Raw genomic sequence first — 44,815 nt, 5'->3', positions numbered from 1 at the left:
CGCGGGATCCAGTCCAGTCGGCCTGGCCAATCCCCGGTGACGGGGCAGGCCCATGTCCTTACCGCTGTTTTTCACAGGTGTACTCGTCACGGGCCTTACTCGTTGGGTGGGAGTTACTCGTCGCCGTCGAGGTAGCGCCAGTGGATCCGGGTGACGACCGTGTCCGGGGTGCAGCCTTTGTGGCTGCGGCAGAAGAACTCCACGAACGCCTCCGGCGTCATAGCCGGAAACCCTTCGGCCTCGACATCCTCAGGAGAGATGAGCGCCAGGCGCTCGCGGCGCACATCGAGGACTTCGACATCGACGATGCGCACCAGCGGCTCGTCGGGCTTGCGGCCCATGACCTTGCGGCACAGGGTCAGGCGGGTACCCGGGGTGAGGTACTGCCAGCCCATGCGGCGGGTGACGGTCTTGCGGCGGTCGCGCACGGCGTCCTCGGTCAGGGACACCGACATCAGCCTCGGCATGAGCTGCTCCTGTTCTGCGGGAATTCGTTCCAGATCCGGCCGTCGAGTTCCCGGCCGGCCGACTTCGGTGTGCGTCCGCCCCACTGCTTGAAGAAGAACGCCGTGCCCGCGTCGACACATTGGTCACGCAGGTCACGCACCCAGTCCGGATGGATGGGGCGCGCATTCGGTCCGGACTCGCCGCCGACGATCACCCAGTCAATCTCCGGTTCCGGTCGCCACTCGGTGCACTCGCCGCCGCAGGCGCATTCGTTGCGGTCACCGTCGTCGGGATGACGGCACGAGCAGCCGTCGGCGCACCGGCGGGTGAACAGGAACCGGTCCAGGTCGATCGGGCCGAGTAGCGGTTCCAGCGACAGGAACCGCACCGCGACACCGGGTGTCGAGGTCAACTCGGTGATGCGCCCGGTGACCGCACCGTTCTCCACGCTCGTGCCGAGCCACAGGTTCGGTGGGAAGGTGATGCGGCCGCGTTCGGCCATGAGCCGCGCCCGGTCTGGTCGTTTTGTGAGCAGCTGGTAGGTGTGCTGTGGGGTTTGCGCGATCACGTCGAGCACGGCACGGACGAATTCCACGCTGACCCGGGCATGGAACAAATCGCTCATCGAATTCACGAAAACCATGCGCGGAGTGCGCCAGCGGCGCGGGATATCGAGCGCGTCGGGGTGTTCGGTGACCCCGAACCCCGGCCCGGAAGTGCGCGGGTCGCCGTCACGCTGATACTTCGCCGAGCCCATCGCCTTGAGCCGTTTGGCCATGCCCATCGCGTAGCAGTTGTCGCACCCTGCGCTGATGCGGTCGCACCCGGTGACCGGGTTCCAGGTGACGTCGGTCCATTCGATCGCGGTCATTTCAGGTTGTGTCCTGTCTTCTGGTTGTAGATGGTCTGCTGGAAGATCTGGTGCGCGAGGATCACGGCTGGCCCCGGTAGTCGGCGGCGGGACGCTCATGCGATCGCCTCTGCGGTGTGCAGCACCGCACGCAGCCGTTGCCCGATCCAGGCACCGACCGCTGGGGAGACGGCGTTGCCGAATCCGTCGACCTGGTCGCGTGCGGTCCCCCAGACGACGAACTCGCCGGTGTGGCCGGGGAAGTCGGTGTCGAATCCGCAGCCGCGGCCCACTTCGTGGGCGGCCATCATGCGGAAGTAGCAGTCCTCCAGCGCGAGATCGGCCAGCGCTGCTCGCCATCCGGCGGTGAGAAGGCCCGTGGTATCGCGGGAGGTCAAGGTCCCGAACGGGTCGATGATCGGGTGTGGTGCGGTCTCGGTCCCCGAGGGCCCGTTCTGCTTGTACCAGCCGCCGAACAGCAGGGCCTGCGACGCGGACGCGGTGATGGTGCCCAGTGGGTCCGCGACCGGGTGGGCGCGGTACTTCGCTTCGTTGATGGCGCCGTTGTTCTTGATCACCCCGGCGGCGGTGAGCACGCCGGGGATCTGCTCGGAGGTGACAGTCGGCATCGCTTCGGCGTAGGTGGTCGGCAGCGTGTTCTTCCGGAACGGCACCACTCCCGTCGAGAGCAGACTCAGCGTCTGCGAGCCGCCCTGGGTGGGCAGCGGGTCACCGGCACCGCGCGGTGCGCCCTGGAAGTTGTTGACCGCGAGCAGCACCGCCTTCTCGTGGGTGGAGGTCACGGTGTCCATCGGGCGGCTCAAGTGCTGACCGTCGCCGTTGTGGCGGTGCGCGGCGAACACGTGCCCGGTCGACAACAGCGCGGTTTCCTGCTGGCTGGTCTGGGTGGCCAGGGGCTGGCTCAGGGCTCGTTCGGTGCCGTGCACACTCTTGGCGGGCATGAGGATCGCCGGGAACTCGGCGAACTTCGCTCGACAGCGTTCCGCGCGCGCCATCGTCGCAGGCCGCAACGGGCGCTTGCGGTCCCCGATCCGGGTGCCAAGGTTGGTGAGATCCAGCGCGTGCAGTGACGGTGTCATCGTCGGCACGACCTCGCGGTGGCAGCGCGGGCACCGGTAGTTGTACTGGGTGCCGTAGCGGACCGCGCCGGTCGGCGGCACACCGGTCTTCCACGACCACACCGCTTCCACAACCTCGTCGCAGTGTCCGCACCGCGCCAACGGCCGATGATCCAGGTCCGGCGCCGGGAGACGACGATCCCAGAAAACGATGTACAGCCGATCCCTGCTCTGCGGTACCCCGAAGAACATCGAGTTCAGATACAGAATCTTGTGCTCGTAGCCGAGGTTGCCGAACGCGCGCAGCCACCACCGGTACGTCGACCCGTCACCGACCTTGCGGCGACCCGGAATCGCCGGACCCCACGAGGTGAGTTCGGTCGTGCACTCGACCAGGATCATGCGCGGACGATTCCGATCCGCGTAGTGCAGCACGCAATTGGCGGTCGCCCGGTCCCGCTCGGAGCGGGTCACGCGATCCTCGTATTCGGGGTCGTCGAGGTCGAACAGGCTCACGCCCTGCTCGTAGGCCTTCTGCGTGTTCGCCTGCGAATGGTTCACGCACGACACCCCCGCCACCAGCAGATCCGCCGCGGGCAGGTCGCGAACATCGTGGTAGTCGGCGGACTCGGGATCGACCAGGTCCGCGATCCAATGCTGCGCGTCCGGGTGATTCGCCTCGTGGACATCGACTTTGTAGCTGTTGTGGTTGGCCGCCAGGATCGTGGTGAATCCGGCCATCTCGATTCCCCTGGTCAGGCCACCGAACCCCGAGAACAGATCCACCGCGACCAAATCGTCGTGGCGGAACCGACGACGACGAGTCGCGGGCCGATGCGTAGCGGTGCGCGGCCGCGTCCTAGTCGAGTCACGTCGGGACATGAACCCCTCCTTGCAGTTCCAAAACTGTGCAGTAATAAAACTGTACAGCGCGACTCGGTGGGCTGCTACAGTTTTGACACTGCAAAACTGTCCTAGACTCGTCGGCGACGCCGTGAAGCCCTGACAGAAAGCGACTTCCGAATGCCGCCCGACCCCACCCGAACCCGGCCGGTCGAAGACCTCGACCTGGCGGACCGATCCGCGCAGATCCGCCAGGCCCGCGCCGACGGCCAGCAGCCCCCCGCCGGCCGCCTCCTCGGCCTGCCGGAACTGCCGAACGGGGACATGTGGGTCGACATCGCCGGGGTCGAGGCGATCACCGAAATCCCCTCGCGCACCGTCACCGGCTGGTTGGCGCGCGGCGGGCCGAAGAAGGCCCCCTTCCCCGCCCCCCACCGCATCCTGTATCGCCTCTACTGGCCACTGTCGGTCCTCGAGACCTGGCACGAGGACTACGCGCGCGGAGCCTGAAGCGCCCTGGTCAGAGCGTTATCCCGTTGGCTTCTCCCAGATTTCGCGCTGATGGACCTCCATCGAGTTGGCTGCTACAGGAGCACGATCAGCGCGAAGATGACCACCACCGGCGGCACCAGCCAGATCCAGCGCATGTCCAGGGGTTTGACGTACGGCAGAGGCGGCCGCGTGCCGGGGACCGGCTCTGGCAGAGGGAGAGGCTCGGGTCGCCAGTACGGGCACGTCGGGGTCGCGTGGACCGCCGCGTAGCACCGTGGGTTATTGCAGGGATAGCCCAGGTCGTAGCGGAACTGGTCGAAGCGGTCCATACCGCACATCATCACCCGCGGCACCGACGACTGCGGAGAAAGGCTGGGGTTGGAGCCCCATACGTCGCCGTGTGTTGCCCGCCCTGCAGGACGGGCACCGTCCGGTATGGCGTGAGCGTGGACGGTGAGGCTTTGGTTCTGTCGGTAACTCACACCTCCAGTGCCCACACCCAAACTCTCTACCTCCGCGACCCTCATCGCGTTTCCTCCCCCAAACCCCCTCCGACCAGCCCACTTCCACCCGTCTGCGCTATCCTCTACCTACCACCCTTCGAACACATGTTCACACCTTTTGCATTTATGGGCACACCGGCTGTGTGTGGTCTGACCTACAACGTCTGGTTCGTCCGTACCGTCGGTTATGTGATGTCTCCGCACAGGCTCAGCGCGGACGCTGGTGTCGACTACTACACGAGATGCGTTGCGGTGCATGACGGCCATGAGCGGGGCCGTGCGAGCTTGTCGGACTACTACTCCGATCGCGGTGAGGTGCCGGGGATCTGGCTGGGTTCGGGGTTGGTGGCGTTCGACGACATCGCCGCCGGAGATCCGGTCGATGAGAAGCAGATGGCCGCCTTGTACCGGGAGGGCCGTCATCCGAACGCGGAGGCGATCATCGCTGCCCGCCTCGCGGCCAGGGACTCCGCGGCCGCTGCCCGCAAGGCCACGCAGCTAGGGCGGCCGTTCTACCGGTTCAAGGTGCCGGAGGGCAGCTTTCGGCACCGCGTGGCCGAGGCCCTGACCGCGTGGAATGTCGCGGCGGGCCAGGCCGAGGACGCGCCCGTGCCGAAGGATGTGCGGGAGGAGATCCGCACGCGAATCGGGCGAGAGATGTTCACCCAGGAGCACGGTCGTGAACCGCGTGACGGGCCGGAGCTGACCGACTGGATTTCGCGGCATTCTCGTCCGGAGCGCCGGGCCGTCGCCGGGTTCGACCTGACGTTCTCAGCGGCCAAGTCGGTGTCGGCGGTGTGGGCGTTGGCGCCGCGAGAGATCGCAGAGAAGATCGAGGCCGCGCACGCCGCCGCGATCGCCGACGCGTTGGCCTACCTCGAAAAACACGGCTGCTACACCAGGTTGGGTACCGACGGTGTCCGCCAGGTCGATACCGAGGGTATGATCGCGACCGCGTTCCTGCACCGCGATTCCCGCGCCGGTGACCCGAACCTGCACACCCACGTCGTGGTGTCGAACAAGGTCCGCACCCTGGATGGGCGTTGGCGGGCGCTGGATGGCCGGATGGTCTACCAGCACGCGGTCACGGCCAGCGAGATCTATAACGCCCGCCTCGAGCAGCATTTGGGCGACGCGCTCGGCGTTCGGTTCACCGACCGGCCCGCCCGCGACGCCAGCAAGCGCCCGGTCCGCGAGATCGCCGGTGTCGCTGCCGAACTGATCGAGCTGTGGTCGCAGCGCTCGACCAGCATCCGCGCGGAACTCGCGACGTTGACCCGCCAGTTCCAGGCCAAGCACGGGCGCGCGCCGATACCGGCCGAGGTCTGGAAACTCGCCCAAGTCGCCACGCTCTCTACCCGCGCCCGCAAGCACGAACCCCGCGCCTTGGCCGAGCAGCGCGCCACCTGGGAGCAGGAAGCGATCGAGCTGCTGGGCTCTCGTCACGCGGTCGAGGAGCTGCTCACCGACACCCTCGCGCCCGGCAGTCGCCAGCTGCCGGAGGTCGATGAGGCGTGGATCGAGCAGACCGCGCGCCGCGTCGTGGACACCGTCGCCGCACACCGCGCCACCTGGAAGTTGAATCACATTCGCGCTGAGACCGAGCGCCAGCTGCGCGGCCAGGTCAGCACCCGGCAGTGGGCGCAGGTGGCGGAGCGGGTCGTCGCGGTGGCGCTGGCCGAGCCGTGTTCGATCCCGCGTGGTGTTCCGGATCCGGTGCCCGCGGTCGGTGTGCTGCGGCGCCGTGACGGCACCAGCGTCTACACCACCGCCGACTCCACCCTCTACACCGCCCGCGCGATCGTGGACGCCGAACAGCGGCTCATCGCCGCCGCCCACCTCGACGGCGGCCGCACCATCCCGGCCACGGCGGTGCAGCTGGCGCTGGTGGAGTTCGCCGCCAACAACCACGGCCGCACCCTCAACCCCGGACAGCGCGCCCTCGTCGAGGCATTCGCCACCTCCGGGGCGCGGCTGCAGGTCGCGATCGCCCCCGCCGGAACCGGGAAAACCACCGCCATGCAGGTGCTGACCCGCGCGTGGACCAGTGAGGGCGGCATCGTGCTCGGTCTGGCGCCGACCGCCGCGGCCGCGGCGGTGCTGGGTGAGGAGATCCATGCCCCGACCGCGACGATCGACATGCTCACCGCCCTCATCGACGACCCCATCACGATCTTCGACCCCGATAGCCCCGTCTGGCTGCGGCGGATTGATCACCGCACGTTGGTGATCATCGACGAGGCCGCGAAAGCCTCCACCCGCCAACTCGACACCGCGATACGGTTCCTGCTCGCTCGTGGCGCCAGCGTCCGCGCGATCGGCGACGACCAGCAGCTGGCCGCTGTGGCCGCCGGTGGAGTGATCCGCGACATCGCCCACACCACCGGCGCTCTCACCCTGACTCAGGTCATGCGGTTCACCGACGCTGGTGAGCGCGCGGCCAGCCTCGCGCTGCGCGAGGGTGATCCGGCCGCGATCGCGCACTATGTCGACCACGACCGCGTCCACGTCGGCACCATCGGTGCCGTCGTCGAGGACGCCTTCCAGGCGTGGGCCGCCGACACCGCCGCCGGCCGCGACTCGGTGCTGCTGGCACCCACCCGCGACCTGGTCACCGAGCTGAACACCCGGGCCCGCGACGCCCGCCTGGCCCGCGACCCCGCGGCGGCCACCCGGCGGGAGGTCACACTCGGTGACGGACTGGCCGCCAGCGTCGGCGACATCATCACCACCCGCAAAAACGCCTACCGGATGCGGATCTCCGCCACCGACCACGTCCGCAACGGCTACCGCTGGAGGGTGCGAGCCGTCCACGCCGACGGCCGGATCACCGCCGCGCACATCGGATCCGGGCGGCTGATCACCCTGCCCGAGGACTACGTCGCCGACTACACCACCCTCGGCTACGCCACCACCATCGACGCCGCCCAAGGCCTCACCGTCGACACCGCGCACACCGTGCTCATCGGCGGCGAGTCCCGCCAACAGGCATACGTCGCGCTCACCCGCGGCCGCCACGAAAACCACCTGTACGTCGCCACCGCCCACGACGGCGAGGACACCGCACCCGAAACCCTCGACGCGATCCACCCGCCGACCGCCCTCGACGTGCTCACCGGCATCCTCGGCCGCGACGGCGCACAGGTCTCCGCCACCACCGCCCAACGCCACGCCGACGACCCCCGCACCCAGCTCGCCCACGCCGCACGCGCCTACACCGACGCGATCAGTGTGGTCACCCAACAGCGCACCGACCCGACCGTGCTGGAGCGCATCGACGCCGCGGCCGAACAACTCGCACCGGGACTCACCGGCGAGCCCGCCTACCCGACACTGCGCAAGCAGCTCTCTACCCTCGCGGTGGCCGGAAACGACCCCGTCGCGGTCCTCACCGACGCGGTCGCGCGCCACCAACTCGACACCGCCGCCGACCGCGCCGCCGTCCTGAGCTGGCGCATCGACCTGACCAGCAGCCGCGACGGCGCCGCCCCGTTGTCGTGGCTGCCCACCGTGCCCGCCGGCCTGCTGGCCGACCCGGAATACGGCGAGCACCTGCGCGCCAGGGCGCAGCAGATCACCGACCTGGTCGCCGAGATCGACACCGCCGCACGGGCCTGGACCACCGCCACTGCGCCGATGTGGGCCAAACCCCTCGTCGACACCAACCCGGCCCTGCTGTCCTCGCTCGCCATCTGGCGCGCCGTCCACGACATCCCCGACAACGATCGCCGCCTCACCGGACCCGAACAACGACCCGGCACCCTCGCCCATCAATCCCAAGCGGGCTTCCACTACGAGCTCGCCCGCGTCCTGGGCGACCGCGACGCCGACGTGCGGCGCTGGCACGCGACCGCGACCGCGCTGGACGCACGGCTGACCGAAGACCCGTACTGGCCGGTGCTGGCCGCCGAGCTGACCCGCGCCGCCGCAACCGGTCTCGACGTCCCCACCACCCTGCGCGCCGCCCACGAACAACGACCCCTGCCTCTCGAACAACCCGCGGCCGCGCTGCGCTGGCGCATGGCCGAGCACCTCGACGAGGGCCACGACCGCGAATTCGTCGACCTCATCGCCGAACTCCGCAGCCAGGAACTGCGGGCACTGCGTGATGCCGCCCTCGCCCGTGAGGTCACCAGGCGCCATAACCACCTGCGGTACACCAACGTGCGGTTCGGGCCCGACCGGCTCACCCTTGCGCTCCGAGCTCGCGAGCAGCTGATCGAGGCCCACCGCCGCCGCGACGACCAAGCCGCCGACATCCGCACCGCCCAAACCCTCGAACGTCAGAACACCGAACACACTCGCGACGAAGCCGCCGCGCGTGCCGCCTGGCGAACAGCATGCGCCGATGTCGCGGCCCTGCGGTGGTGGCACAGCCGCCAAACCCGTCTTGAGCGCGAACAGGCCGCCGCCGACGCTGAAGAAGCGCTCAACCAGGCCGCCGACCGCCGCGACGCTACCCGCGCGCAACTCAGCGAGCTGCGCGCCCGCATCGGTGCGCACGAATCCCTCTGGCCTCGCCTGCTCACCGAAGCCACCGACACCGCCGCACGCGACCAGGCCCTCGCCGAGGCTGACCGCGAGATCGCCGCAGGACAACACGACCGCGACCGCGCCGACGCATACCGCGCGCAGCAACGCGCCTGGGCTCAAGCCCCCGTCGACGAACAGCAGCGCCGCGCCGAGCTTCCACCCGACCAGCTCGAACGGGAAAACCGCGCCCGCGCCGAAATCCACGCCCAGGACAACCCCCTGCCTTCCCGCGAGGAAATCGCCGCCAAGCAGCGCGCCGAACAACGACGCCAGCAGCGTGAGGCCGAGCAGCAACGCCAGCGCGAGCGATGGGACACCCCGATCTTCGACAACAGCCCTTCCCGCGACACCGGCTACAGCCTGTAAGTCGTCGGTCACCCCCGCCCAGGCTGCCGCGCCCTCCCTCGCGGGAGGGCTTGCCACACAACCCAACCGCGCCGCAGGTCAGAACGGGATGATCCGGGAGCAAGTTATAGAGATCGATTATCTAAGTGGTCATGCCCGTAAGTCTTTTGGGGGTTCACGCGGCTGGTTGTTGTAGGGCAGGCTGGTTATCGCAGCCGGTGGGTTGCTGGGAGTGCTCGTTCTGTTCGTGCCGCTCGATCCGGGCTAGGAGGTCCTCGAGGTCGGTCTGGGTGAACTTCCATTCGAAGGGCCGGGCGGTCTGGTTGTAGCGCTGCTCGAACGCGATGAGTCGGTCTTCGACCTGGTCAAGACTGGTGAAATCGTTGGGAGAAACGACTTTTCGCTGCACGATGGAGAAGAAGATCTCTATCTGGTTCAACCAGGACGCATGGACTGGGGTGTGGACCATGACCGCGTTGGGGAACCGTGCGGTCAGCCGGTCGCACGCGGTTTTGCCGCGGTGACTCGAGCCGTTGTCGACTACCCAGAACACGCGTTCGGCCGAGGTGTAGGGCTCGCTGGTCATGACCTTCTCCACCAGGGCCATGAACGGCGCGATCCCGGTCTTGGCCGCGCAGTGGCCGACAACTTGGGCGTGGTGAACGTCGTAGGCGGCCAGGTAGGACAGCGCCCCGCCCCGGTGGTATTCGTGGTTGATGCGCATCATGCGCGAGACGCCCGGCGTCAGGGTGGGGTGGCAGCGGCAGCGGGCCTGGATCGAGGTCTTCTCGTCCGAGGAGATCACGTATTCGTCGTCGCCGAGTGGCTGCCCGTCCCATATCCGCTGATAGAGGTCGAGCACCCGTGCGGCCTTGGCCGCGAATTCCGGGTCGCGGATGAACACCCACGACTGGTATTGCCAGGGCTTGAGCGCCGCAGCCGACAGGATCCGGCGGATTGTCGCCGCCGAAATCGCTGTGACGATACCGGATTTGACTGCCTCAGCGGCCAGTTCACTGCTGCTCCATCGCGACAGCGGCACCCCGGTCTCGGCCGGCAACCCACACGCCAGGGCTTTGATTTCGGCATGCTGCAGCGGGGTGAAACGCGGCGGCCGGCCCGAGCGGTGCCGGTCTTTCAATCCGTCCAGACCGTGATCGGCGTATCGGTTACGCCATGTTCGGACGGTATCGACGACCACGCCGCGACGTCGGGCGATGGCGTTGTTGGAGTAGCCGCCCGCGGCATCCAGGACGATCCGTACCCGGACGACCAGCTGGTAAGCGGCGGTATGGGAGTAGGCCAGCTTTTTGAGCCGACGGCGATCGGAAGCGGTCAACACGATCTGACGGGCACGGGCAACAGGCACGCGGGAAATACTCTCTCGCAAGATCTTTCGAACAGACCGCGTGAGGATGCCCCCGATCACCACCGTCACCGGTGATCGACACGCCGGAACGGGCAAGATAGCCCTCATGCCCGCCATCCCGGACTCGACCAAAACCTCCCTGGCCCAGCGGCTGCGTCAGCACGCCCGTGACCACTGGCCCCAGCTGAGCGGGCTGCACGTCCGCTACCACAGCCAATTCGCCTACGTCGAAGGCGAACTCGCCGATGGCGACCGGCTACCACTGATCCGGCTCCGCTACGGCGGGTCGGCCTCGTTCTGGGGATTCGGGCTCTACCTCGCCAGCGACGGCAAATACCACAACCAGATCCTGCCCAGCGGACTGCCCAGCGGCACCCCTCAAGAAGCCCTCGACTGCGCCTGCGACCTCTACCTCCAGCACCAACCCCCGAAAGACTTCCGGGCATGACCACTAAGTGGTGACGACGGTGCGATGCCGCCTCCGGTGGCAAGCGAGCGAAGCTCGTGCGGCAGCACCTCCCAAGGCGACCAGCACGCCCAACCGCAGCGTCCGCACCCTCCCAGCGGCCGCCGCCATTCCTCCCCACTCCTCCCTCCGAATCCGAACGCCAATCTTCGGTGTTCCGTCCCGGCCCGAACCGGTTTCTCGACCACCCTTGAACCAGGTACGCAGATCGAGGGTGGTCGAGAAATCGGGAGCCTGCGGACGAAGGTGCGGGGCCGGGACGGAACACCGCAGCTCACCGAGCTGCGAGGGGGTGGATTACCCCGTGGATTACCCCCTGGACTAGGCCCTGGATTACCCCCTGGACCCAAACCCTGCGCTAATCCAGGGGCTGGTCCAGGGGGTAATCCACCCCCCCCCCCTGGACCAGCCCCCCGGTCAGCGTCCTCGGCCTGTGTCGCGGTTCTGGCTGATGTCGGGGGTGGTGTTGGGGCGCGTGGTCTCCGCCGCCGACCCGGTGACGGCTGAACCTGGGTCGGTGTCGAAGGCGCGGGCGGTGGTGCGCCAGGCGCGGATGTATTCCTCATCGACCCCGGCCGCGCGCATCTGCTCTGCCTGCTGGTCGATGCGTTCCTGCCGAGACATCCCCGAAGTCCGGGACTCGTGTTGCGCGTGCTGGTGCTGACGCTCACGCAGAACCTGCAAGGGTTCCAATGCTCGGTCACGCAGTTGCTGGGCGCGAAGGAACTCCTGGCGGGCGGTGTGTGCGTCAGCGATCGCGACGAGCGTGCGCATCAACTGCTCGACCAGCCGAACCGTCTCCGTCGCTGGGTCGTTCCGATCGGCGTACTTGGCGAGCTGGATGAGGATCACCGCTACCGCCCCCAACCCGGGCGGGCGCTGCCCTGCGGCGGGCGGGTGCCACCGCAGATGGGCGGGCACCTGTGCCGAGCGGGTCAGCTCTGTCGCCGCGGCCGCGAACACCCCCGGTTTGGATTCCACGCGCCGCGACCACGCCGCGAACACTCCCGCCGCGCGCCCGGCTGCACGCGCCCATTCGCCGTGATTCTCCGGCGGGATGCTCGCGAGGTAGTCGTTCCAGCGCTGTAGATCCTGGTGCGCCCGTGTCCACAGCTTCGGGTCGTCGAGGGTGTGCGCTTCCCGGCCACGCTGCCCGCCGTTGCGGCGGCCGGCCTTCCACGTCTTCAACGCCTCCGCCCGCGCCTGCGGGGAGTCGTCCCACTGATCCCGCAGCGCAGGCAGCGCCAGATCCTTCGACAGCAGCCCGCCGCTGCACCAGGGCCCGGTGTGCGTTAGCTCGTCCAGCGTCAACGGCTTTCCGCCGCGCGCCAGCCGCGCCGCCTCGGTCTTGCGGTCGGCGACGATGTCGGCCGGGTTACGCCACCGCACCGCGTACCCGGTCACCTCCTCGCCGCCCTTGCTGTAGCGGGGGCGCAGCGAGATCCCGGCGTCCCGGACCCGGCGCACGAATTCCGCCTCGGTCGCGCTCGCCGACGCCAACGCCCGCACCTCCAGCCGCAGCCTCTCCCGCTCGGTCAGATCCCCACCGGAGCGGTCACGACGTTCGGTCTCCGCCCGCGAGTTCCCGCGCAGCGCGCCGCCGTCCTCACGAGACGCCAGCACCTCCAGCCCGTAACGGTGCTCCAGCAGGTTGACCACCTTTTGAGAGCGCGCGTAATCACCCATCGGCCGCCCCGTGACCGGGTCACGCATGAACGTGTCCACCACGCTGCCGTCCTCACGGATGAGGGACGCGGCGATGTGGATGTGGTCGCCGCCGGAGCGGTCGGCGCCCGCACGGCCGTGGCGCACCGCCACCCACCGCGCCCCGGCCTGGGTGGGGTCGACGAACCCCATCTCCTTCATGAAGTCTTCCGCGATCGCTTTCCACGTCTCGTCCGACAGATCGCCCTCTTCGGCGCGCAACGCCAGCGAGCAGTGCCACACCGGGGCATCCCGCAGCACCCCCTTCTCCCCCTTCTCCGGGCGCTCGATCACCTCCACCGCACCGGTGTTCGCGCTCGCGGCGCGGGCCCGCATCCGAGCCCGGGTGCCGTGCAGCTTGCGCGGCAGATCCATCTCCCGCGCGATCTCCAACGCCACATCGCGCGCCGCCCGGTTGGACTCCGGACCGTCGAACCGGCCCAACCACGCCGCGCGCATCACCGACGCCGACCCCGCGACCACATGCCGATCGGTGTGCTCGTTGGCCTTCCCCGGCCCCAGCAGATACACCATCAGCCCGCCGAGCTTGGCGCCACGATTGATGTTCGGATTCATGACCCCGCCCTCACCGTCGCGTCACTTCGCGCGCCAGCTCATCCAGCCGCGCCGCCCGCGCCGCCAAGTCATCAAGCACCGCGCGCAGCTGGACGAGGGTGTCGTCGATGTCCTCGGCCAACGTCCCGGTGATGTTCGCCGCGTGCGCGATCTGATTCAGATTGCCGCCGATCTTCGCCAGGTGCTCCACCCGCACCTCATCCATCGCCCCCGCCGCCGACAACAGCACCCCAGCCAGAGTCTTGCGCTTCGGCCACGGCAGCCACGGCCCCGCCTCATCGGTCTCCCCCGCCGTACGGCCGCCGGTCGGGTTCAACGCCGACTCCGCCAGATACCGCGGCACCGTCATGTTCGCCTCCGCAGCGGCCTCGGCCAGCTTCACCGCATCAGCCGCCGACACCGTCACCCGGAACCGCTTCGCCCCCTCGCCGATGTTCTCCTGACGCTTCCGGTTCCGCGTCCGCGCCACCGACTGCATGCGCCGCGTCGACGGCACACCTGCATGGGCCGTCGACGCCTCGTGCACGGCCGAATCCGGCCGCTCCGGCACCTGGGTGACCACCTCGGAATCCACCTCTCTCTCCTGGCTCAGCGCAGCGACACCCGGCACCCGGGTGGACCTCGCCCCCGCGAGGTGACCACACTTATGGCACATAAGTGTTAGCTTGCTCCGCTGGGGCCGCGATTTTGAGCGTACCGGAGCAAGATCGCTCCGACCAGCACCAAACGCGACTCGACAGGGCGTGGCAACCGCCCGCCACCGAGAGGCTCCGCCGACCTGCGAACGGGGGCCTCACGCCGGCCGCGCGCACCTTTCCTCCCCCCACCTCGAGGCTGCTGGAGGGCTGGACCGGTAGGGTCCAGACACGACGCGACCCCGGCGGCTAAGCCCCGCCGGGGTCGCGTCTCTACTTCGGGAACCTGCGTGGAAAGAGTCTTTCCACTGTGCGATTCAGCTGAAGGTCACTGCCTCACTTCCGGAGTTCGATCACGCGGGCGCCAGTGCCTGCGTTGGAGATCCGTGTGTCGGCTTCCAGCCACTTCTTCACCGAGGCGAATCCCACATGCAGGTCGCGAGCGATGCGGCTCGCTCCGTGCTCAGGGTTCTCCTCCTGGCGGGTCAGCACCTGAGCGATCTGCTCGACCGAGGAGCGCGCTGCGGTTGCCTTCTTCACCTCGTGCGCCCGCGCCCATGCCGACGCCGTGATACCGGCCGGTGGTGCTCCATGCGCCGCGGCGGCGGAGTGCTCCGTAGCGCCGGTCCGAGTGCTACGCGGGGTGCTCCGTTCGGCGCGAGCGTGCTCCGCAGCAACCCTGCGGTGCTCCGTGGGCTGCTCCGCACGGCGCTCCGCCAGAACCGAAGTGCTCCGCAGGGTGCTCCGCACAGCGGGCGTGGTGCTCCGCTGAGTGCTCCGTACGACGGGCGGACTGCTCGGTTCGTGCTCCGCAGCAGTCCCCGAGTGCTCCGTAGCAGGATGCTCCACAACGGTGCTCTGCCGCTCGATCGCTCGCGCCGCAGGGTGCTCCACAACCTGCTCGGCAGGCTCGGTCTCCTCGGTGTCCGGCTGGGCGGCCACCGGTTCTACCAGCGCTTCGATGGGTACGGGCGCGGCTTGCTCGACGTCCGGCTCGACCTCACGAGGAGAAGATTCGGCCTCGGGTGCCGTGGTGCTCCGCTGCTCCGCAAGGTGCTCCGTAGCGTCCGGGGTGCTCCGCAGACTGCTCAGTTCGTGCTCCGCAGAGTGCTCCACAAGGTGCTCCGCAGAGTGCTCCGTAGCAGTGCTCCGCTCGCCCGGCTGCTGCGCAGGGTGCTCCGTAGCGGGCTGCTCCACAACGGTGCTCTGCTCGACGGGCGGGGTGCTCGGTTCGTGCTCCGCAGCAGCAACCATCGGGCGCTGCGTAGCAGGTGCTCCGTTCGGGTGCTCCGTAGCGGTGCTCCGCTCGCCCGGCTGCTCCGCAGGATGCTCGGTGGCCGGCATCTCGATGTCGTCGGCCGTCGCCTCGTGCCGGACGGGTTCGGGCCGCGCGGTGAGGATGTCGGGCAGGATCTGGTTCCCGGCGTCACCGACCTGAGTAAGGGCCACCAGGCGGGCGTGCAGGTCCTCGTGGTCGGGGACTTCGGCGGTGGCTCGTTCGATGGCGTGGCCGTAGCGTTCGGCGACCAGGCGGTGGGTGACCAGGGCGACGCCGATCATGATCGGCGCGACCACGTGCACACCGAAACCGGTCACATCTCCCTCCCGGAGGTAGGGGAAGGTGTTGAGCGCGATGCTCGCGGTCAGCAGGACGCCCTCGACGGTGTAGACCTGCCACAGCTTGTCGATGACACCCCACTCGGCGGTGTCGGCGGTCGACAGCATCAACGCGACCAGCACCACACTGATCAGGGCCTCCAGGCCGTAGGACAGCCAGAACATCGGATTGGTGGCGCCGCCGGTCGGGGCGATGTTCTGCTGCACCGTGACCGCGGAGAACAGCATCGAGAACGCGACCACACCGGCCAGAAGCCCCAGTACCCGCGGTTTGCGCTGATGCAGGCGAGCGACTTTGGCGTGCGGGCTGCTGCTGTGGCGCTGCTCCCCGATCGCTTGCGCGGCCCGCAGCAGGTCCGCGGCTTCCCGCTCGGCCAGCTGCGCGGCGGTGCGCCGCACCCGTTCGGCGGCGTCGGCGGCGGCCTGGATCCGCGCACGCTTCTCGTTGCGTTCGTGGTCGCGCACCAGCTCGGCCAACTCGCGGGCGTCGACGAGCTCACGCTCCGACAATGCTTCCAGCAGCGCCGGGTCGTCCTGGTGGGCCAGACGCTCATGGGCGATCTGCACCCGGTCGGGCAGCGCCCCCTCGATCAGGGCGTCCCCATCGGGAGGGGCGGTTCGGGGTTTCGAACGGGAGGACATCAGGGGGAACCTTTCTCGGCGGTGTCGCGGATCGCGGGGTTGGTCGGTGCTGTGGCCCGTCATTTCTGGCCCGGGCGTTTCTGTGTGAGTTCGGATTCCAGGCGGGAGATGGTGCTCTGGGCGGCGGCCAGGGCGCGCTCGAGCGCGTCGGCGCGGGCGTCAGCTGCGGACTGGATGCGGGTGATCTCGGCGGCGTGGTCGCTGCGCAGCTGTTCCCGGTCGGCGCGAGCTTCCGACCGCACCGTAGCCAGATCGGCTCGCACTTCGCTGACTTCGGCCCGAAGCCGCTGCGCATCGGCGTCGGCGTCGGCGGCCGCGCGCTGGGCGGAGGTCGCATCCGCGCGGGCGGCGGCAAGCTCGCCCCGCAGATCCGTGGCCTCGGTTCGGGCGCCGGCCAGCTGGGTGCGCAGATCGGTGAGCTCACCGCGGAGCCGGTCAGCCTCGGTCCGGGCATCGGCCGCGGCCTGCTCGGCGGCGGCCTGGGCGGATTCAGCGCGGTGCCGCGCCGCGACCGCGGCGTCACGAGCGTCGTGAGCCTCGGTGATCTGGACCGCGGCGTCGTGCTCGACCTGATCGACGCGAGCAGCGGCGGCCTGCTCGGCGGCCGCGATCCGCTCCCGTGATTGTGCCTCAACCGCCGCGATGCGCTCGGCAGCTTGCGCGCGAGCTGAGTCGCGGTCGACGATCGCCGCGTCGCGCTGTGCACCGGCCTGCTCTGCCTCACCGCGGGCACGGGCGGCGTCGGCCTCGGCCGCCGCGACCTGCTCATCGGCTTCCGCACGGGCAGCAGCGACCTGCTCGGCAGCCTCGGTGCGGGCGGCCTCGATCTGCGCTACGGCCTCAGCGCGCACGATCTCGACCTGCTCAGCAGCGGAAGCCTCGGCGGCCGCGATGCGCTCCTCCGCGTCGGCACGTGCCTGGTCCCGGGCGGCGATCGCGTCTTCGGCCGCGCCCTCGGCCAGCGCCTTATCTTCGAGCGCGCGGTCACGCTCGCGGCGGGCGCTGATCGCGTCGGCCTCGGCTTCGTCCGCACGGGTATTCGCCACCGCCAGCTCGGCCTCGTGCTCACGGCGGATCTGCGTGACCTCCGCGACCGCCGCATCCGGATCGATCGCGGTCGCGACGATCTCGTGCACCCGGCCGACCAACTCCCCCAGCTGCTCCCGGTGCGCGGTCGTCACCATCTCCACCTGCGCCAGCAGCTCCGACAGCGACGCCCGCGACGACGTCACCGGCCGGGGCGCGTTCGACCGCTCCCGGCGCGGCGCGACCTGACCGGCCGCCGCCAGTTGCAGTTCCCGCCGCCGCTGAAACGCGGTGGTCCGGTCATGGGTGCGGCGCTGACCATCCGGATCCGTATGGGGCTCACCGCAGTAGCTCGCCTGGCGGCCCGGACGCGCCGCCAGCGACACCGCCCGCCCGCACACCTGGAAATCGCCGGTCTCCGCGTCGAGACCGATCGGGAACTTGCACACGCGCTGCTCACCAGCTGCCGACTCGGCGACTGGGGTCTCTGACTGCTCGCTCATACCTCGATTCTACCGCAATTATGTTACGTATTGTCGTTAAAAACAAATTGTATCGTTTCAATAAAACGTTTTGTCGAAACATATCGAACCTGCTCACGCTGTCAGGACCAGCGGACAGACACTCCGCTCACCGGCCGGGTCGGCGAGCGGTGTGAGCTTGGCGACCAGGGGTTTTCGTCGAGAGCGGGGGTGTGGACGTGGGAGAAGCGGCTCATGCGCCGGTGTGGTCGTTCTCTTCGCCGACTACCGCGCGGTATCGTCTCGGCTGAATCGAGCCAGGTGGCGGCCCCTGTCCCGTAGGGAGGCAGGAGATGCTCGCTTCCTATTCGCCGCACCCGCCCCGTGGAAAGAGTCTTTCCACGGGGCGGGGCTTAGCTAGGAGTCACAGCCCATGACGACGGCAGATACCCGCCGAGTCCTGCGAGTCCTGTTCTCGACGTTGAAGGGCGGCCCCGGCAAGACGACCAGCGCGATCCTCACGGCTGTCGCGTTGGTGCGCCGGGGCCGGAAGGTGGTCGTCATTTGCGCCGACACCCGCACGCGCGGTGCGACCGACTGGGTCCAGGAGGCGGAGCGGGTCGGTGACAAGGTCCCGTTCCAGCTCGCGATCTGGCACGAGAGCGACGGGCCGCTGTCGCAATACGCCCGGACGGTCGAGCGTTCGACCGCCGCAGATGTGGTGATCATCGATACCGGTGGTGAGCAGCCAGAGAACTTCACCCACGGCTGCCTGTACGCGGACTGGCTGATCTGTCCGGTCGGCCCGTTCCGCGCCGAGCTGCGGCGACTGGTGCCGACCTATCAGAGCGCCGTCGCGGTCAACGACTCCGGATCCCCGCTCGAGGTCAGCGTCCTGCTGACCCGCTGCCCCGCCGCGCACAAGGGCAAGGCCAAGGAGGCACGCGAAGCGCTCACCTCGAACCTGGTCAGCGACACCGGCGAGCTGGATCCCGACACCCCGTACGCGCTGGGCTTGGATGTGCTGAACACCGAAATCTCGCGCGGAGTCGCCTACGACGAGTTCTACGGCCTCATCCCCGAAGACGTCGGCGAGTACGACGACCTGGCGGAGGAGATCCTCGCCCGCCAGCGCGCGGACGAGGCGGCCTGATGCCCGCGCCGCAGCGACCGAAGAAGAGCCGCAGCGGATCCAGTGGCCTGCCGTCCACGGCCCACAGCGATACCGCGGCGATCGTCTCGGCGGTGCTGACCACCACGCGAGCCGAGGTTTCCGCCGATGGTGCGTCCGCTGCTCCCCCGCCGGCCTCCCAGATGGACGCGCCGCTGGCGGAGTTCGCGCACCGGCCGGACAACCCGCGGTGGGCGCGTGAGTACGACCCGGAAGCCGATCCGGAGCTGGCGGCCTTCGCCGCGACGGTCGACGAGTTCGGCATCCTGCAGGCGGTGACGGTGTGCTCGCGTGAGGCGTGGCTGGAACACCATCCGCACGACAAGTTCGCCGACGAGGTCCGCTACGTCGTCATCATGGGCAACCGCAGGCTCGCCACTGCCCGGCACAAGAAGGTCGACAGGCTGCCGCTGCACCGCAATGACCGGCTCGCCGATCCGAGGCTGAGCAAGGAAAGCGGGATCATCGAGAACTACCACCGCAAGCCCTACGACCCCATCCGCGAGGGCGGCGAGATGGCCGCGGTGCTCGCGATGACCGGCGAGAGCAAGCGGGCCTTCGCCGAACGGATGGGAATCTCCCACACCCAGGTGAACCAGCGTCTCCAGCTGCTGGACCTGATCCCCGAGTTCCAGGGCATGGTGTCGGACCTGGCGATGCCAGTGCAGAAGGCCCTCAAGATCGCAGTACTTCCCGCCGAAGCTCAACGGGCGCTGCTGGAACTCGGCCAGCCCTACGACCCGGCCCGGCTCATCACCGAGCCGGACTCCGGTTCTGCGAGCGGTGCCGAGGATGGAAAGAGTCTTTCCACGACTTCGGCGGTCAAGATTCCCAAGAGCAGCACACCCGACGACGTCGCGCAGGTGCTGCGCGACAAACTCGAGCCTGCTCTTCTCGATGCAGTCCTGCACATCCTCAACCAAGCTTCGTGACGGCACGTCGCCGCAACTAAGTGCGCGTCATTCTGGGGGTCCAGCGGCTATCTGGGCGGCCCAAATCGCCTCGTCCAGGCCAGAGTCCAGGTCCCACGGCGCGAGCTGCACGGTCGGCTCAGCGCCGCCGTCGTGGTCGGCGGGGATCTGGTGGCGCAGCTCGAGCCAGGCGTGCCACTGGGCACGCTGGCGCTGGATCCGGGCGAGGAATTCGGCGCGCACCTCGCGTAGGCCGTGGGCGGCGGCGATGTCGTCGAGTGAGACGGGACCGGGGGAGACGGTGCCGCGGCCGCGTGTGATGAGCCCGGCCTGGGCGAGCACCGCGAGGGTGTCGTAGCCGGTGCTGCGACCGACGCCCGCGGCTGCGAGCACGTCGGCGACGTTGGTGAGGCCGGTGTCGACGACCAGCTGGTAGACCGCGCGGTGGTGCAGTCCGAGCACCTTCCACGCGTCGTGGACCGGCCGCAGCTGCACGCGGTCGGCTGGTACCGGCGCCACGGCCTGGTCCAGCTCCGAGCCGCTGTAGGCAGTGACCAAGCTGTAGCAGTCAGCCTCCCGGTGCACCGCGCGGCGGATCCGCAGGATCGGGCTGCCCGGCCGCTCCCGCAGGTCCGCCAGCACATCAGCGACCGTCCCGACCGACAGCAACCCCGCGAAACCCGCCAGCGCGCGCACACCGACCGCGACCAATGGTGTGCCGTCCCGCCCGGACTTGCCCGCCACCAGCGCGGCGTAGGCCAGTGCGTCGAGCACCGCGATCACCGTCCACCGATGCTGCTGACCAGGCCAAGTCTGGTGGACCCACGCGTGAGCTGTGGCAAGCCAGCGGGAGTGGGTATCGCTGTGCAGCGGAGCAGATTTCGAGCCGTAGGCACCTTCGGGGGGTGTGAGGTTTCCTGACCTGTGTTCGGGAGACCGGACTAATGAGCTGGCTGTGATCCAACGGGTACAGATGCGCTCCCAGTCAGCGGCTAGCGCCTCGTCGGGGCGGCGGTAATGCGCGTACGCGCCCGCCAGCCCACGCCAGGTGTCATCGCGACGAGCGCGTACGTCATCGAGACTCCAGCCACGTTTTGCGCATGCGGCCAGGACACTGGCACGCGCCTCCGACCGGGAAGGCCAACGGCCATCGGTGGGCATGGCGCCGGTGACCGCGAACGCCTCCACGGCGCCCGGAAGAGGGCTTCTCCAGCACCAGGTGGCGCGCAGCCGCGCCGAGCTGCCCGCGCCCTCCCACAGGTCCGCAGACAGCTCCACAGGGACCGTGGAAGGCTGCTCGGGGGTGGTGTGGTCGGGGCCGACACCCAGGTACTCCCGCAGACGCGCGAGCAGGCCGGGCTCCGCACCCTGGCGCAGCGCAACCGCCGCCTCGTCGACGGCGCCGTCGAGCTCGCGGACCGCGCCGTCGCGGGTCGCCGACCCGGGCGGGGTGATCGCGCCCGTGCGCGGGTTGAGCATCAGGCCGATATCCAGCGTCGGCAATCGTGAGCCCAGCAACCGCATCACGGGCTCGATCTCGTCGCGACTGTGGGTCTCACCGGCAGCGAAGGCCGCGATGACGTGGCGGCCGCGGTTGGCCGGGTTGAGATCGGACACCGGCAGCGCGCCGCATGCGCGCAGCCACGCTTTCGCGTAGGCGACGTCCTGGGCCACCTGCACCGGCCCGCCACGCTTGGAGTCGAAATCCAGCGCCAGCAACCGCGTGCGGCGGGCGGCGTCGTAGACCGGCACCGCGGCCGGGTCAGCCGGCGGGCGCCGAGTCAGCCGCCGAGTCGACGACGTGGTGTTCGTGTCGGGATCGATCAGCCGCATCGACGGCCGCGCCGCGATGAGCGGGGCAAGAGTCGCCCAAGCCAGCTCACGAGCCGCATCGGCAGGAGCTGGAACATCGTCGTCAGGTAGCGGGAAGAGTGCAGGTCGCAAATTGTGATCTGCGGCCTCGGCCGTATCACTTGGTTGCGAATTCGCACTCTTGCTACCCTTGTGCACGCTTAGCACAAGCAGCGGATTCCTAGTGGGTATCGGGGTCCAACCGAAGGCCTTCCAGCGCCAACTGGGGGCCTTCACCCGTTTCTGGGGTGGGTGTCACGCCCGCACTAGGGCGAGCGGGTTCTCCGGGCGGGTCAGGCCGGGAGTTTCAAGGCCTCCTGGTGGCTCGGTGGTAGTCCGGGATAGTCGGGGAGTCCGAGCAGTCGCCGTAGCGCTAGCTCGTACACGGCACGCTGGGTCAGGCCGTGCGCTTTCGCCGCTTCCTGGACCGCGTCGACTACATCGCGAGACAGTTGCAGGCCGACGCCTTTGGTCGGCGGTAGCGTGACTGGTCTGGCCATAGCGACCTTTCTAGATGTAATCCGGTCCGGGGCGAAGCCGACACGCCGCAACGTTGTCCACACAAACTGTGTGGACAACGGTCTAAGGCATGCGTGCTCGTAAGGAGAAGTAGAGCGGCAGCTCAATGCCATGGGGGGGAATGAACTCTCGCTGCCCGCGTTGGGTCAAGCTGGGCAGTTGTCTATCCAGCCAAGGGAACTCGTGAAAGAACTCCAACCGGAGGCCAGCATCCGCGATCGCTGTCAACAGATCGCCTGTGCTGTGCGTCCATAAATACTTCTCACTGGACTCGACGAGTGCCGACGGATCGGCGTAGGACCCCTGCACCGCATGTCGAAAAGGCTCGGATCGGTGCCAATACGGTTGGCTGACACGTACTTCCGGCGTGGACGGATCGAGAGTCTTGGCGACGGGATGCACGTCCGTGAGGTATAGGAACCCGCCTGGAGCGACGAAGCGGCTCACGATCTGCGCCCAGATGGTGAGGTCGGGCAGCCAGCCAAGAATGCCGCGAGAGGCATACACGATGTCCCATTGGCCGGTCAGAACTTCGTCGAGGCGCATCACGTCCGAGACGACGAATTGAGCGTCGACGCCCACGTCACGCGCGAGATCTGTGGCGATCTGGATCGCGACAGGAGAGATATCAACGCCGGTGACACGTGCGCCGCGGCGGGCCCAGGACACCGAATCTGTGCCGATCTGGCATTGCAGGTGTAGCAGGGAGAGGCCGGCGACTTCTCCGATTTCGGCCACCTCGTAGGGCCGTAGCTTGTCAGCTCCGGCCCGGACCGCGTCGAGGTTGTACCAGCTGCCCTGCGCGTGGATGGCGGCCCATTCGTCCCAGAGCGCCTTGTTTGAAGCGATCGCCGCATCTACCGGCGGCTGCCCGGAGTCTGGCACCTGGTGCGTCATTTCGTGACAGTGACCCAGTGACCCGCAGGAATTACGTACTCACCGAATTCCAGTACGGCACCGGACTTCTCAGGCCAGCGGTTTTCACCCAGCAGCACAGGATCGCCCTCGGCGATGCCGAGGTGCTCGGCGATTTCGGCTGTGGCCCGTGCCGCGCATTGGCGGTAGCTGTCGGCGTTGGTGTCCGGAAAGCGTCCGGTCCTCTCCTTGAGCAGGCCAACGGTTCCCTGTCCGCCGGGGATCGGTTGCAAATCCAGCAGCTCTGGGACCGCTTCTGCCAGTTCACCCGGCATCCATGTCACTGACCACGTGACTGGCACGTCGCCGTGCTTAGTCACGCGTTCGCGGCGGACAACTGAATCGCCAGGCTCGATGCCCATCGCGTCAGCGACGTGTTGCGGAGCAGTGGTCAACTCAGCGGAGATGATTTTCGAAGCGCCGTGCGGGTAGATCACCCGGCCCCGTTGTACCGAGCGCAGCCGATCAGCTGGGCTGAAGGTGCCGTTCTCAAGAAACGCCACAATCGTGCCTTGCTTGCTGGTTGAGACCAGCCCATCGGCGGCCAGCTGGCGCATCGCCTTCGCGGCGGTGGTGTAAGCAACCTGCCATTGCTCGGCGATCTCGCGCACGCTCGGCATGCGCTCACCCTCGCGTAGATCACCGCTGGTGATCGCATCGCGGTAGTGAGCCACGAGCTGCATGTAGACCGGCTCGGGCCTCTGCAGATGCGGAGTCACAACGACCTCCTTGTCTAGGTATCGATCCAGCCCAGGCTAACACTCGTGTGCGCGTGTGCGCGCTATGGATCACAGCGTCGCACAACTCGTCTTTTTCCCTTCGTGTGCGCCCTTGTGCGTGATAGCGATCACGGTCATACTCAATCGTGTGCGCGACGCGCACACAGCGCGCACACGAATGAGTAGGAGGCCTGATGGTTGTTCGGCGAGAGGGGCAGTGGTTGACCGCGACGCGGTCGGACCACGTCGCCTACGAGATGTCGGAGGGGGTGTTCCGGCTTTCGTTCGCGCCGGATCGCCTGGTCAACGGAGTGCAGGCGGTGGCCGGTCTCACGCTGGCCGAAATCGTGGCCGAGTGGGACCAGTTGCTGTGGGTCGATAGCCCGAACACCGCGATGGTGTGGAAGCTGCTGGCCGGTCAGGCGCGGCCGCTGGGGCTGGATGTGTTGGACGCGGTGATCCGCTGCATGCAATCGGAGTGGCCGACCACGGCGGCCGAGTGGGCGGTGTGGTCGCGATGAACGCTACGCAGCTGCTCGCGCGGGCGGTGTCGGCTCCTGCGGTGGCGACGGTGCATGTGGGTCGGCACGTGATGTCCAGCGAGCAGACCGGCCACATGGCCCGCTATGCCGGTAACGGTCGATGGACCGTGGACTACCTGCCGGGTCGTCAGCTGACCAAGGATCAGGCGCTCGCGGCGATGAAGGTCGCGGCCGTGAACTCCGCGACAGGCCAGGAGCGTGAGATCGGCCGGTGGGCCGCCGCGCTGGGACTGACCACAGCGGAAGCGGTCGGCTTGGCGGCGATGCGGGCTGGTGCTGCGGCGGAGCGGGCGATGGGGCTGGACCGGTGATGCGTTCCGGGATCGGCCACATGGTCGGCGCTTTCGCGACGGTGCTGACGGTCGCGGTGCTGACGCTGCTGCTGGTCGTGGCCGCGTTCCCCGGCCATGACGGTTCGGCACCGGCGACGCCGCGCCCGCTGGGCCCGTGTGAGCCGTTCTGCAGTCTGCGCACCACCACCTCGGCGGTTCCGGACGGGGGTGCGCAGTGACGAACACCGAAACGGCCACGAGTGTGCGGGTTTTCCAGCTGCACCGCGACGTCGACGTGACCGGGTTCTCCGGCACGGGTGTGGTCGCTGACGGCGTGATCTGGCCCGACGGCGCGGTGTCGATGCGCTGGCGCGGCGCGGTCCGCACGACCGTCGAGGCGGCCTGCCTTGAGGACATCCAAACCATTCACGGCCACGACGGCGCGACTCGCGTCGTCGTCGGCCGCTTTTTCGACGTGGAAAGGCAGGGCTGATCAGTGGATCGCCGCATCAAGGACCCGGCGCAAGGCGCGGGCGCCGCAGGGGAGTGGAAGGAACTCATCGCGGTCTCCGCGATCGGCACCACGTCGTTGGGGGCGTCGCTGTCGCTGCGGATGGCGCCGTTCTTCGGTGGCCCCGAACAGGACGTTCCGTGGAATCCGCTGTCGCTGGCCGCGCACATGACGGTGATGGGCGATGTGGTGTGGTCGGGTGCGGCGACGGCGTCGGCGTGCTGCCTGGTCGGCGGATCGTTTGCGGCGCTGGGCTTCACGGCGGTGTGCACCCGATTGGTGCGCACGAAGAGCTGGCAGCGCATCGGCAGCGGCAGTGGCCGGCGGCCGAAGCTTGAGCGGCTGCCGATCGATGACCGCGCCCGCTTCATGGGCCGCGGTGCCGCGTTGGCCCCGTTGATGGCTCGCGCTGCCTCGGATGCCGCCAAGCGGCTGAAGGTGGCCTTCCCCAACGCGGAAGCTGCTGCCAAGCAGCGGATCCCGTCCCGGCCTGGGGTGGCGATCGGTGTGTCGATCGAGGGTCGGCAGTGGCTGTTCGGGTCGTTCGAAGACCTCCACGTCGACATCTGGGGACCCCGTCAGGGCAAGTCGACCAGCCGCGTAATTCCGGCGGTGCTGGAGGCAGCGGGCACGGTGATCACGACCAGCAACAAGAACGACGTGGTCACCGCGACGCGCAAGATGCGCGAGGAGATCGGCGACTGTTTCGTGTTCGACCCCCAGCGCATCAACGGTGCGACGGAGCCGTTCAGCTGGGACCCGCTGTCGTATGTGATCCCGCCCGAGCAGCGCCCGGACCTGCCGAAACCGTCTGCCGGACTGCATGTCGTCGAGGACGGCCCGGTGTTCGTCGATGAGCCCCAGGGCATCGGTGACCGCGACGCGGAGCCGCAGCTGGTGTGGGGTGCCGAGGAGCGCGCCGCGCGGCTGGCGGGTCATTTCGCCGACGGCGACGACGGCCAGGACGCCAAGCGCGATGCGTTCTTCGACCCGGCTGGTGAGGATCTGCTGGCGCAGCTGCTGCTGGCGGCGGCGCTGTCGGATCGCCCGATCTCGCAGGTGTGGGAGTGGCTGACCGCCGAGACCAACACCGAACCCGCCCGGATCCTCGACCTCGCGGGCCACCACATGGCCGCCAAGGGTCTGTTCGCGATGTACAACGAGGACCCCAAGCAGCGCTCGGGTGTGTTCGGCACCGCCCGGAAGATGGCGCGGATCATCAAGTCCCCGGATCTGCGGCCGTGGATCGAGCACGGCGAGGGTCGGCGGCGCTTCGATCACCGCTCGTTCGCGTGGTCGGACTCCAACACGCTCTATCTGCTGAGTATGGAGGGCGCCGGGTCGGCGGGGCCGATTCTCAACGCCTTGACCGCCGCGGTGCTGGAGGCGTCCGTGCAGCGCGGTGTCGCCCACGGTGGCCGGTTGCCGACGCCGGTGACCGCGGTGCTGGACGAGGCCGCCAACGTGGTGCGCTGGCGGGATCTGCCGAAGCTCTACAGCCACTACGGATCACGCGGAATCGTCGTGCTGACGGTGTTGCAGTCCTGGGCTCAGGGCGAGCGCTGCTGGGGCCCCGGCGGCATGAAGGCGCTGTGGGGCGCGGCGAACGTGCGCGTGCTCGGCTCCGGCCTGGACGACGTGCCGTTCCTGCGGGAGCGCGCCGAAGCGGTCGGTTCCCACCACGAGCTGACCGGCTCGGTGTCGACCTCCAGCTCCGGTCGCAGTGTGTCGCGCAGCCTCACCGAGCGCCAGACCCTCACCGTCTCCGACATTCAGGCGCTGCCGCGCGGCCGGATGGTCGTGTTCGGCAGCGGTTTCCCCGCCACCTTGTGCGCGACGGTCCCGTTCTGGGATCGCCCCTACGGCGCTCGGGTGAAGGCCGACATCAAGGCCGCTGCCGCTGAGACCGCAAAGGCTGCGGCAGCGCTGTTTCCCGTCCAGCTGCCGCCGGTGCTCGGCGGCGACGAGCAGCGAGAGGAGGGAGCGGCGTGAGCCAGTTCCCCGACGACGGCGAGGACCTGTTCAAGCGGCAGGTCCTGGCGAAGGTCGACGAGATGGAAGCCGCCGACCCCGCCCCGACCGGGCAGGGCGGTCAAGGCGGGGAGGAGCCGCCGCAGCCGTGCTTCCCCAACTACATCGAGTGGGTCACTCATTGGCTGGCCCCGACGTACGCGCGGCACGTGGATGACGACGTCACCTCCAACGCGTGGTGCCCCTGGTACCTCAAGCACCCGGAGGCGACCTCGACGTTCGAGGCCATGTGGCGGGCGTGGGAGCACTACCGCCTCGACGGCAAGACCGGCATCTCGGTGTGGTGGCGCGATCACTGCCACCCGCACATGACCCGGCTCATGGACCCCGCCGGGCCTTTCAAGTTCTGCTCCGTCAAAGGCCACTTCATCAACGGCCAACTCAAGCCGCTGCCGCTGGCCTCGCCCGGCGCGGTCCTGTCGTCCCCGGCCTTCACCGAGGCCGGGGCTGTCTCCACCACAACAACCGGGAGGACAACCCATGTCGGACGCCTTTTCGCCCGCCTCACAGGCCGCTGACGCCATGTCGTCGCTGCGGAGTCGGGCTGAGCTGATCGACGCCATCCACGACCTGTCGCGCCGAACCCGCCACGCGATCGACGACGCTGCGCTCGGGTTGGGCGAGCAGATCCTCGCCGCGGTGCGGGCCGGTCAGATGCTGCACGCCGATGAGGCCGCTCGCGCCGAGGTCGTGGTCACCGAGCTGCTCGACGGCGCGGACTCGGCCTACGCCTGGGAGCGGGTCGCCGATGCCGAGCTGTACGAGGCGTGGATGAGCGCGCAAACCGAGAACCCCGCCGCCGACCCCGGCGCGTGGGTCGAGGCCTTCGCGCCCACCACGGATTTCCCCGACGCGATCTGGCTGCGGCCGGTTCAGGCCAGCGGCCACGACTTCTCGCTGACCCGAGAGGCGTTGCGCGCCACGGTCGCTGAGCTGGTCGAGCACGTCGGCACCGACCCCGACCAGGCCGACGGTGGTGCGGCGCGGTGGGAAAGCCAGCTGCGGGAGATGGCCGACGCGGTCGTGTCCACGATCCGCACCAGTGACGTCGTCACCGCCGGTGAGGCGGCGCGGCTGGATCGGCTGGTCGCGGCGGCGGTGAACTTCGAGGACGTGCGGGGTCTGGCGGGGGAGGACACCTGGCAGCTGGCCACCGACCCGGACGCCTACCAGACGTGGCTGACCTCGCGGGCGACGCGGATCGTGGGGCATTTGACCAGCGACCGCAGCGGCTGGACCAACGAGCGAGGTGAGTTCGTCGACGCCGCCGGGCTGCGCCCGTTCCGTCCCGACAGCCTGCACCCGGGCGACTACGAGCTGCTGGACCGCACCGGGGTGGAGCAGGCCTTCGCCCAACTGTGCAGTGCGGCTGACCCGTTCATGGAGCAGACGCTGCTCACCCGGCCGCGTGATCTGCTCGACCGCGGGGAGCTGCGGTTCGTGGAAGCGGCGGAGGCGATCCTGGTCACCGCCCGCGCCACCGACGTACTGACCGTCTCGGAGGCCGGCCGCGCCGAGCGGGTGGTCGCCAGCCTGGCCTCGGGCGAGTACGACGCCGCTCTCGTGCGCGACAACCGCGCCTGGCAGGTGGTCACCGACCCGAACGCCTACCGAGAGTGGGTGAGCACCCGCAACCGCACCGTCGAGGCCGCGGCAGCCCGGGAGGGCGACGTCGAGGCGGTCGAGCGGGACGTGATGGCCGAGCAGATCACCGCGCTGCGCGGCGAAGCGATCACCCACACCGGATCGGCGGCCGACCGGCCCGCTGCGGAGCGGGACTCGCGGCAGCAGGCGGAGGTGGCGATCACGGCCGGGTGGATCATCGAGAACCCCGCTCTGGCGCCGCAGTTGCTGGCGGGTGAGGACCGCGACGAGTTGGTCACCGCGATCGTCGAAACCGCGCACATGCAGCTGCGGGAGTGGCAGAGCCTGCGCCAGGACTACACCGACCTCCGTCAGGAACTCGCGCAGTTGCGCGCCACGGTCGGCCGGGCCGCTTTCCAGCCGCCCAGCCACGGTGTAGCGCTGGAGTTCCCGGTGCCGGTGAACACCCAGGCCGTGGAGCCCTCGCAGCCGTGGTGGCGCCCGTTGACGCAGGCGCTCGGCGGCGGGCGAAGCGATCGCGGGGCGTCCCGGTGAGCAAGCCGGACCCGAAGACGACGGCCGCGGCTGCGCGGCCGTCGTTCGATCGCATCACCGCAGCCCTGGACGCTCACGCCGTCGCGAACGGCCGCAAGCCTGGTCCCGCATCGTCGTACGGGGAGTGGACCAAGTACCGGTGCCCGTCGCATGACGACCACAACCCCAGCCTTGGGCTGATCTACGACCCGGACAAGCGCAAGACCGTCGTGCGGTGCTTCACCGGCGAGTGCACCGACGAGGAAGTCCTGCACGCCGTCGGCCTGGGTGTGCGGGACTTGTTCGACGCTCCGCGCCGCGGCTTCAGCCACCGCGCCCCCAAGCCGGGGCAGGCTCGCCAGGCCGGTGAGTCCCGCCAGGCCGGGCAGCGGGAGAACCGGCAGCAGGGTCAGGGCCGCGAGGGCGGCAATGTCATCCCGTTCCAGTCGCGTCGTGACCGGCTGGGGAAGGTGACCGGCCCGCGCCGCCAAGCCGCGATCTACAGCTACACCGATGAGCGAGGCAACCCGCTGGGTGAGGTTGTGCGGATCCATATCCCGCACGAGAACGGCATCGAAAAGCAGTTCCGGCAGCGCAAATGCGACGCCGGGGGCCGCTGGTCCGGCGGTGGGTTCGCGCCGGTGCTCTACCAGCTGCCCGAGGTGCGCCAGGGCGTCGCCGACGGCGAAACGATCTGGCTGGTCGAGGGCGAGAAAGACGCCGACCGCGCCCGCGCCGCGGGCCTGGTCGCGACCTGCAACGCGATGGGAGCCGGGAGCTTCCGCCGCGAGCACGCCCACCAGCTGCGCGGCGCCGCGCGGGTGGTGATCGTGGCCGACAAGGACACCGCCGGGTACCGGCACGCCGCCCAGGTCGCGCAGATGCTGACCGGCCGCGTGCAGGAGCTGCTCGTCGTGGAGGCCGCGACCGGCAAGGACCTCTCCGAGCACATCGACGCCGGGCACGGGGTGGAGCTGGACGAGTTCGTCCGTGTCGATGCCTCGGTCCTGGCGGGCGCGCTCAACGCACCGCCCGCCGGCCACCTCCACCACGCCCAACCACAGCGGGCAGAGCCGCAACGCCAGCACGCCACCGCACCCGACCCGAGCCCCGCACCGCAACCCCTGGAGCCGGGCCCCGACTACGAGCACGAGCCGCCGCCGGATCCGGCCGACGACGACATCACCCCTGAGGAGGAAACCCCTGTGAGCGAACACCACGCCGCAGACATCGACCACGCCGCCCGCGAGATGGCCTCATTCACGCGGATGTTGCTGAGCATGATGACCCAGTGGGCGCAGGCCTCCGCTGCCCGCCGGATGCGCGAGATGGAGGTGGCGGCGCGTCAGGCCGCCGCCGACGCGGAGCTGGCCGCGCAGCGGTTCGAAGCCGAACGCAAGGCGATGCACGCCTCCCTCGATGGCGCGGGATCGGACAACTGGTGGAAGACCGCCAGCGCCGACGACGTCGTCGAAGCCTGGTATGAGGCCGTTTCCTGGAGCGTGGACGACGCGAAAGCCGAACAGGTCCGCCAGAGCCTGGCGGCCGGGCTGCGCGACCGCTGGAACGTCGACGTCGACGAACTGTCGCGTGGCGGCGACGAGGACGCGGTCGAGCGGATGGTGCACAACGCCTACTCCGACCGTGCGTCGATGAATCGGGCCAGGCTGGCGCAGAAGTACGCGATCAACGCTACCGCCGAGATCCCCACGCTCAACCCCGATCAGCGCCAGGGCGTGTACGCCGCGATCGAGGAGTACACGCAGGCGGCGGCGAAATCGCTGGGTATGCGCCGCAGCTCGACCCCACCCGCGCCGGGTGTGGAGTCCACGCAGGAGGCCGCTCGAGCGCGGGTGCGGTTCCTGCTCGCCGAGGCCGACCAGGCCGCCCAGGACAAGGTGCTGTTCGCGCTGGACTACCTGACCGCCGACCCGCGCGCGGGGATCGGGCAGGCCAACTGGGGTGCCGACGCCGACACCCGCGCGAAGATGGACGCCGCGCTGATGGAGTACCAGGCCCGTCTGGCGCGCGGCGCCGACACCAGCCAGGTCGTCTCAGAGCTGACCCGTCTGGTCGCTGATCTGCCCGAAGCCGACCGCGACACCGCCCGCGCCCGCGGCAAGGCGATCAAAGCCGCACCAGGGCACGAGTTCCCGCCGTTGTGGCCGGACGCAGTCGACAAGGACCAGCTGGGGCAGAAGATCACCGACTACGTGCGGGTGGCTCGTTCCCAGATCGAGGCCGACCAGAAGAAGGCCGCCAAGCTGCGTGCGGAGATCGAGTCCGCCGCCAAGGCCAAGGGCTCCGGGTTGGCCCCGATCGAACGCGACGCGATCAAGCTCGCGTTGGCCGACGCTGACGCGCCCGGCACCGGCCCGGATCCGAAAACCGTGTGGGCGGACAAGGAATCCGAATACCGGATCCGCCGCAACGAGGCCCGCGAACAAGCGCAGCGCCGCGCCGAGGAGACCCGCGCGGCGGTCGTGGCGGCGCTCGCCGCGGCCGGGCATCAGGTCGAGGACGGTCAGGCCAAGGCCTACGAGCCGGTATGGAGCGCGGTCAACCGGTTGACGCGTGACACCACCGACGCGTTCGTCAACGGCGACGCTCAACCCGACGCGCTGGCCGCCCACCGGCGTGCGCTGTCGGATGCACTCGACCAGGCCGGGGTCACCGACCGCGATGCGCGTCAGCAGATCACCGCGGTCACCCGCCGGTTGGAGACCGAGGCGATCACCGCGGCCGCGACCGTGCGGCGGCAGAAGACCGATCAGGCCAAGACGCGGGCGACTGTCCCGGGGTGGGACAGCCAGTCGCGCCGCGAGCAGCTGGTGGATGAGCTGACCGCGCTCGGTGTCGACCGCGAATCGGCCACCGCGCTGCTGCTGGCCGACCTCGCCCAAGCCCGCCCCGGCGGCGCGGCCACCGCCCCCGGTGAGGCGCCCAAAGCGCGGCGCACCAGCCAGGGCTCGGGTGTGGACCTCGGGCGCAAACGCGGCCAAGGACGGTCGTGAAGCCGCAGGGCTCGCGTCGTTGAACGAGGTGGGTTGTGACCAAGGGGGACATCACCACCAGCAGTAACGCTGATGACGCGGGCGTGCCGACCTATCCGTGGTTGGCCGCGCCCGCTCATCTGAAGACCCGCCGTCAGCTTCGGGCGGCGGGTCTTCGCCCCAACGGGCAAGACATCGCAGCATTCATGGTCCGCAAGCGCCGACGCGGCCGCAAACCGCTGGTAGCGCACCTGTTCGACCTGGCCAAGGCGGCGCCCAAGCGCACCGCCAGCTCCGCGCAACTGGACGCGATCCGCAAAGCCACCGCCGAACACCAAGCCCGAGCCGCAGAACGGCACGGCATCAGCCGCGGCGAGCTGCACCGAGAAGTAGATCCCGGCCCGTCCTGGGCCAACCCAACCCGTATCAAGGGAGGAAAAATCATGTCCGACAACACTGCTCGGCAGCAGTCCGTACCGGTGGGCGCCGATGAGCCACCGCGGTTGGGTGTGCCCGCCGGCCACAGCCAGACGATGGCGTATCTGCTGGCGTCGGTGGCGCTGCGCCGAGCCGAGGAGCAGGCTTACGAGCTCGACCAGGCCGCAGCCGACGCCGCGATGGGGCACACCGACGCCCAGACCGACATCGACAGTGCGCGGGTGATGGCCGAAGCCCAGCTCACCCGGTTCAGCTGGGACTCCGGCCGCGAATCGACCATGGAGGTTCTGGCCGCCGCTATCGTGTGGCGCTACGACCCGCAGCTGGCGGAGGTGGCCACGCGCCGCATGGACGAGCTGATCAGCCACTACGCAGGCACTTACGGCGTGGTCATCGACGTCGACGGGAACGACGTCAGCATCGACCCGGACTTCGATGCGCAGTGGTGGCAGCGGTTCACCGAGGCCAGCGTCGTCTACGACCGCCAAGCCGCCGCTGTGGACGTCCTGTCGGCGCGGGCACTGGACGGGCGGGTGATGGAGGCGGTGATGGCCTGGCACGGCCAGCCACCCACCCCGGCCAGCGCCGAGATGTATTTGGCCACGGAGAAGTCCCGCCGCGCGCAGCTTTCGACCGCTCTCGCCGACGCCGGAGCCTCGAACACGGTGCGGTCCGGGGTGGAATTCGTCGTCGACTACCTGCGTGGTGATGTCAGCGGCACCGATCTGACGGACACGCCGGTCCTGGTCAACCCCGCGCATGAGGTTCGTGGCCGGGTCGGTGAGCTGCTGGAGCGGTTCGCCGAGCGCGGCGACAACTTCAGCGCGGCCATGGCTCGTGAGCTCGACGTGATGACCACCGATGACCAGCTGCGGGTGCGGGAAATCGGCATCGCGATCCGCGACGGCCGCGACGACGCGGAGATGGAGCCGTGGCCGGACTGGATCGACCGCGACGATTTGGCCGACCGCATCCGCGATTTCGCCCGCGACGCCCGCGATGTCACCGCCTACGCCAACGACGCCACCACCGACGGCGGGCTGCGGCTGGATGACGACGTTGCGGAGATGATCGCCGGCATGGGCCGCGACCGCGCCGTCATCGGCGCACTGCTCACCAAGGCGGGATTGCACCCGGCGGAGAAAGCCGCGCTCACCGCGCTGGTCGCCGACATCGACCTCGGCCGCGTCGACGACCGCAACCTGCCCGAACTGCTGCTGGTCGACGAACGCACCAAACGCCGCGTCGACCTGCGCCGCCACGGCCACACCGCCCACCAGATCGCCGCCCGCACCGGCGATACGATCAAGCAGCTCATCGGAGCGGGCGTGGACATGTCCCCGCGCACCGAACCCGGATGGGCGCTGGAGACGGTCCGCAACGACATCGACGCTCTGGCCTGCGGCGGGCTCACCCCGGCCCAGCTCACCGAGCAGCGTCAGAGCTTCGACACGAACATGGACGGCTTCGGCCGGGCCTTGCGCGGCGCCGGAGTCGATACGCCGACCCGGATGAAGATCCGCGCCGCCGTCGACCAAGGCGTGCACGCGGCCGGGAAGCACGGCAAAACCCGTGCTGGGCGTGAACAGCACTGGCGCGACCGGCTGTACTCGGCCACCGACGCTGCCCAGCGTCACCACGGCCCTGATACCCAGCCACTGCCGTCGACCTCACGACCGCGAATCGACCGCGAGCAAGCCACCGCGATGCGGCTGGCCGCCCTCGCCCAAGCCCACCCGTGCGGAACATCCACCGAACCGGACCAGGCAACAAACACTCGCCGCACCGCCCACGGCGCGGGCATGGAGCTTGCCCGCAAGCGCGAGCGGGAAGGACGAGCGTGATGCGCCGCCAGCTTCTCCCGTTGAGTCTCGTCACCGCCGCAACCGCGCTGGTCCTCACCGGCGCCCCCGCTGCGGGAGCCCCACCCAGCTCCGACTTCAACCGGTGGCCGGTCGGCACACCCTGCGCGATCGGCCCCGGCCCGCTGGGGCAGATCGTCGACGCCGGGCGCGGGCACCACATCTGCGAGCAACGCATTCCCGGCACCAACTCCTACTACGAGTAACCCACCACACCCATAGGACAATCTGATGACCACAACCACCGCCACCGTGCTCCCGGACTGGGAGCAGATGCTGGATCTCGGCATCCGTGCCGCCGAGATCCTCGGACCTGCCCCCGAACCGCTGGAGGCGACGATCACCATGCTGCACAGCGGGTTTCGCCGCCCGCAGGTGTTCGACGTCGCGTTCATGCGGCAATGGCTCGACATCGACGCCCGCACCGCCTGCACCACGCTGCGGATCGGGCTGCGGTTCGCCCGCATCCCGGACACCCGGGACGAGGCCCTGCGGCTGCTCGGGCCGGGATGCCGCGACCGCGGCGAGGACCATTTCGTGAAGATCGCCAACGCCACCCGCGAGGTCGGCCGCACCGCGCTGTGGGAGGCCGCGACCTGCTGCGACTGCGGGCACCCGCTGCTGCGCTACGTCAGCCTGCCCTCGGGTCAGGACGTGCGCTGGTCGTTCTTCCCCGACCTGCTGTAGCCGCCAGACCAAGTACGCCAAGAGGCCCCGCCGTGCGGGGCCTCTTGTTGTTTTCAGCAAGACGTTGGCTGCATCAGCGCAGGTAGATGGGTGTGCGGACGCGGCCGACGCGCCGGGCAGTACTACCGGTTGCCCGGGAACCAGCACCGGTCGGCCGGGCTCGTGTGCAGGGCGTCATGACCCGAGTATCGACCTGTCCGCCGACAAGCACCAGGCCTCTCCCTTTTTTGTTCGAAACCGGACATTGCCCAGTTCAGGGCCGGTTTCATCCTTGACAAGGATGGCCGGAGTGGCAGGGTGTGGGGTGAGGTCGGGGTCTGAAGCGTTGGAGTTCGGGCACTGGCCGGGGCATCGCAGGTTCGGCCGGGACGCCAGGGCCGGGCCTGCGGTGTCGTGTGCGCGGGTTCTCGTGACACGCGTGAATCGTGGTAGCGGATATCCGGGCGGGTGCGGCCGTAGTGTCGGCGGCTGTCACGGAGGCAATCCATTCCCTGCGGTCATCGTGACAGCGCTCGGAGGGGCGTAGACACCCCAGGGTCCCGTTCACTCACTCCTTTGCGGGGTGGGTCCCCGGGTGTCTCCCTCCGGGCGTCTCCCCGGCGTGATCCATGTTCTGCACGCGGCGATGGGCAGGCCCGCCCCGACACCTCACCCACCGAGGGCGGGCCGTCACGGATGGGTCCCTGAACAGAAAGGAACCCCGGTGATGTGCCTGACCACCGAGGTGGCCGGTAGGGATCGTTCCGGGGTTTTGCGTCTCCCAGTATAACCTCGGCGACCGTGACGACGACTCCCGCCCGATGGTCGGCCGCGGATCTGCGGCGATTCTTGTCTGCTGGCCGGTTCGACCGCTACGTGCAGGTCGCTGGATCCGACGCGGCGGGAGAGCGGCTGTATGAGTGGAATCAGCTGGTCGCCGGGGCCTGGCACGAGACGCTGGGATCGTTCGAGATCGTGCTGCGCAACGCCCTCGACGCCCAGCTGGTCACCTACCACCAGCGTGTTCACAACGGCAGCGGTGACTGGTACGCCGATCCCGGGATGCCGTGGGGGACCAACACTCGCCTGGCACAGTCGATCCGCAAAGCACGCGGCCGGGCCACCCTGAACAGCACCATCCCCGAGGTACACGGGAAGGTCGTTGCCGAGCTGACCTTCGGATTCTGGCGCTACACGCTGGCCAACACCTACCAGAGCACGCTGTGGGCCCAGGCGTACCGCCGCGCCTTCCCGCGTCTGCGGCCGCAGCGCCGGACCTCGGTCTACGACCCGATCACCAGGCTGCACGAACTGCGCAACAGGGTCGCTCACCACGAACCCATCCACACCCTCGACCACGACGCCCTCCTCGCCGAACTGACCGAAGTCCTCACCTGGAACGACCCCGCCGCCGCGGCCTGGGTCGGCACCACATCACGCATACCCGCCGTGCTCAAAACCCGTCCCTGACATCCCAGTCGTCGAGTTCCCGGTCCCTCCGACTACTTTCACCTCGCCGTTTCGGCCTGGACAGCGAAACGCCCCCTCGCCATCCGCCAGCGGCGGTTCGGCGAGGAGGCGTTTTCGCTGTTGCGGGTACTACTTCTGCGTGTAGACCTGCACTGCCTGCGGGCCTTCCGGAAAGACCGGGATGTCGACCCGCGGCATGAACAGCGCGACGATGACGAACCCGAGAATCGTCATCGGCCACTTCAGCTTCTTCACCAGCCGACGAGCGCTGAGCGTGAACTTGCCGCGGTAGCTGATGTTCACCGCGACGTCGACGTTGTTAACGTCCCGCTTGCGGCGATTGATATCTGAACGAGACTTCCTGGGCGTAGTCTTGCCCACGTGGCACACCTTCCTGGTTGCTAGCTAGCTTGTGTGTTGCCGTAGTGGCGTTCTCCCGGTCCAGGGGAGGCGCCACTTTTTTTGGCCGACGGATTTCGGCCTGTACGTGAACATTACGCACAAAAGGGACCTCGTACAGCTACGCTTGCAGGCTCGGAACTGTTGGTTGAACGAACGCCACGGTGGGGTTGTCAAGTAGTGCATTGGCACAGTGAATTGGCTTCACTTTGGCCGCTGGACCGCGATGAGGGGGGCGCCGATCTGATGGCCGATTCCGGTGTCCGTGCCTCGGACAAGGTGCGCGTGCACAACACCCGCAGCCGGGTCCTGGATGCGGCTCAGGGCCTCGTCGACGAAGCGGCCGACAACGGCAAGTTCCTCGAAGCCCCCACCCGAACGGTTCTCGCCGAACGTGCCGGTCTGCACCCCCAAACCGTGCGCAAGCACTTCGAAGACTGGAGTGCGGTCTGCGCCGCCCTGTGTGAGCGATACCGGCGCCGAGGGCTGAATCCACCGGAGAACGTGCGTGCGTGGGCTCAGCCCTATTTCGACAAGGAGGCTACCGGCCAAGCGGTGCCCGTGGCCTCCGGACTCGACGAGCTCCGTGACCGGTACGCCGCCGCCAGCACCGGCAACGACGACACCGCGTTGGCACAAGCAGCGAAAGCACTGGTAGACAAGCTGTCCGGCAAACCGACGGGCGTCGCCGCCCACGCCGGTGAAATCATCGAGTGCGCCAGAACGGTCCGCAGCCGCGTCAGCGCGGCCAGCGCGAAGCCAGCCCTGGAAGCGGCCCTCGCTCTCAGCGACGCCGCGGTGGAAGCGCATCGTCACCTTGCCTGGGGCCCCGGCGGCAGCGGCAACTCCGCCTCCGACCAGACCCGCCTGTTGCTGAAGGCCGGCGACCACGGCCGTGCCGGTGATGCCGCTGCCCGCGCCCGCCAGATGGTCGACCAAGCACTGAATGAGCCCCAGCAGCTGCAGGCGATCGTCCAGATCAAACGCTGGGACAAGGAGATCAGCAACAGGCTCGGGCTGCGCGTACGAGCCGTTCTCGCACAATTCCACATCGACCGAGCCGAAGCCCTGATACTGCGGCGGCCCGAGGACGAAATCGCGTCTCTCGCCCGGGCGGTCACCGACCTGCGGGCAATTCACCGCGGGGAACGACCCGAGCAGCCCGAACCCGCCGACGTGGCCATGCTTGTCGCGCGATTCGCTGGTGTCTGTCTTGCCTACCCCGAGCTGCTTCAGAACGGCGAGCTGGACTTGGCCCGCGTGGAGCTGCTGCGGCTGTTCAAGCGGAACACCCACGAATCGCGACAACTGCACCGTGACGCCCAGTCGCTGTTCAACCTCATCGATGAGAAACCCGTCGATGCCATCGAACTGCTGCGCGCCCTCCGGTTCCGGGGGCCGGGCGATTTCCTGATCGCCCGTCACCTCGCCGCCCAAGCCGAAATGAGCAACGAACACATCGAATACCGCTTCGGTCGAAAGCTCGGAGCACCCGACGGCGTGCGAATCATGCTGCTGACACGTGCGGAGTCCTGCTACCGGCGGGTGGTAGCGACATCCCGAATCAGCGGCTGCGCCGGTGCCCTCGCCGGTATCGCGGAAGCCGAGATGGAAATCGCCGCCCGCAAGATCGACCAGCTACGCCACGCCGGCGCGCACATTCCACCGACACCCACCAACGACCAGACAATCGAGCACCTACTGCGCAGCATCGACGACCTCGTCCACCGCGCAGTCATGGGAGACGCGCTCGACCCGCGCCAAGTCGCCCGACTCGTCAACGCCCTCGACCCCATCCGCACCTTCCTGATGGGCAGCGAAGTCCATAGACTCTCGGTGTCGTAAAACGATCGGTTCTCGAACACCCCACCGCCATCGGTCAGTGTGGTCCGGAAGCCCAGGTCGGCCCAGCCGGGCATGTGTCGATAAAACGTGTTGAGAACGGTTGGTGTCCAACAATTCTTGTCGGCCCTTTCTCCTACAGTCCGGGGTATGGCCACGCCGACACGCGATCTCGATATCCCCGCACCGCTCACCCTCGAGGGCGACGCCCTCGATCCGATCGGCGGCGGGGGCGCACTCATCGGCTACGGCCGCGTCTCCACCAAGGACCAGAACCTGGATCGCCAGATCCACGCGCTCACCGCGGCCGGGTGCCAGCGGATCTACACCGACAAGAAGTCCGGCAAGGATGCCGAGCGCGCGGAACTGTGGAAGTGCCTGGAGTACATGCGCCCCGGGGACACCCTCGTGGTGCCGTCGCTGGACCGGCTCGGCCGCTCGCTGCAAGACCTGATCTCGATCGTCGCCGGACTGCGTCAGCGCGGGATCGGGTTCCGGTCGCTGCACGAAGCCCTGGACACCACCACCCCCGGCGGTCGCCTGGTGTTCCACGTGTTCGCCGCGCTGGCGGAATTCATCCGCGAGCTGATCGTCCAAGGCACCCATGAAGGCCTGGACGCCGCACGCGCCCGCGGGCAGCGCCTCGGCCGGCCACCGGCCATGACCGCCGAGCAGATCCGCCAGGCCCGCGCCATCCTCACCCGGCCAGAGGAGTCCGTCTCGTCGGTTGCTCGGCTGCTCGGCGTCTCGCGTTCGACCGTCTACAAGTACTTGCCCGAGTTGAGCGCTACGGCGTCGCGCGAAGTGATCGAGTCGCCGAACGGGCAGCAAGTCGAGGCCTCAACAAAATGAGACCTAGATCACTCGATTGGAGTGCTGTTTTTTGCCGCTGCCGTGCCTGAAGAGATATGGCACATCAACATTCAGCCGAGGAGGTAGTGGTGAGCGGTGCGGGAGAAGGCACCAGCGTGATGGACGACGACCCGGAGCAAGGCGTCCCGGAGGCGGCGAAGACATCGGAGACGGAACCTCTCCAGATCCTGCGAGCCGTGCTCGCGCTCGACGAGGTGCCCGGAGTGCCAGCCGACGAGTCCACCGTCCAGCACACGAACGCGATCGTACGGAATCTCCAGAACCGCGTACTCGGGTCACAGCTCGCCAGCAACAACCTCCTGCGGCTACAGAACAACCTGGCTACCAGCCCGGCCTTCCGACTCGGCGAGCAGCTACAGCGTTCGATCACCACCAGCGTCGCTTCGACGATGTCCTTCAAGGACCTGATCGAAGGCAGCGCGGCGAATACCGCGGCGGCGGCACTGAGCCGACAGGCCGCTGGTCTCAGCGTCGCCGCCACCATCCCCACCTTCAAGAATCTGGCCGAAGGCAGTGTGGTGAGCACCGCGGCGGCGGCGGTGAGCCGACAGGCCGCGGGCCTCGGTGTCGCCGCCACCGCCCCGACCCTCAAGAATCTGGCCGAAGGCAGTGTGGTGAGCACCGCGGCGGCGGCAGTGGGCCAGCACGCCGCTGGTCTCGGCGTCGCCGCGACCGTCCCCACCTTCAAGGACCTGTACCTGGCAGACGGCACGATTACACGCGGTCTCGGCGTCGGTGCCGCTATTCCTCCCATGGACAGCCTGATCGGCAGGCACGGCCTCAGCATCGCCGACACCATCGGCGCGCAGCTGCTTCGGTCTTCGGGCCTCAGAATCCGTGCCCACGCCGTATATCAACACGTGTTCAGCGAACTGCCGGTGTTCGACTCGATACGCGATATCGCCGGACGGCTGCTCCGCCACGTACCCGACCTGCCGAACCGCGCGCTGGCCGGCGCCCGATGGGCACGCGCCGCGATCCTGCGCGGTGACCGCGACTTCGAGGAGATCGTCGATGAGTTCATCTGGTCCTGGCTCGAGATCCGACGGATCACCCAAGCTGTACACGACGGCGCCATCGAGGCGTTGCTCGAACCTTGGGACCACATCACTCCTGGCAAACTGCTGAAGTTCCTCAGGGGCAGGACACTTCAGCTGGCGAAGCTCCAACAGGGCCTCCTCGGCTCACGCCATCAACACCAACGCCAGCGGTACTACGTCGGCTCGCTGGACATCCCGCTACTCGAATCGGGCACCACCGTGGGGATGCGGTTGGCAGCGCTGAATCCGACACCGGAAGACCTTCTCGTGGAAACACAGCTGTCCGACCCACGGCTGAAGGCGCTGTTCAGCGATCTCGACCCGATCGAGCAGAGAGTCGCCTTCTTGCGACACTCCGCGGGCTGGACATGGCCGGAAGCTGCCGCAAGGTACGGGCAGACGCCCGCCTACGGCGAGTCGGTACGCCGGAAGATCAAGCGCCGCATCAATTGCACCCCCGCCACCTACGGTGCGCGGCCATGAGTAGTGAAGTGCCCGACCAGAACAAGCCCGAACCCTCACAGGAAACAAGTTCCGCCCCGTGGTGGAGACGCGGTAAGACTCTCGCGATCACCGTGGTGATGGCCGCAGTGCTCGGCGCGGCCGGCGAGGTCGGCGCCAAACTCGTCGACCTGTTGTTCAGCTGAACAGGAATGCGCCCGCCGGAGGCAGCAACGAGCTACGCCTCCGGCGCGGGTTGCGCGGGGACAAGCGAGTCGGCCCCGCACTTCGAACGGGTAGCGGCCAGGGGCCTCGAGGTGCCCGAACGCGGCAGCGGCCGGGAACTCCCGGCCGGTAAATTTGGGTGTCGGTCGGCGAAGTCGGGAGGACGTCGGCATCGGTGAAATCTGACGTCATCTGGACTGTCGGTGCCCCTTGATACGGTGGCGAAAACGGGCCGCGCACAGGCCTCTCTCCGAGCCGATCCGGCCCCCACGCGGCCGACATGGCGACCGAGGACAAGACGGCTCCGCCTCAGTGCGACAAGGCATCCGACGTTGATCAACCTGCTGTCCAGGCTGACCTCGCGGGGTGCGTGGGACCTCGCTGGAGGACTACCTGATGACACGCAACAACCACTCCCGCCGCAAGGACGTCCGCGCCTACATGGCCCGCCACGACGGCACGAGCTACACCGAGGCGCTGCGGGCACTCGAAGACCAGTCGAGCTCTGTGCCCGCCGACAACGGCCCGCTCGTCGACATCGACCCGACGTACGCTCACGACGTCAATCCTGTTTGCGGCCATCGCCTGAGCAGCCGGTGCGGTGGATGCGGGGTGTGCCGTACCTGCGACGGCTGCTACTGCGCAGACCTGAGACTCGAAGCGGAGCTCGCTGCGCAGGATGCGCGGATCGAGCGTGAGCACGCCGAGCATCTGGACGAACCCGACCCCCACTGCCCGAGCTGCGAATACGACCGGTCCCGGTCGAAGGACTTCACCGAGTGCCCGACCTGCGGCCGAGTGCTGCAGGGTTTCTGGCACTTCCGCGAGCACACCCCGCCGTACTGCTTCAAGGACGACCCGCACCCGCCCGGCCTGGACTGGTCGCACCTGATCGGCAAGCGCATCACGATCGACACCCACTGGTGCTACCAGGGCAAAATGGCCGACTACGCGGCGGAGTGGACCGGCACCGTGACGGGCCGTCTACGGTCACCGAACACCGGCGCCCTCACCGACTTCTACGAAATGCGTCTCGACGACACCGTCCCCCAGCCAAACGACCGCCGCGGGACGATCCCGTTCAATCCGCGTGAGTTCACCATCACCGAGCACTGAGCACGTCCTCGGTTGGTGTCCAGCACGACCAGTGGTGTCGAAATACGCCGATGCGGACATCGATCTGAGCGGCGTCGAGATCCACCGGTCAGTGACGTCACAGCTCGCCGATAGAACCACGGCCGGTCACGACGCGTCGCTTCCCAGATGCCGATGAGCGCGACGAACCGTCAGTCTCGTTTGCGTCGCGATAGCTTTCGATGTGGTCGAGGGCAGACTCGGTTGGTGCTCCATCCAGGTCGCCACCTCGGCTATATGGATCGGGGTTCCTACTGCATCACGCCTGCGCGTGCAGATGCACGATCGCTCTGCGACTGATCGAGTCCCGTTGTCGGCGGGTCCAGGCACCATGAACCTGGTGCACCGAAACCCGGTGCACGACAGGGGAACTGGTACAGGGAGGGTCTTGTCATGGGTGACCGCACCGTGCATCGCCGCGCCTACGAGCTGTGGACCGACGAACGCAACATCGAGCTGGTCGAGCTGCTACGTTCCGGGTTGCCGGTCGAGCAGATCGCCGAACAGGCCGGGCGCAGCGTCTCCGCGATCCGGGGACAGTGCCGCAAGCTCCTTCCGCCGCACTACCGCATCAGCGACTCCACCGCTGTGCCGACGTTGCGGACGCTGCTGGCGTCACCGGATTTCGACTGGCGGGAGTCGCTGCGCGAGCGGCATCGCCGCGCGCGCAGCGTCTACTGGGACTCCGAGATGACCACCGGTCTGCGGCAGGCCTGGACCGACGCCCGGCCGTTGCCGGAGATCTGCGAGGAATTCGACGCCTCCGAGATCGAGGTAGCCCGGCAGCTGATGCGCCTGGACCTGGCCGAGAACATGCGTGAGGTCGCCGACCACCTCGGCTGCGACCCGGCCGGGACGCTGGCCGGGCGCCTGCGTGTGGCCGCCGACCGCACCTCCGCCGCGGTCTGGGTCCTGATCATCGACGGCCCCGCCACCGGCTCACGCACCCGTTTCGGTGACGCGGGCCCGGCGCTGCGGCATGTGTCGGTCCACCACGACTACGACACCGCCGACCTGACATTGACTGATGTCATGTTCGACCACCTCACCCAAGGCGGGAACGTCGACGAGATCACCGCCACCATCGCCGAACGCACGGTGGGCGATCTGAACATCGGATCCGACGCCCACCTCACCGGACCGGACGCTCTACCGGTCTCCCTCGCACCCGCCGGCGACCTTCCGGCACCGGACAACGGACCGATGCTCGCCGTGACAGCGGCAGCGCCGGTCGACCTCGACGACGACTTCGCCATGACCACCACACCGGAGGACTCGGCCCCGTCGCGGTGGTCATGGCGCCGCTGGCGCAAGTAGGCCCGCGCGGCGGCAGGCGGGCGATCTTGCCAGTGCGCAAAAGGATTGCCCGCCAACGCATTCCGGGAGCGTGTCCGGTGTGTGGGCCGTACTCTGTGAATGCAGTGTCGGCATACCAATTCGACCTCGTAGGAGCAGCCGGATGGACCGCTACCCCCGCCCCGTCCTGTTCACCATGCCGTGGACGCTCAACAGTTTGGCGGCGGTGCTCGTCGTCGCCGCCAGCATCGCGTCTTTCTCCTTCACCGCCACCATGGCGCGAGTGGCGGGAGTCCCTGAGGCCCTGACCTGGTTGTGGCCCGTGGTGTCCGGTCTGGCCGTCGCCCAGATCGCCTACACCTACGTCATGCTGGCGCGGATGCCCCACGACCGCATCAAACCGCTGAGCTACCTCTACCTTGCGCTGCTGGCGGCCGCCGCCTGGGTCAGCGTCGCCGAGAACGTCCTCGTCATCACCCGCAACCCCACCGAGTTGGACACCCTCGAGATCGCGACTGTCGTCGCCGTCCCACCGGTGTGCCTGGTGTGTTGTGTGAGCAGTTACGCCCTGCTCTCGATGATCATCCCGTCGCGGATCGAGGCCTCTATCCGCGACGTCGGCATCCGCGAAAGAGCCCGGCTGGTGTCCGGGATTGATCCCACCCGCGCTGGAGACATAGAACCCACCCGCAGCACCATCCCCCGCGAACCGACCCCATGGTGGCAGCAGTACAAAGACGGCACGCCCGCGGAAACTTCGAAGAGCGACGATCACGACGCGACCGAGACCAGTCAACTCCGATCGCAGTCGACCTCGGAGAACTGACGCGGTAGCCCACCCAACGAGTAAGCCGCGCTGCCTCGTCTTCCTGGCCGAGGTAGCGCGGCTTACTGGGCCGTGACGAGCATGCCTGTGAATTACAGCGGTAAGGGGGATCGTTGACGGATTGGCTGTGGTGACCGCCGGGTGCTGCGTAGGTTGATCGGT

The 44,815-nt window shown here is 68.5% G+C and carries 38 protein-coding genes; 24 read left to right on the top strand and 14 right to left on the bottom strand.

From position 1 onward, the window contains the following. Window positions 1–113: 113 nt before the first annotated feature. The 3 genes from ACIHAX_RS36255 to ACIHAX_RS36245 all read right to left on the bottom strand — a co-directional run bounded on the left by ACIHAX_RS36255 (window position 114) and on the right by ACIHAX_RS36245 (window position 3,258). Window positions 114–467, bottom strand: coding sequence for a hypothetical protein (locus ACIHAX_RS36255; protein ID WP_397282165.1), 354 nt, complete (start codon window positions 465–467; stop codon window positions 114–116). After that, entirely contained in the window at window positions 455–1,318 is an 864-nt protein-coding gene (locus ACIHAX_RS36250) for a phage Gp37/Gp68 family protein (protein WP_365335813.1), read from the bottom strand. The genes ACIHAX_RS36255 and ACIHAX_RS36250 overlap by 13 nt, the downstream gene beginning before the upstream one ends. A 95-nt stretch (window positions 1,319–1,413) precedes the next feature. Continuing rightward, window positions 1,414–3,258 (bottom strand): DNA cytosine methyltransferase, encoded by a 1,845-nt coding sequence (locus ACIHAX_RS36245; RefSeq protein ID WP_397282163.1) that lies wholly within the window; start codon window positions 3,256–3,258, stop codon window positions 1,414–1,416. Between the two features lie 141 nt (window positions 3,259–3,399). Between ACIHAX_RS36245 and ACIHAX_RS36240 the strand changes: the two genes are divergently transcribed. Continuing rightward, on the top strand, window positions 3,400–3,729 hold the full coding sequence (locus ACIHAX_RS36240) for a hypothetical protein (protein ID WP_397282161.1): 330 nt from the start codon (window positions 3,400–3,402) through the stop codon (window positions 3,727–3,729). A gap of 74 nt (window positions 3,730–3,803) precedes the next feature. On the opposite strand, the gene ACIHAX_RS36235 is transcribed toward ACIHAX_RS36240, so the two are convergent. Beyond that, window positions 3,804–4,040 (bottom strand): hypothetical protein, encoded by a 237-nt coding sequence (locus ACIHAX_RS36235; RefSeq protein ID WP_397080188.1) that lies wholly within the window; start codon window positions 4,038–4,040, stop codon window positions 3,804–3,806. A 279-nt stretch (window positions 4,041–4,319) separates the two neighbouring features. Between ACIHAX_RS36235 and mobF the strand changes: the two genes are divergently transcribed. Then, the gene (mobF, locus tag ACIHAX_RS36230; protein ID WP_397282159.1) at window positions 4,320–9,113 is read left to right on the top strand and encodes a MobF family relaxase; all 4,794 of its coding nucleotides are present in this window, start codon (window positions 4,320–4,322) and stop codon (window positions 9,111–9,113) included. 154 nt (window positions 9,114–9,267) lie between these two features. Here the strand turns inward: mobF and ACIHAX_RS36225 are convergent, their stop codons facing one another. Then, entirely contained in the window at window positions 9,268–10,530 is a 1,263-nt protein-coding gene (locus tag ACIHAX_RS36225; RefSeq protein ID WP_397282156.1) for an IS630 family transposase, read from the bottom strand. 37 nt (window positions 10,531–10,567) lie between these two features. On the opposite strand from ACIHAX_RS36225, the gene ACIHAX_RS36220 reads away from it, so the two are divergent. Continuing rightward, on the top strand, window positions 10,568–10,909 hold the full coding sequence (locus tag ACIHAX_RS36220) for a hypothetical protein (RefSeq protein WP_397282154.1): 342 nt from the start codon (window positions 10,568–10,570) through the stop codon (window positions 10,907–10,909). Between the two features lie 435 nt (window positions 10,910–11,344). On the opposite strand, the gene ACIHAX_RS36215 is transcribed toward ACIHAX_RS36220, so the two are convergent. The 4 genes from ACIHAX_RS36215 to ACIHAX_RS36200 all read right to left on the bottom strand — a co-directional run bounded on the left by ACIHAX_RS36215 (window position 11,345) and on the right by ACIHAX_RS36200 (window position 17,630). Then, window positions 11,345–13,207, bottom strand: coding sequence for a relaxase/mobilization nuclease domain-containing protein (locus ACIHAX_RS36215; RefSeq protein ID WP_397282152.1), 1,863 nt, complete (start codon window positions 13,205–13,207; stop codon window positions 11,345–11,347). Between the two features lie 10 nt (window positions 13,208–13,217). Then, on the bottom strand, window positions 13,218–13,781 hold the full coding sequence (locus ACIHAX_RS36210) for a MobC family plasmid mobilization relaxosome protein (protein ID WP_397282150.1): 564 nt from the start codon (window positions 13,779–13,781) through the stop codon (window positions 13,218–13,220). A 397-nt stretch (window positions 13,782–14,178) separates the two neighbouring features. After that, on the bottom strand, window positions 14,179–16,101 hold the full coding sequence (locus ACIHAX_RS36205) for a hypothetical protein (RefSeq protein WP_397282148.1): 1,923 nt from the start codon (window positions 16,099–16,101) through the stop codon (window positions 14,179–14,181). A 59-nt stretch (window positions 16,102–16,160) separates the two neighbouring features. Further along, entirely contained in the window at window positions 16,161–17,630 is a 1,470-nt protein-coding gene (locus ACIHAX_RS36200; protein WP_397282146.1) for a hypothetical protein, read from the bottom strand. Window positions 17,631–18,021: 391 nt separating this feature from the next. Between ACIHAX_RS36200 and ACIHAX_RS36195 the strand changes: the two genes are divergently transcribed. Together ACIHAX_RS36195 and ACIHAX_RS36190 are read left to right on the top strand one after the other, a co-directional pair. Next, window positions 18,022–18,741, top strand: a complete 720-nt coding sequence (locus ACIHAX_RS36195; protein ID WP_397282144.1) for a ParA family protein — start codon at window positions 18,022–18,024, stop codon at window positions 18,739–18,741. Continuing rightward, a complete protein-coding gene (locus ACIHAX_RS36190) occupies window positions 18,741–19,691 on the top strand; it encodes a ParB/RepB/Spo0J family partition protein (RefSeq protein WP_397282141.1) in 951 nt (316 codons plus the stop codon). Before ACIHAX_RS36195 ends, ACIHAX_RS36190 begins: the two co-directional genes overlap by 1 nt. 27 nt (window positions 19,692–19,718) lie before the next feature. Here the strand turns inward: ACIHAX_RS36190 and ACIHAX_RS36185 are convergent, their stop codons facing one another. The 4 genes from ACIHAX_RS36185 to ACIHAX_RS36170 all read right to left on the bottom strand — a co-directional run bounded on the left by ACIHAX_RS36185 (window position 19,719) and on the right by ACIHAX_RS36170 (window position 23,674). After that, window positions 19,719–21,422: a hypothetical protein gene (locus ACIHAX_RS36185; RefSeq protein WP_397282140.1), complete on the bottom strand. Its 1,704-nt coding sequence runs from the start codon at window positions 21,420–21,422 to the stop codon at window positions 19,719–19,721. A 392-nt stretch (window positions 21,423–21,814) separates the two neighbouring features. Next, window positions 21,815–22,021, bottom strand: a complete 207-nt coding sequence (locus tag ACIHAX_RS36180) for a hypothetical protein (RefSeq protein ID WP_397282138.1) — start codon at window positions 22,019–22,021, stop codon at window positions 21,815–21,817. A gap of 82 nt (window positions 22,022–22,103) precedes the next feature. Then, window positions 22,104–22,937, bottom strand: a complete 834-nt coding sequence (locus tag ACIHAX_RS36175; protein WP_365335751.1) for a methyltransferase domain-containing protein — start codon at window positions 22,935–22,937, stop codon at window positions 22,104–22,106. Further along, window positions 22,934–23,674 (bottom strand): GntR family transcriptional regulator, encoded by a 741-nt coding sequence (locus tag ACIHAX_RS36170; protein WP_365335749.1) that lies wholly within the window; start codon window positions 23,672–23,674, stop codon window positions 22,934–22,936. Before ACIHAX_RS36170 ends, ACIHAX_RS36175 begins: the two co-directional genes overlap by 4 nt. A gap of 194 nt (window positions 23,675–23,868) precedes the next feature. On the opposite strand from ACIHAX_RS36170, the gene ACIHAX_RS36165 reads away from it, so the two are divergent. The 12 genes from ACIHAX_RS36165 (at window position 23,869) to ACIHAX_RS36110 (ending at window position 36,577) form a co-directional block, all read left to right on the top strand. After that, window positions 23,869–24,195, top strand: a complete 327-nt coding sequence (locus ACIHAX_RS36165; protein ID WP_397282135.1) for a hypothetical protein — start codon at window positions 23,869–23,871, stop codon at window positions 24,193–24,195. Next, complete coding sequence (locus ACIHAX_RS36160; RefSeq protein ID WP_397282133.1) at window positions 24,192–24,527, top strand: hypothetical protein; 336 nt, start codon at window positions 24,192–24,194, stop codon at window positions 24,525–24,527. The genes ACIHAX_RS36165 and ACIHAX_RS36160 overlap by 4 nt, the downstream gene beginning before the upstream one ends. Then, a complete protein-coding gene (locus ACIHAX_RS36155; RefSeq protein ID WP_365335743.1) occupies window positions 24,527–24,727 on the top strand; it encodes a hypothetical protein in 201 nt (66 codons plus the stop codon). Before ACIHAX_RS36160 ends, ACIHAX_RS36155 begins: the two co-directional genes overlap by 1 nt. Beyond that, a complete protein-coding gene (locus ACIHAX_RS36150; protein ID WP_397282130.1) occupies window positions 24,724–24,981 on the top strand; it encodes a hypothetical protein in 258 nt (85 codons plus the stop codon). Before ACIHAX_RS36155 ends, ACIHAX_RS36150 begins: the two co-directional genes overlap by 4 nt. A 3-nt stretch (window positions 24,982–24,984) precedes the next feature. Then, complete coding sequence (locus ACIHAX_RS36145) at window positions 24,985–26,991, top strand: type IV secretory system conjugative DNA transfer family protein (protein WP_397282128.1); 2,007 nt, start codon at window positions 24,985–24,987, stop codon at window positions 26,989–26,991. Beyond that, a complete protein-coding gene (locus ACIHAX_RS36140) occupies window positions 26,988–27,548 on the top strand; it encodes a DUF4913 domain-containing protein (RefSeq protein ID WP_397282126.1) in 561 nt (186 codons plus the stop codon). Before ACIHAX_RS36145 ends, ACIHAX_RS36140 begins: the two co-directional genes overlap by 4 nt. Further along, complete coding sequence (locus ACIHAX_RS36135; RefSeq protein ID WP_397282124.1) at window positions 27,511–29,169, top strand: hypothetical protein; 1,659 nt, start codon at window positions 27,511–27,513, stop codon at window positions 29,167–29,169. Before ACIHAX_RS36140 ends, ACIHAX_RS36135 begins: the two co-directional genes overlap by 38 nt. Continuing rightward, a complete protein-coding gene (locus ACIHAX_RS36130) occupies window positions 29,166–32,162 on the top strand; it encodes a hypothetical protein (protein WP_397282122.1) in 2,997 nt (998 codons plus the stop codon). Before ACIHAX_RS36135 ends, ACIHAX_RS36130 begins: the two co-directional genes overlap by 4 nt. 35 nt (window positions 32,163–32,197) lie before the next feature. Next, entirely contained in the window at window positions 32,198–34,423 is a 2,226-nt protein-coding gene (locus ACIHAX_RS36125) for an RRQRL motif-containing zinc-binding protein (protein WP_397282120.1), read from the top strand. Beyond that, entirely contained in the window at window positions 34,423–34,647 is a 225-nt protein-coding gene (locus tag ACIHAX_RS36120; protein WP_397282118.1) for a hypothetical protein, read from the top strand. Before ACIHAX_RS36125 ends, ACIHAX_RS36120 begins: the two co-directional genes overlap by 1 nt. A gap of 25 nt (window positions 34,648–34,672) precedes the next feature. Continuing rightward, window positions 34,673–35,128: a hypothetical protein gene (locus ACIHAX_RS36115; RefSeq protein WP_397282116.1), complete on the top strand. Its 456-nt coding sequence runs from the start codon at window positions 34,673–34,675 to the stop codon at window positions 35,126–35,128. A gap of 780 nt (window positions 35,129–35,908) precedes the next feature. Beyond that, window positions 35,909–36,577 (top strand): hypothetical protein, encoded by a 669-nt coding sequence (locus tag ACIHAX_RS36110; RefSeq protein ID WP_397282114.1) that lies wholly within the window; start codon window positions 35,909–35,911, stop codon window positions 36,575–36,577. A gap of 129 nt (window positions 36,578–36,706) precedes the next feature. On the opposite strand, the gene ACIHAX_RS36105 is transcribed toward ACIHAX_RS36110, so the two are convergent. Continuing rightward, window positions 36,707–36,958, bottom strand: coding sequence for a hypothetical protein (locus ACIHAX_RS36105; protein WP_397282112.1), 252 nt, complete (start codon window positions 36,956–36,958; stop codon window positions 36,707–36,709). 81 nt (window positions 36,959–37,039) lie between these two features. Between ACIHAX_RS36105 and ACIHAX_RS36100 the strand changes: the two genes are divergently transcribed. The 7 genes from ACIHAX_RS36100 (at window position 37,040) to ACIHAX_RS36070 (ending at window position 44,653) form a co-directional block, all read left to right on the top strand. Beyond that, complete coding sequence (locus ACIHAX_RS36100) at window positions 37,040–38,821, top strand: hypothetical protein (RefSeq protein WP_397282110.1); 1,782 nt, start codon at window positions 37,040–37,042, stop codon at window positions 38,819–38,821. Between the two features lie 147 nt (window positions 38,822–38,968). Continuing rightward, window positions 38,969–39,670 (top strand): recombinase family protein, encoded by a 702-nt coding sequence (locus tag ACIHAX_RS36095; protein ID WP_397282108.1) that lies wholly within the window; start codon window positions 38,969–38,971, stop codon window positions 39,668–39,670. A gap of 89 nt (window positions 39,671–39,759) precedes the next feature. Then, window positions 39,760–41,214 (top strand): hypothetical protein, encoded by a 1,455-nt coding sequence (locus ACIHAX_RS36090; protein WP_397282106.1) that lies wholly within the window; start codon window positions 39,760–39,762, stop codon window positions 41,212–41,214. Next, window positions 41,211–41,378, top strand: coding sequence for a hypothetical protein (locus ACIHAX_RS36085; RefSeq protein WP_397282104.1), 168 nt, complete (start codon window positions 41,211–41,213; stop codon window positions 41,376–41,378). Before ACIHAX_RS36090 ends, ACIHAX_RS36085 begins: the two co-directional genes overlap by 4 nt. Before the next feature lie 415 nt (window positions 41,379–41,793). Next, window positions 41,794–42,513: a hypothetical protein gene (locus ACIHAX_RS36080; protein WP_397282102.1), complete on the top strand. Its 720-nt coding sequence runs from the start codon at window positions 41,794–41,796 to the stop codon at window positions 42,511–42,513. Window positions 42,514–42,924: 411 nt separating this feature from the next. After that, complete coding sequence (locus ACIHAX_RS36075) at window positions 42,925–43,848, top strand: hypothetical protein (protein ID WP_397282100.1); 924 nt, start codon at window positions 42,925–42,927, stop codon at window positions 43,846–43,848. A gap of 142 nt (window positions 43,849–43,990) precedes the next feature. Further along, window positions 43,991–44,653: a hypothetical protein gene (locus ACIHAX_RS36070; protein ID WP_397282098.1), complete on the top strand. Its 663-nt coding sequence runs from the start codon at window positions 43,991–43,993 to the stop codon at window positions 44,651–44,653. Window positions 44,654–44,815 lie beyond the last annotated feature (162 nt).

The sequence above is a fragment of the Nocardia sp. NPDC051929 genome, assembly GCF_044548645.1.
Taxonomy (GTDB): domain Bacteria; phylum Actinomycetota; class Actinomycetes; order Mycobacteriales; family Mycobacteriaceae; genus Nocardia; species Nocardia sichangensis.
The sequence above is the reverse complement of the archived record's forward strand: the minus strand, read 5'-3'. Positions and strand labels throughout refer to the sequence as shown.

What these genes read in the sequence shown, in the direction of transcription:
- ACIHAX_RS36255 (WP_397282165.1), bottom strand. Translation starts at nt 467, where the DNA reads ATGCCGAGGCTGATGTCGGTGTCCCTGACCGAGGACGCCGTGCGCGAC.
- ACIHAX_RS36250 (WP_365335813.1), bottom strand. Translation starts at nt 1,318, where the DNA reads ATGACCGCGATCGAATGGACCGACGTCACCTGGAACCCGGTCACCGGG.
- ACIHAX_RS36245 (WP_397282163.1), bottom strand. Translation starts at nt 3,258, where the DNA reads ATGTCCCGACGTGACTCGACTAGGACGCGGCCGCGCACCGCTACGCAT.
- ACIHAX_RS36240 (WP_397282161.1), top strand. Translation starts at nt 3,400, where the DNA reads ATGCCGCCCGACCCCACCCGAACCCGGCCGGTCGAAGACCTCGACCTG.
- ACIHAX_RS36235 (WP_397080188.1), bottom strand. Translation starts at nt 4,040, where the DNA reads ATGGACCGCTTCGACCAGTTCCGCTACGACCTGGGCTATCCCTGCAAT.
- mobF (WP_397282159.1), top strand. Translation starts at nt 4,320, where the DNA reads ATGTTCACACCTTTTGCATTTATGGGCACACCGGCTGTGTGTGGTCTG.
- ACIHAX_RS36220 (WP_397282154.1), top strand. Translation starts at nt 10,568, where the DNA reads ATGCCCGCCATCCCGGACTCGACCAAAACCTCCCTGGCCCAGCGGCTG.
- ACIHAX_RS36215 (WP_397282152.1), bottom strand. Translation starts at nt 13,207, where the DNA reads ATGAATCCGAACATCAATCGTGGCGCCAAGCTCGGCGGGCTGATGGTG.
- ACIHAX_RS36205 (WP_397282148.1), bottom strand. Translation starts at nt 16,101, where the DNA reads ATGTCCTCCCGTTCGAAACCCCGAACCGCCCCTCCCGATGGGGACGCC.
- ACIHAX_RS36200 (WP_397282146.1), bottom strand. Translation starts at nt 17,630, where the DNA reads ATGAGCGAGCAGTCAGAGACCCCAGTCGCCGAGTCGGCAGCTGGTGAG.
- ACIHAX_RS36195 (WP_397282144.1), top strand. Translation starts at nt 18,022, where the DNA reads ATGACGACGGCAGATACCCGCCGAGTCCTGCGAGTCCTGTTCTCGACG.
- ACIHAX_RS36190 (WP_397282141.1), top strand. Translation starts at nt 18,741, where the DNA reads ATGCCCGCGCCGCAGCGACCGAAGAAGAGCCGCAGCGGATCCAGTGGC.
- ACIHAX_RS36180 (WP_397282138.1), bottom strand. Translation starts at nt 22,021, where the DNA reads ATGGCCAGACCAGTCACGCTACCGCCGACCAAAGGCGTCGGCCTGCAA.
- ACIHAX_RS36175 (WP_365335751.1), bottom strand. Translation starts at nt 22,937, where the DNA reads ATGACGCACCAGGTGCCAGACTCCGGGCAGCCGCCGGTAGATGCGGCG.
- ACIHAX_RS36165 (WP_397282135.1), top strand. Translation starts at nt 23,869, where the DNA reads ATGGTTGTTCGGCGAGAGGGGCAGTGGTTGACCGCGACGCGGTCGGAC.
- ACIHAX_RS36160 (WP_397282133.1), top strand. Translation starts at nt 24,192, where the DNA reads ATGAACGCTACGCAGCTGCTCGCGCGGGCGGTGTCGGCTCCTGCGGTG.
- ACIHAX_RS36155 (WP_365335743.1), top strand. Translation starts at nt 24,527, where the DNA reads ATGCGTTCCGGGATCGGCCACATGGTCGGCGCTTTCGCGACGGTGCTG.
- ACIHAX_RS36135 (WP_397282124.1), top strand. Translation starts at nt 27,511, where the DNA reads ATGTCGGACGCCTTTTCGCCCGCCTCACAGGCCGCTGACGCCATGTCG.
- ACIHAX_RS36120 (WP_397282118.1), top strand. Translation starts at nt 34,423, where the DNA reads ATGCGCCGCCAGCTTCTCCCGTTGAGTCTCGTCACCGCCGCAACCGCG.
- ACIHAX_RS36115 (WP_397282116.1), top strand. Translation starts at nt 34,673, where the DNA reads ATGACCACAACCACCGCCACCGTGCTCCCGGACTGGGAGCAGATGCTG.
- ACIHAX_RS36095 (WP_397282108.1), top strand. Translation starts at nt 38,969, where the DNA reads ATGGCCACGCCGACACGCGATCTCGATATCCCCGCACCGCTCACCCTC.
- ACIHAX_RS36085 (WP_397282104.1), top strand. Translation starts at nt 41,211, where the DNA reads ATGAGTAGTGAAGTGCCCGACCAGAACAAGCCCGAACCCTCACAGGAA.
- ACIHAX_RS36080 (WP_397282102.1), top strand. Translation starts at nt 41,794, where the DNA reads ATGACACGCAACAACCACTCCCGCCGCAAGGACGTCCGCGCCTACATG.
- ACIHAX_RS36075 (WP_397282100.1), top strand. Translation starts at nt 42,925, where the DNA reads ATGGGTGACCGCACCGTGCATCGCCGCGCCTACGAGCTGTGGACCGAC.
- ACIHAX_RS36070 (WP_397282098.1), top strand. Translation starts at nt 43,991, where the DNA reads ATGGACCGCTACCCCCGCCCCGTCCTGTTCACCATGCCGTGGACGCTC.